Genomic DNA, 56998 nt, shown 5'->3' with positions numbered 1-56998 from the left:
ACGGCCGGGTGCCGGAGCGTAGTCAATGGTGCCGTTGCTCCATTCGTTATCGGTGGCCCGCACATGCTTGACCCCGGTCAAAACTCTGTTCGTTTCCATCCACAGGCAGAGGTGACGATAGGCTGCGGACCGGTTATCGATGGTCAGCCGGACCCAGGCGCGACGCGATACCAGTCGATCAACCATCATTGCGAAAATGCGCGCCGCAGCCATGACGATCCCGATGCTGCCAAGGGCGATACCCCCGACGAAGATATCATTCAGCATCATCTGGCCCAGCCATATCTGAAAGCTATCAAACATGGCGCGCCTCAAAGCCGTATCGGGGATAGAAAACAGCCGACCGAAGAGCCGAGATCGATTTCAACGCGCATTCACGCGCCAGACCGAAAACGACGAGCAAGTTCGGCGTTTGTCGTGCGCACTGGCGTCCAGTTGCGACCGGATGTTCAATAAGGAAGTGGACCACTTCCCCCGAGCGGTTTGCGCTGGAGAAGCGGTCCATGGAAAGATTGTCCATGGTGATATCTCAAAGTCGGGGGCGATTGGGCCGACTTGTTGTCGGACCGGAATTCACCCTATTTGCAGCGAATTATATGGAAAGCTGCCCGAGGAGGGCGAAGCAGATGGTTGTCATATTCATTTACCCTCCTTTCCTTTGAGACATTTCAATGTGGCCTCTATGGGCCGAGCAGGCCAGATAACGGCCTCAGATGATTCGATCCAAGCGAGATTTGACTTGTAGGTCAGGAGTGTTGCAATCGCACAACAGTAGAATTTGACACAAGGTCAGACTGATCCTGTGCTTCATAATCTCAATGAAGATCCCGGTTCGAAAAGAGCTTTTCCGCCTGCTCCTTGGGATAGGCGGGCTGAGTTGCGGACATCTCCGCCGCCAGAGTGGGCATCTCACCCGCTCGCCCGTCATCCATGTCGACCGTCACCGGCAGCGCAAGCGTCAAGAACATCGACGAGATATCCTCGACCCACTCGGCAATTAGATGCGTGACATGTCCCTCGCGCTCGATCGTCACGGCAATGTCCTGGCTGCAGATTCGGACACTCGCTACGAAGAAAAAAAATGTCTCATCGATAGGGCCAGAAAGGCAGCACCCAGATTCGATTCATAGTCCCGCTTTGCGTATTGGAAGTTTCAGAAATTTAAGTGGGAAAGAAAACGATGGCAGAAGATGAAAGCAGTGGGCTTCAGATCCCAAACGAACAGGCTTTAGCTTTTGGCAAGCCTGTTCCATCTTTCTTTGTCATTCGCCAGATTTTCTTTCGAGGATATGACTCGCTGGGCTTCATCCATGTTGACTTCGGCTCAGCAAGAGCGCTCGAGCACCACGGTGCGGAGCTTTATGGCCTCGAAGGGGAAACCGCCCTTCCGCTTAGGGTCGATATGCGTCGACATCGCCGATCTCGATCTGGGGTTGGTCCGATCGAAGCCAGATCGACAAGCATTCTGTACAGGCCTCCACCTGTTCCTCCTTCCGCAGGGCGCATTCCCATACTATTGCCACGCGCCATTCCTCTTCCAGAAGTATCATACGAACGGCCCTGTCCCGAACGATGTTTGCCTCGAATTTCGCCTGCCAGAAATCCGGTCGGGTCGTTGGTGTGGTCGTGTAGCGACAGCCTTCGTGGCGATGCCAGAAGCAGCCGTGCACGAAGACCACGGCGTGGTACTTCGGAAGGATAAGGTCCGGTCGACCATGAACGTTGCCGGAATGAAGCCGGAAGCGGAAACCGTGCGCGTGCAATGCCCGCCTGAGAGCCAGCTCGGGCTTGGTGTTCTTTCCCCTTATTCCGGACATCATCCGGGAACGGGTCTGCTGGTCCACGATATCGGCCACATCTGCCCTGGTTTTCGCCTATGGTTCTAGTATACACCGGTTGCATGAACTTCGTCAGGAGCCTGATTTGCCTTCCACTTTCGGCATTGTCGATCTGTTTGCCGGCCCGGGCGGACTTGGCGAGGGGTTCGCGTCCCACATCGAGGACGGACATGCGCCGTTCCGGATCGGCATCTCGGTCGAGAAGGAGGCGTCGGCCCATCGGACCCTGACGCTGCGGGCTTTTCTGCGCGAGTACCGTGCGCGTCATGGCGTCTTGCCGAAAGAGTTCATCGATTTCCATGCTGGGCTGGCATCCGAACCAGATTGGTCAGCCGTCGACGCTGAATCGTGGCAGCATACCATCGACGAAGCCCGCGCGCTTGAACTCGGAACCGAGGCTGCGGCGACCGCCATAGATGGCGCTATAGCGAAGCTGAAACGAAAGTACGACGACACGATTCTGATCGGCGGACCGCCCTGCCAAGCCTATTCCCTAGTGGGGCGCGCCCGTTCTAGGGGCAAGGTCGGCTATGTCCCGGAAGAGGATGCGCGGCACTACCTTTTTCGCGAGTACATCCGGGTTCTCGACAAGCTTCGTCCGGCCGCCTTCGTGATGGAAAACGTCAAGGGCATGCTTTCGTCGACGGTCGAGAGCAGACTTGTCTTCGAGATGCTGATGGAGGATTTGTCCTCGCTCGGCACGGATCACGCCCATCACTACGAACTCCGTGCCGTCCGGGTCGACGATGGCAAGGCCAACCTGCAGGAGGCGACACAGCCTTCGGATTTCATCGTGCGCACCGAGGTGTTTGGAGTCCCGCAGCGTCGCCACAGGGTGATCATCGTCGGCATCCGTTCGGACCTCGTAGGACGGGCCGCCGATGCGGAGATCGCTGTATCTGGGATGGCGCGGACCGTCGGCGATGTCATCGAAACGATGCCCGCCTTGCGAAGCGGCATCAGCCGCGGGCGCGACGACGCCGCTGCCTGGCGAGGAGAAGTCCTTGACGCCGCGAAGCTGCTGGCCGGCATCTCCAAGGGGAAGGAGAAACGTGCGCTCCGTGAAGCGTTCCTGACCGTTTCGGAGCAAGTGAAGGAAAATCCGCCTACCGTTCGGGCTGCGTCACGGTTGCCAGACGGCTATGGCACTTCGAACGATGAGTTGCTGCAGTGGATCGAGCGACCGGAACTTCGCGCGATCGCCCAGCACGAGACGCGCGGGCACATGGCATCGGATCTGGGTCGCTACCTGTTTGCCGCCGTATTCGGGACCGTCCGTGGCTACAGCCCGAAGGCCGCCGACTTTCCTCTGGTGCTCAGCCCCGATCACCGCAACTGGCACAGCGGTGTGTTTAATGACCGCTTCCGGGTTCAGCTGGCGGACGAGGCATCGACCACGGTCACGAGCCACATCTCGAAAGATGGCCACTACTTCATTCACCCCGATCCGATCCAGTGCCGGAGCCTGACGGTGCGCGAAGCTGCTCGGCTGCAGACATTTCCCGACGATTACCTGTTTCTTGGCAACCGCACGCAGCAGTATGTCCAGGTCGGAAATGCCGTGCCGCCGTTTCTCGCGAAACAGATTTCGAGATTGCTCCTTTCAGCTTTGGGTTCTTGATCCGTTGGCGCCGTTCAGCGCGGCCTTAGCATCGTCAATTGACCACCAAGGGCGTCGAGCGTGTATCATCCGGTGGCAGTTGGAACAGACCAAGGCAAGGTTCTTCAGGTTCGTCTTGCCGTGTTCACCGAGCGATGAAATTGGCAGGGTGTGGTGGCATTCGATAATTTCCCGACCCCTCTCTCCGTAGGTTTGCAAAAAATCGAAACCACAGACCTCACAGGCAAGACAGCCATGCTGTCTCAGCGCGGCGGCTTTCTTTTTCTTCACGAGTGTGCTGTTTCGTTCTCGGGAAATATGAACTCGGGTCATTATTCGACCTTCTGATGCTTCGAATTCGAGGTCGTCGAGAGCCAAGATCTCCGCTTCACTGGCGCCGATTAACTCCAAGATCCCATTTGCAACCCGCGCCACCTCGTCCGGACGTCCCGAAAACTCCTCCCAAAGCTCAACTTCAAGCCTGTTGCCATTGGTTAGCCCCTTTCTGCCGTTATCAGTATATTGGGGGTCGAAAGAACTGAAGTTTCGCAACTTCATGGCGATTGCATCTGGCGTTCGCAAAATCAACCCACGTTCTATCAGGCCCAAGGCTGCACCAACTTTCGCGATATGCTGCGCGAGTTCACCGATTTCCTCAGATTGGGGCCGAGGATCAAAATTACGATGATTCAGATGATAGTCGAGTGCAATGATTAGCTCGTCACGGGTCCAATCCGGATTTCGGTGTCGACGCTGTTCTACAAGAAACTCACGAACCTTGCTGAACAGATCTTCATCGCTGTTCCGTATCCAGTGTTCGTGAACTGCGCGGTCTCGTTCGCTAAGCTCTGCCCCTCGCTTCTGACCATCCGACCAACCCTTTCGACCATTGTCAAAAAGGGAATCAAATATGTCGCGCGTATTCCTGAGTGTATGGCGAAACTGCTGTTGAGAGCGACCGTCCGAAAGCACATCAAAGAACAGGTCGTACGCACCATTCCAACTGTCGACGCCCAGTGAGGCAGGCGCCTTGGCACCTTGCCATCGGAATAGTCTGTGCAACGCGACAGAAAGTACCCGACCAAGATCATGTCATCGGAACGTTTCCGTGTCTCGCCGATGTCTCGAGTTTTTGCCATTTCTGCGCTGACCAAATGGTCTCTATTGCTTTATTTCAGGTATTGACAAAGAATGAGGCGGGTAGTCCGCCGCTCTGACTTTGGCCCATGTGTCGGCTCGTTTCGCGACTTCTGAAATCTGCTGGCCCGGGGCGATCCTGTTGAACTCGGCGTTCACGACAACGGCCCAGTCCCAGAGCAGGTCCCGCAGACCAGCTGAAATCCCTTGCCGCATCCATATCTGCTCGAGGTCGAGCCGATCACCAAGTCTATCGGCGACCACTGATACGACGTAAGTCGCGATGTTGACCCATCCCTGGCGGAATACTTCCTTTGCTTCCTTCGTCTTGATCATGCTCTCGATCGCCTTGAACAGAATGACCTTAGCAATCATCGCCCGGTACCAGCGAGCATCGAGCGGGCTGGGGACAATGGTCGGATCGTCATCGAGAGCAGTCATGAAGGCCGCGAAGTTCTTCTCGCCAGCCATTGCGACCTGGTTTGGCTTGCAACGCCAAGCTTCATGGTACTTCGCGATGTCGTTCTTGGTCAGCTTGCGTTTCGGTGGGATCATCTCCTTCAGATTTCGTCTCTTCGCCGGTGTGGTGCCTTCTCTCAGTAGCATGACGTTATAGGCGCCAGCTGCGCGCTCGTAGAACCATCTCGTCGCGCCGTCGGGGCACCAGGTGTCGTTCGCGAATTTCTCAAGCTCTCGATGGAACGGGCGGTTCGCCGACAAGTCGGACATTTTCACCGCGTTCTGACTGTTCGCATAGCGGGACACGCTGCTTATCAGTCTCTCGCGCGCCTCGTCCTGCGATCCCTTGAGGATGATGATCTTGGCCGGGACCATGACATGGCTGAGATCGATCGTGCGATCATCGCGGGATGAGAAGTAGATGGTCGAGGTTGTCTGGCCGCCGTTCACAATCTGCAGACCCTTCAGGAAGGACAGGCCCAGATTCCCGTCCTCGGTTCGCTCGAAGGCGGCTTCGTCGCAGACAAGCACGAGGCCATTGTTGAAGGCGAGGAAGTGCTCCGGTTCCTTTCGCAGCGTTTCGACGATGCCCTTGTTGACCGCGCGCTTGTTCCCCAGAAAGGTGCGAATGTTGGCTTCGAGCAGCGTCGTCCCGTATCGCAGATAGAGATCCCGGATGAGTTGCCCGGGAATGGCAGTAAGGGCATACTCGTAGTCAGCGTCCGGGTCTGGGACGTGCACGCAGGGTAGTGCCCAACCGATCGACTGAACGAAACTTACGGCCAGTTCGTCTCGCGGTTTGCCCTCGGTGTGGCGGAACAGCCTCTCCATATCCATGGCCTCGACGGCCACCATCTTCTGGTGAACCTCCTTGTTTGAGAATCGTTTGGTCTTGGTCTTGCCATCGGTGATCACGAATACACGAAGTCTGTCGATGTCGCCCCAGCGAGAACGAATGGTGGTGACCAGATCCCTGACTGGATGTGTCGGATCGATCCTTGCATCGAGGTTGCCGCTTGCCGCTCGAAACAGAAATCGAACTCCTTCGCTTGCGGTTGCGGTGGCATCCGAGTCCCTGAGATCGTTCAGTTCTTCGGTCCCGAAATAGTGGGTCACGAATAAGTCGAGGGCCGTTTCATCGGAGCTGAGCGCGTAGCCCGTAATGCGAAGCTTCGCGTTGCCGACCTTGCCGCTCCAGTGGCAAACGGTTGGGGCCTCGCAGATCCCGGTTTCTGCGACATGCTCCATGACCATTTCCGCAAAGACGAGCTCATCCGAAGGAAAGGGGCCTTCGCCAGCCTCTACGCGCTCGGCGATGATGGTCTGCAGGTCGGAACGAAAGTTGCGGTGAAATTCTTCGAGGCTCATGTCAATCCAGTCCAAATTCGTTGATCAACTCTGAAAGTCCGATCAAGGGAACCTCGAGCGCGTCGAGGTCGAGTACATAGGCAGCTGAGCGGATGGCAGCTGGAAGCGCAGCGCGCGTAAGACGCGGCATGTCACCTTCCGCGCGGAGTACCCTCACATCCTTCAATGTCAGTGTACGTTCGTAGAGCACTGCATGCTCATCGAGGTATCCCATTACCATGAGCAGCGCTTCGAAGCCGCGTTGCACTCCGGCCGCTCCGAACCTCTCTCGGAGTTCTGTCACAAGACCGACGAGCGAGATCCCATCGGTGTTTTCCTCGAAGCGGAAGGCGCACAGGAAGATGGGCGCCCGGTCACCATCCAGCTGTTCGATGCTGTTGATCCGCGCGAGGAAGCTGCCAGTCCGGACCGTGCTCTTCACCTCTACAGCGCCTCCCCGAATGTGGAAGTCCTGCGCCGCCCGCAGCGGTCCCTGCCAGCAGTCAAGAGCACCCGCCCCTAGGGAAGTGTCCGCCAGCAACCTGAGCATCCAAAGCTCGCCGAGCAGGCCGATCTGCGCGTCGGACGAAAGAGGGCGGTGCGTTCGGGCCATGAAAGCCTGCCACTCCCTGACCCGCTCGAGGAAGGCCTCCATAACCTCACGGCCCGCGCTGTTGGCTGCAGTCTCCAAAGTTCTCAAGACATCCACGACCATGATGACGAAGATGTCGGGTGAGCCTTCTGGCCGCCTGACGAGAGCAATCGCCGTCTTGCCTGCGAATACGGTCTGACCTTCGATGCAGGAGACGTCGAAGCCCTTGCCTTCAGGAAGCCTTGCCGGATTCACCGGCCACGATCCCGGAAAGGAGACGATCAGCGCCTCCCGTCCGAGTGGAAAGTGACAACCCGCCTCGATTGAGACGGCGCCCATGTCGGTGAGATGCACAAATCGCCAGTCTTCCGCCGCTTCCTGTCGCGCGAGTGCTCGCCAGGCACGTGCGATACCCTCCTCAGTCCACCCAGTCATTGAGCCCCCCCCACAGTACACTGTTGGCGATGTACCTCGAGTTGGAGACCCTTTTTTCGGAGGTGCTTGACGGAAAACTGATTGCCCAGGCGACGACGGGATCGGCATCCTTCAGCTCATCGACACACGCACCATCGGGATCGAGCAGATAGAGCATGAGCAGGCCGCGTTCCCGGCGAGCCGGAATGCCCGCTTCGGCGACGCCTTCTCCAAGTACGTGCCGAATCTGCGGACCTCTCGGTTCGGAGGGTGGCTCCTTGCCTTCGTTTCGATCCGTGTCGTTGCGCCAGGTCTTCTGGCTGAGATCGAGCGCTGCCTTCCATTCCGCTTCGGTCAGATCGATGGCCTGATCGCGAGGCGAGATTAGGGTCTTTATCGAGTAACGGTCCGCATGTTCTGTCGTTCTTCTCCGCTTCAGCATGTTGACCGAGGCACCGCCAACCGTGCGGTATTTGTCGTCCGGGCCTGTGTCCTTCCCGATAAGCGCAACCGTCCAGCTCGTGAGCTCGCTATCCTTGTTCATCTCCTCGATGAAGTCCGCAATCAGCGGACTCATGATCCGGAAACTGGCAGGGTGGGTCCTGTAATCCCGCAGGAACGAGATCACGCTCAGGCTGGTACATCTCGCCAGAGGTGACCGTTCCACTTCTGACCTTGTGGAACGAAATGCTGATCGTTCAGATCCATCGATGGACCGAGTGCGTTGATGAACCGATCCGTGGCCTTGAAGTTTGCCGTGATGTCGTCCTTGCGGTTGGGAAACACGATGGTCTGCAGAAGGTCACCCGAATAGGTCAGCTGCATCGCTCGAGCGTTTCTCATCTTGGCCCGAGAGGTAACCGTCAGCACGGAATGTGATTTCACCCGCAGACCGAACTGTTTTGGCGTGGCGCCGGCCGCGACCATGTTGTCGAACTCCTGGCGCAACTCTTCGGCGGCGTCGGCGATATGCCCGAACCATTCCACCATTTCCTGTGATGTGTAGAGGCGACAGACATCGAGGTAGCCGTCGCGGTAGCCGAACCATCGCCCCATCTGCATGAGCGTATCGTACATGCGCGCGGTCCGAAGGAAGTAGCTCGTGCAGAGACCCTCCAGCGTCAGACCACGCGCCAGCTTGTCGCCGCCGATGGCAATCACCTTGAGGCCGGTGCCATCATTTTCGGCATAATCGAGTGCGTCCTTGGCCGTGCCGTTGATCTCGCGGACGCGAATGTCGGACAGCACGTCGGGGAGAACGGCGCGAATGTCGGCCCACGAGAAGTCCTCCAGCGTTCCGCCTTCGACGAGGGCGGAACGGATACCCTGCATCCCTGGCAGAAAGGTTTCTTGATACTCCGTGCGCATGGACGCCTCGAGGTTCTCGAGCTCGATGCCGCGGGTGTATCGGCCCTTCAGATCTCGCACGTACTCTGCGACCTGGTTGACGACGGCGTTCTGCACCGAGGTGAAGCGGGTAACGTGGATGAGCATCGAGGAGTGTTTGCTGCCCTGTCCGCGCAGCTTCCTCACGGCACAGGCATAGACGAAGGAGCGGATCGCTTCTGCGAGCGAGTCCGGCACACGGTCATCCCCCTGCCATCGCGGCCGGTAGCCGTTCTTGTGTCGTGGCGGCATCCACGGCTGGAACTCATCGTCCGAAAGCGGGCGCACCAGAGGCAGGTCTTCTGGCGTGCTGGAAGCTGATCCGAAGACACGACCCGGTCCAACATAATTCGATGGCGCCGCAAGGCTGGTGATGAAGGCTGCGGGGAAGAGGTCCGGTCCGTGCTCCTGAGTCTCCCCGCGGTCATGAATGAAGATGTTCGCAAAGGGTGTCGCCGTGTAACCGACATAAGCCTTCCGCGAGAAATGATGGAGGATCGACCGGATCAACCTGTTGATCGTCTTGGGTTCATGTTCGAGATCCGGGTTGCCGAACTCGTCCACGACATCTTCACCGGTGTCAACAGATCCGTGATCGGACTCGTCGTCGATCACCATGAGAGGCAGGTTGGTGACGAGTTTGCGACCTGTTTCGGGGTCTACGTGATTGGCCACACGGTTGCGGATCCAGTGCAGCAGGCGCTCCAGCACCGTCTTGTTCTTCTTGACGACGAACAACCACGGTCGCTGTTCTGGGCTGATGTTCATCTTCGCGGCAACGGCCGTATTGAAGTCGCCCTTGTCGCTCCGATTCGTTGCAGCATTGGGACGGACCGACATGTCCTTGTCAATCAGTCCGACCCCCACTGCTGGGAGCTCGTCAGCATCCGCGATGGTGGCAAAACCGAGAAACCCCTCGTCGAGGCGGATCTGTGTCTGTGCTCTCAGGTTGTTGTGCAGTCCGGCGAGCACGATGATGATCTTGTAACCGGCGTCGGCGGCCTTGCAGATCAGTCCGGTATAATTGCCTGTCTTCCCCGACTGAACGTGGCCCACGACCAGTCCGCGACGATCCCAAGCACCTTCCCGGGTCGGGTCCTCGAGCTGTGAAAGGACTTCGTCAGTGGCGACGTCGAGGGCGTCGAGGGCCGTCCAGGGGATGCGGGCTTCCATGTATTCCGAGTAGCGCTGCCAATAGGTCCAGCCCTTCTTCCTTTCTGCATCAAGCCAGGCGACATGGTCCTCACCGTTCGATAGGGTGGCGTTCTCGCCCACTGTGCGACTTGAACGGCGGATCAGTTCGTCGACGAGTGCGTCCCGATCAACAAGGGCGAAATCGTCCTCCATCATGATCGACAGCTTGGTCAGCTCCTTCTCGATCATTTCCGGCGTGACGGGGCTCTGAGCGCGTTCCGCGGCAAGGCGGAGCATGTTCTGGGCCATGGAAAGGATTGAATCGAAGGCCTTCTGGTTTGGAATCGTCATTGCGTGTCTTTCGCTTCAAGGGCTGCAACCAGATCGAGGTGCCGGTCGAATGGGGGCGTACGACCAAGCCGCTCGCGCGCCTCGGTCGGGCTGAGCCCGCGGAACTTCACCAGTGCTTCAAACATCGAGGACAGGGTCTCCATGACTTCGTTGTCTGCCGCTCCGGCGAAACCAGTTCTCGGCGTCTCCTTGTCTTCCGCTGTATCCAGCCAGATGCGCTGCACGGGAACTGTCTCCTCGATCAGCTTCAGAAGTGCGAGGATGTCGGACTTGAGCGAACCGGCGCGATCAAGGATCGAGGCGACAAGATCATGGTCACGCGCGATCCGGTACGACGTTCCTTGTGCCGAACGCCGCACTTGCCATGCTTCGGCGACTGCGTTCGAGCGCGTGCCTGAGGCCGGAGTGACGTGACCCCGGTGGGCAAAGACCCGCCTCGCCGTGTCGCGCGTCTCTGTTGCCAAACGGTGAAGCTGAGATCGCAGTCGCACCGGGGGACTGGCTGTCGACTTAAGAACATTGATCTTCCAATCTGTATCCGCGCTGTTCGGTATATCGAGCCGGATACGGGCGAGCCTGTGAGCTTCATCGCGCGGCCATGGCTTGCCGCCATCGCCGAGGCCAAGCCACCCCCCGGCGAGCAGGAGACGCCTGTTGCGGTAGACGTAGAAGCCCTCCTGCTGCGTCCATCCTCCAGGCCCCGCTGCGGTTTCCTGTTCGAGAGGCTTGAGCATGTCGCGATGCGGAAGGACATGGCATTGCACAGTCACACCTGTTGTGTGGAGTATCCGATACTCGGGGCTTTCGAACCTCTTGCCGGGATGTCCCATCAAGTACGGATCCCACGGCTTCAATCCTCTGCCATTGAGAGCCAAACGTAACATGGGCAGTTGGCCATCGAGGAGACGATGAAAGGTCATCGCAAAATGCGCCTCTACGCGATCTGCGAGCTCGATCATGTCGGTCGCCGCGAAGCCATCGGTCACGATACGGTCCAGCTTCTCCCAAAGAACAACCGTGCCGTGGGCCATCTGGTCCAGCGGCGCAAGCAGATGCTCTGATCCCGGCGCCGGTCCTTCAAAGAGTGGCCATTCGGCGCCGGGTTCCTGACCGATGAGATCGAGGTCCCAGCGCAGGCAGACGACCGGTCCACCTTTCTTCCGACTGGCGACGGTCAGACGACGAGCCTGGGAGAAACTGGCCGTCTTCAGGCCCAGCCCGAAGCGCCCAAGGTCAGTGGTGGCGCGTTCAGCCCTCGGATCGCGTGCGCCAAGGCGCATGCCGGCCTCCAAAGCCGCGTCGTCCATGCCGTCGCCGTCATCGACGATCCTTACCCAGCTCTCTGGACCAGCCCATTCAAGATGAACGGCGACCTCGCCCGCATTTGCAGCGATGGAATTGTCGACCAGATCTGCAAGTGCGGTGGGAGGCGCGTAGCCGAGCCCACGAAGGGACTCGAGCATCGAACCGGCATGAGGAGGAGCATTTCTTACACCCATTCCGTCACATCCCGAGCAATTCCTGGAGCCGACGCTTGCGACCCGGATGGGTAAGATGATCAAGGCCCTTCGCCTCGATCTGGCGAATGCGCTCGCGCGTCACTCCGTAGATCTGACCGATTTCCTCGAGGGTCATGTCAGAATCGCGCCCGATACCAAAGCGCATCCGGATCACATCAGCCTGACGTTCCGGCAGCTCAGCTAGTGTGTCTGTCACGATCCTTTCGGTTTCTGCCAAGTCGAAGACATCCGCTTCTGACAGCTCGGGCAGCAGGTTGTCCCAGTCGTCAATGCTTGTAGGGTATTCTGCTTCACGCGGGATGCTGCGGAACTGTCTGACCTCGTCGATTGCCCATTCCAGCTCTTCGGCGAGTTCGAGGTCGGAAACGGCGCCACCAACCCGGACGTCCAGCCTGTCGAGGGCGCGATCAAGCTTGGTGATCTTCTCGTTTCGATGCACGGGGATGCGGATCGCCGCGCCTTCATCAGCGCGCCATCGCGTGATGGCCTGCCGCATCCAGTAAGTGGCGTAGATGAGGAAGCGATAACCACGCTCGGGATCAAATCGCCTTGTGGAACGCTGCAGACCCATGAACGCCACTTGGAAGACGTCCTCTGGCTCTTCACCGTCCTCCACGTTCCGTGAAGCAAAGCGCCGCACATAAGGCAGGTGCTCGCGGACAAGGTGCTCGGTGGTTGATTCGAATACCAGTATTTCGGCTTCCAGCTGACTGACCTCGGCTTGGCATGCTGGGAACTGTTCCAGTCTGCGGACCAACTCCTTGTGGAATGCCAGAGAGAGATCCAACGCCTCGAGCGCAGCGAGTGCTTCTCTCCGTCGTTTGCCGTCCATCACCCGGCCGGTGGTGTGCCACGACCTCAGGGCGTCTGCAGCGGCCATTACTTCGGACGTCTCTGCATGGCTCGAACGCGAGGGCATGATGGTTCTCAGGGTGACCGAGCCGGGGTCTCGCGAACCGTCGCGGATGCTGTCTATGATGTCGAGAATCGTTTCGACGGCGGTCTCGGAGGCCAAGATGCCCAGCTGGAGTTCCTGTTTGGCCCGCACCATGGGCTCCAGCAGTTGCAGCTCGTCTGATTTGTCCATGACGAAGCGCTGTGTACCGGGCAAGCGCGTCCGACGTGTAAGGGCTGCCTCGATCGCGTCAGCGAGGTCATCGGATGAAGTGTCCGAGGCGGCGTCCCAGAGATCAGCATAATACCCCGACGCCTGATTGAGATCGAAGCCCGCTGCTTCTAGGTTGCGCTGGAGATTGATGCGTAGTTCCTCGAGATCACCATTCCCTTCGCAATGTGCGACCACGCTGTCTATATCATCGAGGGAGCACCGTCCCTTGGCCAGAATTTCCTCTGCCCAAGTGAAGCAGAGGTCCGGGTCGATCCACATCCGCGTGCCGGTCTGGACGACTACTCGTTTGACCGATTGCCGGCCGCGGTTGCGGACCTGCAGGAAGTCACTCTCTGCACCGTGATCGGCGGCCAAAGCGGCACTAGAGCCGATGCCCTCTCCGGCAATCGGTGCAAGTGAAAGGTCGAGTTCCCAATCCGCGTCCTCTTCATCCGAAACCACGGGTGACGAACTGACGAGCGCTACGAATGTCCCCGATGCCGTGTCGCCCGTGTACTGATCGAAGAATTCCTCTGGTTCTGCTTCAGCCTCGAAATTCAGCAGGTCATCGAGGTCGTCAGTCGTATCTGCTGGCTCCGTCTCCTGAATCACGGCGAAACGGTGTTCTGGAACTGCATCGGACCCAGCAACGACAGTCTCGACCGCAAGTGAAACCTCGCGCTCGCGAACCGTCTCTGTCCCCGGCGACCTCGCAACAAGTGAAGACAGAAGCTGTGCGGCGAGACCGTGACCTTCGGCAAACGCCACATCAGCAGGTGTCTGTCGGTCGTGGTTCAGTGAGCCGGGGTCGGCACCCGACCGAATGAAGAGATCGCAAACGGCAAGTTTGCCCATGCGCGCGGCAAGGTGGAGTGGCGTATCTCCCTTAGGGTCGGCCGCGTGGAGGCGAGAGGATGCCGCAAGATCGGCAAGCCTCTCGAGCTTCCCTTCGGCGATTAGCCGGATCTCGAAAGAGCCAAGAACATGGCTTTCCGGTTCGCTCTTCGCTTGGTCGCAACTGCTGAAGATGCGGGACAGTCTATCCATGATCTTCATGAATGACCTCCCTGTTGAGAAGTACGATCTGCTGGTCTTGTGGTTTCCTCGCGCCGGGATCAGTATCAAGTCCGAGACGCCTCAGCGCGTAGTACAACAGCGCGCGTCGGACCTTGATCTTCGCCTTGCCCTCGCGCATCCCGTAGTCGAGCGCGATGACCCTTGCCTGAGTTTGCGACAGAGCGGGGTGAGGCCCGATCTCCAGGGTAACCTCGGTATTCCAGTCGCGGTCGTCCGCCATAGGCACTTCGCTCTCCCGCGACCCGCGAATCTTCAGTATTCGCGAGAGCAGGAAGTCCTTGAACGCTTCGTCGGTCAGGCAGAATGCCCGTGCATGCCAGCGGAACCCGTCGAACCCGATTGCATGCGGAGCGATCCAACGCCAACGCGGCTCTGGACTGGACAGGGACTGGTACTTCACCTCGACCGCCTCGGATCGCCGTATGGCGCCGACCACCGACCGAAGTGTCACTGGATTAACGCCGCGCACAGGTGTCGGCGCGAACGCAAAGGGCGGGAGATCGGCGATCCATGAATCCTCGCGGTCGAGGATCCCGTCCGCCACCGAACGAAGCTGGGCGAGGTAGCGGCTTGCATCCGGTTCGAGGAAACGGGACCTGAACGCGGGGCCTCGCACGTAAGTCCGCGCACTCTTGTCGTAGACCATGTTATCGGGTGCGAAGCCGATGTACCGATTCAGGTCGGTGGAAGCTTGGTTCACCGAGACCCCGAATTGTTCCATCAGGTCGCTGCGATTCACATGTCCCTCCCAGAACAGGCGGAACTCTATGAACTCGAGACGCTGCTCGACTCCCCAGCGAAGTTCTGACCTCTCGTTGTCCACCGCAGCCTCCAAGCCCCCTGATACGCAGGGTAACTATGCGCGCCCATTTTCTGGGCTGTCATCAGGCTAGCCAGAGGATGATGGTCTGGCAATGAAAATGCTTTTCACAGCAGCGAGAATCTCAATCGATACGAGCGGCGGCCGAAAAAGGCTGAGGCTGAGATGAAGTAGTCAGATCAGTAGCCCCAGCCAGAACTGGCCGGGGGATCACCAAGCGGATCTTTGAACTAGTCGACTGCCGGGAATGGAGCTTGCAGCATCCAGTCCGGTTTTCGCAATCGAATAGAAGTTTGTTTGCATTTATAGCAAACTTCCGCTTCCCGCTCGTTGAACCGCGAAGGCGGGAAACGCTGCGATACTTGATGTCTACACGCTTCCCGCCTTCGCTATCGTTGCGCATGCGCCGTCATCCAGACGGGTGGAGCGCTGGTTCTTCAAACGTGATGAGACCATCGAGTCAAAATTGATGAGACTCGGGAATCAATCCATTGGGAATATGCAGTTGCGCCTTATCAATGGTGATGGGCGTGCAGAGGTCGAAGCAGCGCATATCAGACCCGTTGACCTGCGGGCGGGAGGAGACGAAGCGCTACATTCAGTTTCGCACCGACCCGCATCGGAAAACCTTCACCATAGCTGTCGCTCGTTCCGGCGTAGACATGCTGCGTCGCGGCCAAGCAAAGCTGCCGTTCGCGAACGGTCGACCTCTTACCAACGTCTGCAACGGTATGGCTCTAGCACCTGACCTAAGAACTCCGAGCTTGAAGCGCCTTTATCTCAGCGCCTATGTAAATGAATGCAGCAATGTTTTGATCAAAAACAAAGTCCAATGCCGTGCCGTAGCCTGAATTGGTTTGTGACATATCGAAACCCAGTCGGGTCAATGTTTCCGACACTGATCCACCCGTGTGGGCATCGGCATTCCTTAAGTCAGCCGTGAGAAAAAGAGGTGCTAGATTGGCATTGCGATCAGATATTTCTGAGTCTTGGTGGCCACCGCTGAAATTCGCCGTCGTTTCTTGATTACTGTTAAGACGCTCGAGAATATTGGTCAGTATCTGCAACAGTTTGAGACTGCCAAAGCTTTTGTAGCTTTTAGGATCGTGCCCCCCTTGATCTACAATCCGCCTCAATATTCCGTTAGGTATCTTCTGCCATAGTTCGTGGATCTCTTTGCATCGAGAAAGAAATTGTTGCTCGGACATGCTTAACGGGGCTACTTGAGCAAGGCGACTTAATTTGGGGTAAGGCAACCAATGCTCGGCTTCTAGTTCTTCCCTAGAAATACCGATCAATTCTTCGCACGTCGGGCCTCCAAGGCCGAGATCAGTTGCTAGCCAAGCTACGCCGTCCGCCAGGTCCAGAAGTGCCTCCAGAAACCCCTGAACTTTGGCAACGATATGCTCTTCGTTCAAGTCAGTTTGGTCTACTATTTTTTGAGGAACAACGTGCGCATGTGCCCAAACAATTTCTCTATCAGGCTTCGGTTTGTATAGTTCTCTCAGCCTAACTCTGATCAGGTTTCGCCCGACGCGCCTGCAATCGGTGAATGACCATTGCCCTGAGTATGCAGGATTACACGTCCAATCACCATGTGTCTGGAAAGGAGTGGTTTGGTAGAAACTGTTTTGTTCGTACCTCTCGAGGAATCGGTCATCGAGAAAAATTGGCGTCGGTTCGACTAGAGCGTTTGCACGCTGATGATCCACAACTCCGGCAATGCCAGGCCAACTCAAACCGGCGGCGGCTTGCACAGCGCACAGCTCCGGAGTAACGGCGCAAACTACGGCCCAAAGCTGCATCAAAGTCTTTCCGTTGATCCGTCGAATGTCTAGTTCGTACCAACCATTTTCGGGCTTCGCACAAAAGTGACCGCCATCCCTCAAAAGATCTGAAATCTCTTTAGTTTCTTGAATGTTTGCCTCGTAGAAAAAGACTCTTGTCCCGTGCTTCCCCTGCATCCACAGGTATTTTCGCAGATACTCGTTCGACATTCGCCAACTTACGTTGCGACTAGCCCGGTAGTAGTACGAACTGGAGATTTCGCCTTCAGCAATACCAAACTCGGGCAGCGATAAGTCATCGTAAATCAGTCTCTGGTCGTCACCTCCGACACAACGGGGCGACAAGCCAAGCGCCATCCATAGTTTCTCTGCCAGGTGATAACTGTAAAACGACCCATTGCCATAAGACGCAACAACGTAGTCGTGACCTGATATGCTAGGTGCGTGGCCAGCCAATCCACCGCATTCATCAACTACAGGGGTCGAAAAGCTGACAACGCCGTCTGAAACTTCGCCGAAATTGGCAACCGAGAGCGCGTCAGCTTCATCGGTCAAGGCCATAACCATATGAACGTACTCGTAGCCAGGTCCGTATTGGTCATGCTCATAGCGGGTCGTAATCTCAGGGCGCTCAAATGGGTCCAACCCAACTGGGGTGAGTAGTTCCCGTAGCTTTGGCGAAATGCAGCTTTCAGGCAGATTCAGTTCATGAAGGTAGTTAATGGCGCTCATTTTCCCAATTTATCTTCGTGTTCCTATTTTGGCAGCGTAGCCTTGATCACGTTTAGTCCTGCAGCCAGTCGTTGTGACAAATCGCTAAATTGGTTCCTCAAAGTTCCATGGCGTTTGCGAGCAACCGCTATTGCTAGGCGTCGACCCTTTGGATCACCATGTGCCTTTGCAGGGTTGCGTAAGGCATGTAGCTCGCGAAGCGGAGCAACGGCATCTTTGGCCTGATCTTCGGCTCTTCCCGTTGACGCAAGGGCGACCTCAAGCAACTTAAGTGAGCCCCAATCCTTCTCGTAGACGCCCGTGTTAGCGTCGATGATCGCCCTCAAGCCCTTAGCGAGAAAGCCTTCTACGGCGAGGTGGTCTAGTGCCAGAATTTCGTCGCCCCACTCCGACGACGAATCCGTCACCGGATAGTGGACGGCATCGCGCATTTCCGAACCGCGCGGTTTCCACCAAGACGGCGGGTCTTGATCCAGCTCGGCGATGATACGCTTTACATCCTCCAAGAAATCATCTGTTGTCGTAAATTCGCCGAGAATGTCGGTTTGATAGGCCCGTTCAGAAATTCCAGCCTTTGGCGCTTCGTTGAATGACTGCCAATATAGCTGCTCATCATAGGGCAGGTTTGCCAAGTAGCCGATATAGGTATGCACTTGCCCTGCCTCATTGATGTCATAGGTTTTGAGATGCCATGCGCCACGGCAGCTAATGCTTCGGTCACCAAAGGTGTATTTCTCTGGATCGGCCTTGTACTTCTGAAGCACTTCGGGTCTAAAAAAGGCGGGCGAAATCTCCCATGGCAAGCCTGAATCTGTGAAGTAATTGACGATGTGGTCGGGCGAGCACGAGGTTTCAACCAACTCATCCGCATTTTTGCGGTCGATGATCAGAAAGGACGCATACTGTAGATTGCTTTTTTCCTCTTCTGCTTTCCATTCTTCCGCCAGAGCTTCCGGAGTAAGACTGGTACGGAGGATTATCTGTCCGTTAACATAGCTGGCGTGCTGAGGAACCTTTCGTTGCCTGTAAAACAGGTCCCTAGTCTCGAAAACATCCTCAGCGCCTTCGGGCCAGCCGTTGAACCCACCCATAGCGAACCGTGTGAAATCAAACAGGCTGACCAAACTGGTACCAGTAAGAGCCATGTAGCTTGCCAAATCATGCGAGCGTATCGTGACCGCGCGCACTTGTTGCCAGGGATCATGAGTAACATCCCGATAAACAGAAATGATCGGTTCAATTTCGCCTCGATTATTTAGCCTACAATAGGCATTCCGCTCATCCATGAAGTACAGTCCAAGCGCATGCACAAGCTTCTGGCTGATTTCTATCGTAGGTTCATAGTCTTTGACGCCTTCAAACGAGCGCACAAACACCAGCTTTTCGCTGCCAACAAGCGATTGGCAGCCGGGGTGGTCCAATGGTGGTTGCAGATAAACGCGATACCCCTCACCGCCACCATAAGCTCGCTGAATGATCCAAGAGTCATCTGGCATGATGTAAGCCCGATCAAGATCAGCATGGTCGGGTGGGTCAAGCACCTCATTAGGGGTTAATACCGAATGAATTAGCATATGCGGACCGGATGCATAAATCACGATCTCGTCGGCTTTCAGAATGTCCTTGAAGATTTCAATGCTCTGGTCAGCGTTTTCTAGCCATTCGCCGCGATTTTCGTCTGGAATTCTTGCAATTGGTAGAAGCTTATCCAGCGTATTTTTGGGCATCCAGATCCTCATTGTAGGGTGAATTGCAACTTTGCCGCCAATACATGGCGCGCAATAGCATCATAGCCTCTCAGGTTACCTCTGCTGTGTTTCAAGATCAATGTCAGCTTTTTATTTGCTGTCGGAGCCTGTGGGCTGTTGCAGCGAACTTCCGGAGTCCGCCCGTTGAACCACGAAGGCGGGAAACGCTGCGATAATCGATGTCTCCGCGCTTCCCGCCTTCGCTACCGTGTATGACGTTATCGAGCGCCTCGCAGATTCTCATCTTAGCTGTCGCGGCGTTCTTAAGTGAGCTGTCGCGCTATATATGGGATCAGTTCGACAAACAGATGCACCAACTCTGCGCCACGCTTGGTTAGCCAAAACTAACCCTTGAAGTGACGCCCCAGGCGCAGGGAAAGCCGCCACGCCGACGGATGGAAAACTGCGAAACCCGCCCCTGGAACCGCGTCACGCCACTGCCAAGCTGTTCACACCGAAATCCTGGCGTAGAAGAACGCGTTGATCAGACGTTCCTTGTCATCGAAGCTTAGAAGATATATAGTTGGAGGCGTCCGGAGCATTGAGTTGCGGACAACTTGGTCAGTCCCACACAATGGGGCTGCGGAAACAATCAGATTCGGCTGGCGCTAGTTTGTTGGTCCATCTGACGTAGTCAGTCCCACATAGTGGGGCTGCGGAATAACCCGCTGCACATTCTTTGTGCAGCGGGATTTTTATTTCAGCCTTTTCGGCGGAAGTTTTTTCAATCCGGACTGACCTCGACGCTAACATCTGGGGCATTTTCAAACGGCTGTTGCGGGGAGATTACATCCGACAAATACAGTGCGCCGATCTGCGCCGTCAGCGGGTTGAAAGAAAATCCTGATGGATCAGGCAACTCCGTGATGGTAGGCTTCGTCGCGTGGCACATCCTTTTCTCTTCGGAGAATTGACGGTGTCTTGAACACGGCCATGATATGCCACCCCTCAGGCGCCATCACCAACTTTCCCGCGCCGCTTGGAGCGTGCGCACACGGCATTCAATCTCATCAGCCATTCAATCCGGTGCGGTCAGTAGGCGAATCCTTCTTCGCGCAGGTCATGCCAGACGCGGGGTACCTCGGCCGTTGGCGACGCCGAGCCTCGGGTCAAGCCCGTCCACGCCACAGGCTGCTTACAACTCTGTCTGCCGAAGCCATCTAAAAAAGGGCCTCAAACGAGCATTCGTAGCTAACCACACAACTCAAGGCACTTGTTCTTGTTCTTGCGTCGCTGGGGCCCTTATGAAGCTAGTTGTTGGATTCGAAGCGGCTGTCCGCTCAAGCACGACAGACGGAGCCACAAGCGACAATCCACCTGTCGAAAAGCGTTAAACTTTTGTCGAAAGCGACAAACCTAGTGTCGTCTTTCAATGAAAGCAGTGGTGAGCCCGACAGGATTCGAACCTGTGACCCACTGATTAAAAGTCAGTTGCTCTACCAACTGAGCTACGGGCCCAACGGGGGGCTTACTAGGATTGGCGGCGGTGAGCGTCAAGCGGAAAAGCGATCCTCACTGGCGGATTTTTTTCCCGCGGCTTATATGCGGGATCATGAGCAATGATTTTCCCTCCGGCCTGCCCTTCATGAAGATGCACGGGCTGGGCAATGATTTCGTCGTGATCGACCTGCGTTCGGGGGGAACACCTCCGGCGGAGGGTCTTGTCGCGCGTATTGCCGACCGGAACCGGGGGATCGGATTCGATCAGCTCGCCACGATCCAGCTGGACGATCAGGCGGATGTCAGGCTGCGGTTCTGGAACAGCGACGGCTCGCTCAGTTCGGCTTGCGGCAACGCCACGCGCTGCATCGCCCGCCATGTCATGGACGAGACGGGGCGCGACCGGCTCAGCCTGCGCACCGATCACGGGGTGCTGCTGGCCGAGGATGCCGGGGATGGGCTGACGCGGGTCAATATGGGACAGCCGGTGCTGGACTGGCGGCAGATACCGCTGGCGCAGGAGGTCGATATCGATCACCTGCCGGTCCCCGGCGATCCGGCGGCGACCGGAATGGGAAACCCGCATATGACTTTCTTCACCGAGGATGCCGCGGCGATCGACCTGAACGGATTCGGCTCCGAGCATGAGCATCACCCGCTGTATCCCGAGCGCACGAATGTCGAGATCGTGCAGGTGATCTCGGACAGTGAAATCCTGCTGCGGATATGGGAGCGGGGAACCGGCCCGACGCTGGCCTCGGGCTCCTGTTCCTGCGCGGCGGCGGTGGCTGCGGCGCGGCGCGGGCTTACGGGTCGGCGGGTCAGGGTCAATGTGCCCGGAGGCCTGCTGCATATCGACTGGCGCGAGGATGGCGTCTGGATGGAAGGGCCGACGGCGCATGTCTTTTCGGGCGTGCTGACGCCGGAATGGCTGTCTGCATGAGCGCGCCGGTCTTCTCCACGCTCGGCTGTCGGCTGAATGCCTACGAGACCGAGGCCATGCGCGAGATGGCAGAGGCCGCGGGCATGTCTGGCGCGGTGGTGGTCAATACCTGCGCCGTGACGGCCGAGGCGGTGCGCAAGGCGCGGCAGGAGATCCGGCGGCTGGCGCGGGAAAATCCCGGCGCCCCGGTAATCGTGACCGGATGCGCGGCGCAGACCGAGCCGGAAACCTTTGCCGCCATGTCCGAAGTGACCCGCGTCATCGGCAATCACGAAAAGATGCAGCCCGAGACATGGGCGCAGATGCGCAGCCCCGACCTGATCGGCGAGACCGAGAAAATCCGCGTCGATGACATCATGTCGGTAAAGGAAACCGCGGGCCACCTGATCGACGGCTTCGGCCGTCACCGCGCCTATGTGCAGGTCCAGAACGGCTGTGATCACCGCTGCACCTTCTGCATCATCCCCTATGGGCGCGGCAATTCGCGCAGCGTCCCGGCGGGCGTGGTGGTCGAGCAGATCAAGCGGCTGGTCGGGCGCGGCTTCAACGAGGTGGTGCTGACCGGGGTGGACCTGACCTCGTGGGGAGCCGATCTGCCGGGGCAGCCCCGGTTGGGCGACCTGGTGATGCGGATCCTGCGGCTGGTGCCGGATTTGCCGCGCTTGCGAATCAGCTCCATCGACTCGATCGAGGCGGATGAGAACCTGATGCTGGCCATCGCCTCTGAATCCCGGCTGATGCCGCATCTGCACGTGTCCCTGCAGGCGGGCGACGACATGATCCTGAAACGGATGAAACGCCGCCATCTGCGCGACGATGCCATCCGGTTCTGCGAAGAGGCGCGGAAACTGCGTCCCGAGATCGTGTTCGGCGCCGATATCATCGCCGGTTTTCCCACCGAGACCGAGGCGATGTTCGAGAACTCCCTGCGGCTGGTCGAGGATTGCGGGCTGACCTTCCTGCATGTCTTCCCCTATTCGGCGCGCAAGGGCACCCCGGCGGCGCGGATGCCTGCCGTCAAGGGGCCGGTGATCCGCGAACGCGCCGCTCGGCTGCGCGAGGCCGGCGAGCACGCGCTGCGCAAGCATCTGGAGGCGCAGGTGGGGCAGATGCACCACGTGCTGACCGAGGGTCCACGCCTGGGCCGGACCGAGCAGTTCACCGAGGTCGCTTTCGCCGAGGACCAACCCGAGGGCGCGTTGATGGAAACGCGCATATCCGGGCAGGACGGCACCCGCCTGGTGGCGTGATGACCGCCCTTTCCCGGCAAGAGAGCAGCCGCATGTATCCCGACCCGGCCTTCCGGCGGGCAGGTCGCCGAGGTCATTCCGTGGCCCGGGGAAAATGGACAAAGCGAAAGCCGCGCCTTCACGCCAAGTTCTGCCAGAGTTTGGTGCGGCCTTGCAGCGCCGGCTTTCCCATGACTATTTTCCGCCGATATTCCATCGCCACAAAGGACAATCCGTGAAATCCATTGTCCATATCGGTCACCCCAAAACCGGGACGACTTCCATCCAGAAATTCCTGTGGACGAACAGGGCGTCGCTGCGCCAGCAGGGCATCCTGTATCGCCGTTACAGCCGCCTGATCGAGCAGCCGGAGCTCGCCGTTACCGTCCACCACCGCCTTGGTGCGATCGTTTCCAACCCTCTTCTGTGCTCCAGCCTGGGTATCCGCGACATATCCAGTCAGGCAAAGGTTGTAAAACGCTTCGAAGCGGCGGTTGCAGCCGATCTTTCCTCGACCGGGGCTCACACGATGGTCTTCTCATGTGAATATCTCGGCATACCGTCTCGCGGGCACCCCGGCATATCGGCGCTGCGCGACTGGCTTGCGGAACGTTTCAAGGAAACGCGCATCATTCTTTATATCCGTCGGCAGGATCAATTCCTGGAAAGCGATTATTCCCAGTATCTGCGCAATGGGGGACATTTGTCATTCGAAACATGGCTAACCACTGCGAAACCTCCCAACTTGAACCAGATGGTCCTGCGTTGGGAACGTGTGTTCGGTCCCGACGCGCTGGAAGTTCGGGTTTTCGATCGCCGGTGTCTCGCGAAAGGTAATCTCGTAGACGATTTCTGCACTGTTGCGGGGCTGCCTCTGGACGGGATGTCTCGACAACCGCTGGTACGAAACAAACAATATTCGATGCGGCAAGCGGAACTCGTTCGTCGATGCAATTCCTTCGTGCCGGAAGGTTTGCGGTCGAAGACCTCGGGGCGCATTGCGCGGAAACTCTGCCGTGTCTTGATCGAGTCCCTCGTTCCCGCAGGCATCGGAAGAATCCATCTGCCTGCACAGGCACGCCAGATGATTCTCGAGGACGTTCGCCGTTCAAACGAGGCTCTGAGGCAGAGGCGCTTTCCGGATAGCAAGGAACTCCTCCCGGGCACCTCCTGTGGGAGCTGAACGGCGTGGCTCGGTGGGGCATTTCCACCGGTATCGGCCCGGGTTATTCTGCCCCCCGCTAGCCTGCATGGGGTCTCCATTCAACATCACGGCCTTTTGAAATCGGGTGCAGTCTCCTGGTGACGCGCCTTGACCGGCAATGGATAGGGACAGAAAGGTTGATCCCTCTCCCCCAGGAGAATATGTCGTTTTCCTTATGTCAAAAAGCCGCCTTGAGTGCGTTTACAAGCGCCGTCTTGTTCGAATCAGAAACAATGAACGGAGATATGTCCGGTTCTCCGGAAACCAAAGAGCCAATCTCATCAAGCTCAAGGCGTGGAAAAATATTCCGATCAAAACCGCTGCTGTAGTCGGCGAATTTATATTCGTGCGATTTATGGCTCTTTATATCAAGCCAATAACAGGGAACGCGGAAACTATCGGCAACGATAAGACCATGCAGGCTGGAGGACACAATCCCTCGGCAAGACGAAATCGCCTTCAAGACATCCAGCACCGGAGACGTCGGATCAATAAGCAGGCAATTATTATCTCGAATAACCTCCCGAATCTTTGGTGAGTTTCGATGTGAAAAATGCGGAACGACTCCCCAAATATGCTTCTTTTCCTGAGGTTCGATAAGAAGATCAGATAGAATGCCCGGATCACCCAATGGAAGATCATCTCTAAGCCCGAGGGCCCTGCGCGTATTCACTCCCCTGACCGCCAATGGATTGATGCAGCCATGCAAGCGATCAATGTCTTCCTCCATCAGACCGCTTCCCCAAACCATCAATTCACTGCTACGGTTAACTCGGTTGGCTGCCTTGGAAACTTGCGACAAGATGCTGCCAATACTCGCCAGATCACAATTTTCCGGTTCCGCCCACTCGACGGGGCGCTGAAGAATATGTGAAACGACGAGTGGTCCGAGTTCGTCGCCAAAGTTTCCAGCGGCTTTGCCTCCCCCTCTGCGAAACCAGTGAATTCGCAGTGGCTTTCCGATCGATGATCCTGTATTCATTCTCTCATTATCCATTAGCCTGTCGGTTCCACCGGAAGTCATTTTGTTCCCTCAAGCACAGGTTTTCCAAAAATTGCATCCCTCAGGATATTCGAAATGGATTCTGAAGTTGAGCCCGCATCTTTCAGCTTCAAGAGTTGGTCTTCGGTGCTTTCGGGATCGTCCAAGTCGATGACGATGGTGTTTGGATGCTCGTCAATAAATCTATCAAACCGTGAAAACGGATCTTCGACTTTCCCCCGCGCAATCATATCCTCTATCTCGGCTGCCGTCTCGCTTCCTTTCAGGATGGATTTGAGAGGCAGAAACCCTTTTCGTTTCTTTTCCAAGTGCTTGGAACGGCTGCGCACCACATAATCACCGAAACCGTCCAGAACGGATTCTCTGCCGCGCGTCAGAAATACCACGACCTCCTCGTCAAGTGGCCAATCCGATTCCGGGGCCGATTTGGTGAAGTTATCGAAATATCGGCATCCCAGTTGCGTCGATCTCTTGTTCTTCTGGGCGCGTTTCACGCCCTCGATCAAATTGGTGATGGGACGTTTATCGAAGGCTTTGGCGTGCCAGAACATCGTCGCGTTATCCCGGCAACTCGCCTCCAATCTCTTTACGATGTCTGGTGTATCACGCAGGCCGATTGTGGTAATACTGAGAAGCACGGATCTGGGAATATCGCCGGTCAAGGTGTTTTCGGAGACCTTGGCCGGGGACAATGATTTCACCAGATTGCGCGATTCAATCACCTCTGCCTCGGTGATCTTACCTTCCGTACTGCGCTTCAGTATGTTTCGAAGCTGAACCGACGCCTCACTCTTCAAGACGTTCCTCAGCCGGTTTGTGCAATTCTCGACCGCCCGACAGTGGAGATCATTCAATTCCTTGTCCGATTTCAACCGCCTCAATTTCGATCTGAATTTTGGCGCCAACTTTGCGAGCTTGAGATCCAATGATTCGTTCTTATCTGCCGACCTCCAATAATCGATGCCATGACGATTGGAATTCATCAGACCATCGCCCCTGAATATCTTCAGCATATATTCATCCAGGCTCTTGATCATGAAATGAGCTACCTCGGCGTTCTCCCGGAGAATGCGATTCTTGCCGCCGTTCCAGGTGAGCTTTCCAGGATCGAGGCGGTTTCCGTCTGGATCGATCCAATGAAAATCATCATCACTTGCAAGGCTTTGCCCGTTTTGCATCACCTTCTTCGGAAAATGAATTGCGAGCCGAAGATTCTCATTCTGCTTGAACAGGGTTTTAACCCCAACCTTTGGGTTATTGGAAATATCCATGGACAGATCAAATCTGTCAATTACGGGACGGTCTTTAAAAGTTAGCTGTTTGGAAGAGCCGAATATTCTCCATGGAACAACCATCATGGTTGCATTCGCGGCCTCCATGGAGGAGATTAAAGATTTCACATCGTGAGGTTTGTTCTTGATGGCAAGGAATTCATCCGCATCCAGAACCATAACATAATCAGATGATTTTACTTCGGCGGTTGCGTTGGCCAATTTCAAGGCTCGCGAGTGAGGCTTCGCTCCAAGCGGCACTTCATTCAAGTAATAAAAAATCTCACCTTTTTTGTGCAAGCGGGACAGCATTTCATGCGTCCCATCGGTGCAATCATTCGCGAATACCACAACGCGATCAAACCCGATGGACCGATGATAAGCTACCCATTCCAGAATATATGGCGCTTCATTTTTCATCGACGTAACAACAGTCGCAATAGCCATATGCTCAAATCCTCTCTCATGACACGCGGTCTGCCCACATCGCCGCAGCAACTACGACTCTATCGGGTTTGCCGTCAGCTTTTTAGTATCCACGCACGGGAGTAAACCCCCATCTCCTGTACGAACCGAATTCAGCGGAATGTAGCTGAAATCCGAAGTGATCGCCCGAATCGGAGACATGCCGTCTCCCGCTTGTGAAGCCCAGGCCCCGGGGACGAGCCTGATATTCCTTGTTCCGGTCCGATCGCCGCGCGGGCAGGCAGATCGCCTCGAAAACCTATCAACATCCGGGCACAGTCATTCACCGCATCCCGTGAGACATATCTCCGGCAATCCATGGCAACCGGGGCGCAGGGAGGGCACTCAGATTTCCGATTCCCTTATTGCAGCGGAATCGAAAAGGAGCATGTGCTCTCCGGCATCTCTCAAAAAATTGCCATCGATCTCGATATGATGCATTTCATTGAAACATGCTGCGAAAGTATCTTATGGGATTTTTGGGCATAAAACATCACGGCCTCTGGTGATGTTCGGGATTTCCGCGTCAAGCATTTCACTCTCCATTTAAACATGACCTTATGTAAATTCCTGCCAGAAAAACGCGATTCATAATAAGCTGCTATCGAACCGGCCACCGAATCACGAAACGGGGCGCTCTGGCAACAGCAGCTCGTCCTGCGGCGCACTGCCGGTTTCCAAATTGCGGGTTATGGCCACGGCAAACATCAACCGTTTCAAGAACTCCTATCTGTGGCATGATCATCGTCAACGCATCATGACCGGATTCCGCAATTACACAGCCAGAACGCAACCTGCCGTTGCCATGAACATCGATCCCGGACACCCGGATGGTTGCAGCCGCTGGCCGGATTTTTCAGGATTGCGTCGCAGCTGTCAAGGTCGAACCAGAGGCAACCCCTGACAAGCAGCGCTGGAAACTCCTGCCATCGGGAGATATGCAAAGATCACGTTACCGGCAGTTCCGCGAGCTGCTGCAAAGCGCAATCCATATTTCAAGACGGCAACCATGCAAGACACACGGCCGAAGTCACCGCCGCTCTCGGAACTGACACGCCCACAGGTCCGCTGGATCCTCGGCGGGGTCGTGATGACATTGGCGACGATGCCGGGGCAGACCAATTTCATCGCCCAGTTCAATGCCGCGCTGCGTGCGGAATTCGGGCTGAGCAACGGGGCCTTTGGCGCGATCTACACGCTGGCGACGCTGATCAGCGCGACCGGGCTGGTCTTTGCGGGGGTGCTGGCCGACCGGATCGCACCGCTGAAACTGGCATGCGCCTCGATTGCAGGGCTTGCGGTCACAGCCGTCCTGATGTCGCGGGTCGAGGGCCTGCCGCTTCTGGTTCTGGCATTGATGTTCCTGCGATTCTTCGGACAGGGCATGCTGATGCATATCGCCATGACCGCCATGGCCCGCTGGTTCAACAGGTTTCGGGGCCGGGCGATCTCGTTCGCCGCCTTCGGCATCACCATCGGGGATTCGCTGCTGCCGTTCACGCTGACAGTCTCGATCCTCGCCTTCGGCTGGCGCAGCGTCTGGATCGCGACGGCAATCTTCCTGGTGGTGGTGCTGATCCCGCTGCTGCTTTTCCTGCTTCGCGATCCCCCGGACAGCAAGCGGGCACGGCAGTCGGGGGCAATCAATCCGGACGCGGCATTGTCCGACATCCCGACCGGGCTGAACTGGTCGCGCGCCCGGGTCCTGCGCGATCCGCTGTTCTTCATGATCCTGCCGGGCATCATGTCCATGCCCGGGATCGGCACGCTCTTCGTCTTTCACCAGGCCAATCTTGCCGCGCTGAAAGGCTGGCCGATCGAGACCTATACGGCGTTCTTTCCGGTCATGTCCCTGACCGTCGCTGCGGCCTCCCTGACCGCCGGCTTCATGGTGGACCGGATCGGGGCATGGCGGCTGATGCCGATATTCCTGTTGCCGCTGACATTGGCCTGCATTCTCGTGGCGACGCTGCATCCGGTCTGGGCGATTCCGCTGATCTTCCTGTGCTTCGGCCTGACGCAGGGCGTCATGAATCCGATCATCGGGGCGCTTTGGGTCGAGCTTTACGGCACCGCGCATATCGGGGCGGTGCGGTCCCTTGCCACGGCGGCGCTCGTGGCCGCGACTGCGCTTGGGCCGGGGATCTCCGGGGTTCTGATCGACCTGGGGATCAATCTCGAACGGCAGGCCGTGGTTTATGCCGCATGGTGCCTGTCCTGGTCCGGCATCTATCTGTGGCTGCAGCCGAGATTCGGTTTTCGCGCCCGTGAACTGGTCTGAGCAAAAGCCCCAAGGCTTCAGTGCCGAGCGCCCTTGCAGCCCACGCAGAGGGTGAAGATCGGATCGAGCTGAAGACGGGCAAGGGGAATCGGATCACCGCATTCCTCGCAATATCCGAACTCTCCTTCGGCGATCCGGTGCAGTGCTGCCTCGATGGCGGCAATACGCTGGTAGCGCCGCGCATCGACGGCATTCGCCATCGCCTGGTTTTGCATCGCATCCATGCGTGACAATCGGCCGACGCTCTGCTGATCCAGTTCCACCGGCTTGCGGGCATCGGCGGTTTCGGAGGACGCCGATTTCAGTTGCTCAAGCTCCAGTTTCAGAAGGGGCCCGAAATGGGCCGCCATGTCCTCGGGATGCACCAGTATTCTCCTGTATTTGGGTCAGCCTGAAACGTCGATCCCATGTGATCGGTAGCACGAAACCGGCCATGGCGTAACATTTCGTCCGCAAGGACCGTGGAACGGGCGGCAGGCGGGAACAATTCCTCCCGTGATCGAACCACCGGATGCCTCTCTTGCCATGAGCTGTGAAAACATTGCCGATTCTCGGGAACGAGTTCACGATCGGGCAAAGACATTGCCGCCCCGCAGGGTTCCCATGGAATTGCCTGCACCTGTCCAAAGCCCCATCCGGCGATTGCCATGCGGCGGTCAGCGCCCCGCCGCGATGGCCAGCCCGTCGGTGACCGCGGTGAAAACCTCGCTGAACGAATGGCGCGCAGCAGGGAATTGTGCCTTCATCGTGTCCGAAACCATGGCCATCAGGCTGGAGCCGCCGACATAGATCACCTGCTGGACCTCCGCCGGATCAATGCCGGCGATTTGCAGCGTTTCCCGCGCTCCGCCTGCCAGCAATTCCGCGTGCCGCGAAAGGCTCCGCGCCATTCCATCGGCTGGCAATGGCGCAAACAGGCCGCGCTCGATCTGGTCCAGCAGGATGCGGGACTGCCCGTCTCCGTCATTGGTGGCGATCTTGCCGCGTTCGACGGCAAAGGCCAGGTCATGACCAAGTTCGTCATCCAGCACCGTCGCCAGACGGGACAGCCGGTCCGGAAACTGTGCCAGGCGCACCATCTCCGCGACCATCCGGCGGTTCTGCGGCGTATAGACGAAGGGAATCTTCTCCCATGTGGCAAGATCGTTGAAGATCGCGTTCGGGGTGGGCGACATGCCCGGTCCCATCGCCTTGCGCAACTCGGTTCCCTTGCCCAGCAGCGGCATCACGTGATCGATATTGATCGACCGGTCGAAATCCGTGCCACCGATGCGCACACCGTGATTGGCAAGGATCGTCACGCCCTCATTGCCGGAACGGAACAGCGAGAAATCCGAGGTGCCACCCCCGACATCGACGATCAGCCCGATCGCGCCGGGTTGTTCCAGCGCGCCGCCTGCAATGGCGGCGGCCTCGGGTTCGGGCATGAAATCCACCTCGCGAAACCCCGCCGCCAGGTAACAGCTTCGCAGATCCGCCTCGGCCTGCTTCTCGCGCGGATCGCCGGAACCGTGGAACACCACCGGCCGGCCCGACAGGACATGGTCGAAAACAATCCCGGCTTCGGCTTCGGCACGGATCTTGATCCGGTTCAGGAAGCGGGCGACGATCTCGACGAAGGTCACCCTTTCGTTGAGGATCTGGCGTGTCTCATGCATCAGCGTGGTGCCGAGCACCCGCTTGAGCGCACGCATGAAGCGCCCCTCCGCACCGTCCAGAAGCGCCCTGTTGGCGGCCTCGCCGATCAATGTCTGCCGGGTCTCGTAGTCGAAAAAGAAGGTCGTCGGCAGCGTGGTCTGGCCGGGCGCCATCTGGATCAGCCGTGGCTTGCCATCGCAAAGATAGCCCGCAGCCGAATTGGAGGTGCCGAAATCGACACCCAAGATGCGGGCCTGCCGTGCCATGCCCATCCCTCCGGTTCGAGACAAGGAGCGGGTCGATAGGGGGCGGGAATATGGATGTCAAGCGAACAGGCACGCAAGGTTGCGCAATCGCGGCAATTCGGCCCTGCCCGCCCCGATCATCCCCGAAGATATGCGGGGCCTGGTGAAGCCGTTTCAAGATGGCGTCACCATCATCCCCTTGCCGGGCCGCGCTCACCATCCTGCGGTCGATATTGCCTTGCCGGAAATTGCCACTCGATCGTCTCGCGGCGCGCCCGATCTCCACGGTATCGGCCCTGGGTGGCAATGTGCTATTCTCGGCTCACACCGTCGAGGAGATACCGGGATGTCCGAACTGGTGACGATCTGGACCTATGACTGGGTGCCCAGGGGCCCGCGCGGTTATGTGCGCGATCTCAGGCTTCGTTGGGCGCTTGAGGAGGCGGGCATAGACTATGTCGTCGCGACCGTCCCCTTCGATGATCGCGGCCCCGATCACCTCGCCAGGCAACCCTTCGCGCAAATCCCCTTCCTTGAGGATGGCGATATTCGCGTTTTCGAGAGTGGGGCCTGCCTTCTGCACCTGGCGGAGAAGAGCGAAACACTGATGCCCCGCGAGGCCAGGGGAAAAGCCGATACGCTGCAATGGCTGATCGCCGGGCTGAACTCGATCGAGATGGTCACCGTGCTTGGTGGTTCATCAACCTGTCCGGACCGGAGGAAAATCCCCTCGCCGGCTGGATGGAGCAGCGTTTCGACCGGCTGGAGGCGGTCTTGAAAAAGCGGGAATGGCTGGCGGCCTCACGTTTCACGATCGCGGATATCCTGATGTCCGACGCGCTTCGCATGCCGAACAAGCTGGGCAAGCTGGAGAATTACGGAGCACTCAGGGCCTACGTCGCGCGCGCTTGCAATCGCCCGGCTTTCCAGAAGGCGCATCAGGATCAATTGGCGCATTTCGAGGCGGCAGATGCGGTCAGGGACCAGGCCGGAATCTGAGCGTCAGGCTCATTCTTACCGCGCGAACTCCGCTGGAGGGACGCTCGATCCCGAGTGAGGATGGCATCCGTCGTCCCGGCAGGTCCTGCGTTTCGTCCGGCCATGGCCGCTATCGGTCACCGGAACGATGGCCAAGAGCCTCGCCACCGGTTTTCGGACAGGCATCGGATTCCTGCTTCCGATCATCCCGACGCGCATCACCCGTAGCCCACCATTGCAGGCAACGGAAGTTCACAGGTCATTTCTTGATGGTGCCGATTTTCAGGGGGTCTCTGACAGTTGGGTCGCGTGAGGCGACTGTATTCTGGCGGAGCGAGAGTCCGTCACTATGGTCGCGGAAGAATATTAATATATTGTTATTAAACAATTTTATTTTTCGCACATTAGCACTTTCGTTAGCAAAAGCATTAGCAGATTTTGAGTCGCTTAACCTGCTCTATCCAAGCACAATCCCCGCAGCGCGAGTTCGAATTCCGTTAGCGATACTCTCCGCCAAGTCGGTCGGGAAACCTGCGGGTAGAGTTGCCGTAGTGTCCGCCAATGCAGCATCGATCCGAGCGGCGATGTCTTCCAGCACCTCTTCTGCCAGTGCCACGCCGAAACCCGCCGCCCTCGCTGCTTGCAGGAAGTGGCGTGGCACGATTTCATTGACCCGATAATGACCATCTATCGCCATCGCGAGGCGCATCCGGTTCTGACGGATCTGCCCGTCATCAACTGCCTTCTGCGCACTGAGCACATCGTAGAGGGGCGTCATGCGGAAACCGCCGGGACGCAACGCGATGCTGAAATTCTTCGCATGACCGTCGGTCGCTCCCAAAAGCCAAAACAGTGCTTGCGCACGGAAGAACGCCCGCCGATCCAATTCAGGGGTATCGCTGCCTTCCAGCAGGGCGATTCCGTCGGAAAATCCCGGTCCACCGTCCGTCTGGTATTTTTGACTTGGAGCGATTCCAAGTGCCTGGCAGAAGTCCTCCTGGGGAAGACGGATCAACCGCCCTGCCCCGGTCCATTGCCGGTCAAAGCGCGTCACGATGAGACTGCGCACTTCCTCGAAATCCGCAATCTCTACTTCGGCCACAGCCGCCCCCATCCTGCGGCAAAAATTCATGCAGAAATACTCGTTCTCGACACTGTCGGAGAGATTGATACCGCTCGGCAATTCGCCGATCTGCGTCTTGAGGATATGGGTGGTGGGCGTCAGGCCGGCGGGACGTAACCATTTCCCGTCATGACGCAGCAATGCTGTCTTTTCCTGAGCGCCCGCGATCGAGATGCGGAAGTCATTTTCCGCATCCAGCCCCAATGGAGCGCTCGCTAGGTTGCGCAGCATAGCGGCGATTTGCACGTCATCTACCGGTTCTCCTTGCAGGGCCGGTGCTTCCGGCACCTCTCCGGAAACGAATTGCAGTGCGCCCACGCAATCGCGGCCGATCTTTTCGAGGATGTGCCAGGCATCGGTGCCCTCTGCCCGCACCTTGGCTGCGACACGCTCACGGATCGCCTGATTGTCGGGCAGCAGGTTTTCCAGATAGGCGATGACCGGCCCGCCGTGATACGCTTCTTCGCGCAGAGGCAACGAGAGCGAGATCGGCATCGCATGCTGCCAAGCGAGCCAATCCGGATCATAGGTGAAGCTGATCGCGCCGGACCTGGCCAGGCGCAATTGCCCCACGAGCCGCCCGTTCAAAAGCACCTGCATCGTGCCGCCACGCCCACGCTTCGCCATCAGAAGATGTCCTCAATCTCGACCGATCCGCCACGCTCAACCAATCGGAATTCCAATCCGAGCGCAGCCATCACCGCCAAAACGGTTGCCAGTTTCGTGCCGGCATCACCGTTTTCGAGCGACGATATTGTTGCCACGCGTAGATTGGTGCGCGTGCTTATATCGCCCTGAGTCCAGCCGCGCGCCTTGCGGGCACGACGGATCGCCTCGCCGATCTGTTCGGCAGTTCTTGCTGTAAGGTTCACGGCACGCCTCCTTTACGCCACAGCGTAAAACGACTTTAGTTACGCTTCAACGTAAATTTTTATAATTTACTCCAAGGCGTAAATCCATAGCGCCTGATCCGCTGACGCAGTGGAACACGTTCAAGGTTTACCCGGCAATCTGAAGGGAGGAATGGCTAGACCGCGCCCCGTCCCGCGCCGGATCCCTATCCGAGTGTCGGATCAATGGGCATCGGGAAGTTCCAGCGTCTCGTTTACCGGACCTGGATACTCGGCAGCCAGGCGGTCCCTCGGTCCGGGTGGTCCCACCGCCCGCACTAAACGGCATCCGTTCGGAACGCATCGCCCGAGCTCCAATCTCGGGCGACCATTATTCTCCACCTTCCTGCCCAAATCAGCGAGTTTCATCCAGCAGATCCGTCAACCTGCGCACCCGCTCAGGAGTTACTGCCGGATCGCGCCCACCTGAAATGACCCTGATGAACTCGATCCAGTCACGCTCGTTGGCTGTCAATTCTCCCCATGTGCTTATCGACGCTGGATGGGCGGGCAACATGAACATCCCGTCGCTCATTTCCCGAAATACCCCCGGATCGCCGCACGCCCTTTGGCAGTCATATGCGGATCCTTGTGATTGGACCCATCACGAATCTCGTTGAGCCACTGCAACTCATTCTGGGTGACGGGTGTCCCGAACACGCTCACCACCGCCGCTGCCGCTGCGGGGCCGATCGACTGCTCCAGAGACAGCCGCATCAAAAGGGCGGGATCGACCTCCAGCGCCCGGGCCAGGTCCGGCACCCGGTCGAGTGGAACCTTGTTCGCCCCGGTTTTCAACATCGTCAAGAAGTTCGAGTTCCGGAAGCCCGCCTCGGTGGCGATTTCTCCCTGGGTCTTGCTATGCTTCAGGTCGCGGACACGATCAGCAATAAGTTTTGCGGCTGCACTATCGGCGTAAGGGTGGGCCATGCTTGGTCTCTGCTGTTATTGAACACAGACCGACCATACTGACCCGGCCGCTCACCGTCGGGTGGGATCAACACAGATCGTGAGGGAAGTGCGAAGTCCTAGGAAAATCCCGATTGCATGAAAGGGATGCAGCCGGTGCTCGGACCGTTCCGATCTGCCAAACGTCCGTCCCGATGGCCGAAGATTGGTTTGAAGCGGCGCAACTAGGGCTTGAGCACCGTTGAACCGTCCTCCATCTTACGCACAACGCAAATCTTCACCCCCTTACCGGACCGCCAAATGATCCCAATCGAACTTCTCACCCCTGACGCCTTCGTTCCCTTCGGCACAGCCTTAGGCTTTGCGTCTCGCCACACCCCCGACACCGCTTTCTTCTCTACGGCCTCCGATTTCTGGCATGAGCACGGCTTTGTCTCCGGCGAGGCGCAAACCGAAATCCTCTGGGTGGTCTATCGCAACCCTGAGCTGGCCATCACCAGGCTCGAAGCCCACACCGTCACCGAACAGGCGCTGATTCCCTTGACCGGCCCCATCGTCCACATCGTCGCCCGCTCCGGCCCCGACGGCGCGCCCGATCCGCGGACGGTCAAGGCCTTCACCATCGAACCTGGTCAGGGAATCGTTATGGCCAAAGAATGCTGGCACGCTACACGCGTTTTCTCTGGTGACGTCACCTGCGCTATGCTTACCCGCGCTGCGACCACAAGGGACCTCGTCGCCCACCTCCATGCCGACACACCGCTTGCAGAAAGCCACTATGCCGATATCGACATATCGATCGAGAATACTGCAGAACGATAAATTCGGTTATTCGCTTGGGTTCCAGACGTGCCATCTGCACGTCGGTCAGCCAGAAAAGATCAACCATGTCAAAGCTCCATTTTCCGAGCCGTGAATCACGCAGCGAGACCAAAATCAATGCATCCTGACCCGATCGCACGAAGGGGGTGCAGCCAGTGCTCAGCACTTCAGCGATTGCCAACCCTCCGGACCACGTCGCTCACGTTACATTCGCGTTCTTCAAATGCCTTTTGACCTCCCCGGCAAGATTCTCCAGATACTCGTCCGCCCACAGGTGCCATTTATACCATCGGGGAGGCGCCAAGCTATCAGATGAATATACCCTTGTCGGACCGACATCTCGAAAAACTACCTCTTCAGGCTGTCGGGCATTTCAAAACGGCTTTCTCCCAGAGTTCTCGCGAGATCCTTCAGTGTGCCGGATCCATGCGCGATCAGAACCTTCGGCCGAATGAGGTCAAGCAACCCTCGGAAGACCTCCATCCCATGCGCCTTTCCTCCGACGTGCTCGCTTTTACTGAGGTCCCCGCTCATCGGAGAAGAATAGCAAATGACGTTCGTTTCAAGAATATGCTCGATGCCCCTGGAACGAAGGCGCCGCGTTAATGCGTCAGTATTCATCCTCGTGCGAGACGGCATCGGCGCAATCTCGTCGTATATTCCGCGACAAGTTTCACCGTTTCGGTTGAACAGTGCGTTGATGTGGCGCTCTTGACTACCGACCTTACTTACCTCGTAGCCGTGTTTCTGGTTCCTTCCAACGATAAAAACCTCGGCTTTATGGGGTTCCGGACTGTCCGTCATCCAGGGGCGTGGAAACTGTCCGTTAATTGCTCGGGTCCATCCGCGGATATGTCGTTCCAGCTGATCCATCATTTTCTCAGTAAGCATGTTGTTCATTTTTCAAGGCATGATTCTAGGCCGCCGCAGCAAGGTCAATGGCAATACTGAAGTTTCAGCTTGCCTCAGGCCTTCAAGCTCGCGCGACAATTTTTCCGAAGGTTCGTCCGCTTTTGAGATAGCCGTGCACCTCGCGAAACAGGGCAATAGAAACGCAGGCGGCAGGTTCGAGTATTGGCGCCTGCACCCGTCGAGCAACGATACTGTCCGTCTACAGGCTTAGCCCAACCGCTCCGGGCGGAATGAGATCCCGGATAATATCAGGCTGGAAATGCTGAAAACGATCCCTGACTGGGCCGTGTCTTGACGGATAACCGCCTTAACTCGGGATGCTGGACCGCAGATTCCTTGATCTCGAGATCAGTTCAGTCGCTTGATCGAGGAAATGATGCCCTGCCGGTTTATGGTGGTGCGCGAATCACCTTTCGGCCAGCACCATTGCTTCCCGGTGACGTAGCTGACGGCAACGCATTGATTGCTGTTCATGCACCGCCGCTCGCATTCATCCAGGCTGATATTGCGGATCCCGTTTGCAAGCAGGTCACCCCCAAGGATATCCAAGTTTGCTGCGCGCTCCATTGAAAATGCCGGTGGTGTGGGAGTAATTGGCTGAGGTGTCGTAGCCGCGGGGGGCAGAGGGGGACTTCGGAAGAAATTCTGCATGCAGCCATCCACCATCTCGCGGATCTTGGGGTCATAGACACTGCCTTGGAAGCCATAGGACATGGAGTAATCTTGGTTGAAGACCTTGATTCCGGCCGATGAGTTCCCGGCAAGAATTGCTGCATTGGCGGGCGTTACAATATAGGAGAGAATGGTATTTCCGTCCCCGTGTTTGATGAATTTATACTCATGAATCGTCAGGTCCTGACCAGAAGAGTGGAACAGAGGTGGCCCAGTGAAGGCATTTGGTGGCTCCTGAAGGAAAGCCATCCCATGAGCTCCGTATTTTCCACAGGAGAAGGTCATGACATTGCGACCGACGAGGGCGTCCTGCTCAACGCGCAAATAAATCATGCCATCGAGGTTCTTGTATTCCACGATCGTTTCGCTGACGCCTTGTGAGACCACGCCAGTTTCAAGCAGACGCTCTGGAGTAACCCAAGTAATACTGCCTCCTGATGCCGAGACGATATCGGAAAAGAAGCCCGGATCGACATCGCGCGACTTGATATATTCGAGGATGATGGCACTCAGATCCTGGCTTGTTGACATGGCCTCTGAGGCGCTCATCTCCTCTTGGCTGTAGAACTTGTGAACTCCGAGCTTTTCCCCAGGCGTGATGTAGCGATACTTGGCGCCGAGATAGGCATAAACACAGGCACTCGCACAGAATGCCGTGTTACTCTCGCCGATATTGGCAACGGTTTTCTCCGGGCGAGAGGCGATCAATCTGCCAAGCGGATGCCTTCAATCAGAGATCCGCCAGGTGAATTGAAATTGAAATCGATCTCCAGAACTTCATTCCCCGCATGTTTTCCAAGTTCCAGTCTCAACTTTTCGGAATCACCGGGGACAATTTCGCCGCTGAGATGGACTGTCACAATCGGTGGGAGAAGATTGGTCGCCGGTTTATATTCACTCGCGATCTCCATCGCACCACCGGCTCCGGACAGGAGCATGTTCGCGAGAAGAAAAGCAGGCAAGAGGATGGCATATCGGAACATGTGAGCGTTATTGTTTTGATTGATCGGGCCTAGCCTGTTGGGCTGATCAATCTGCTCACATCGTCGGCGAAAAAACAACTCGGGATGGAGACCTTATATTGATTTTTATGCGACACCTATTCAGCCAACATTTCCCAAGTGGTCAGCCGTTTGACGGGAAGCTTGCCTGACGAGGCAAACGTCTCGAGCGTTTTGCACCCCTGGTAACAGTTTCGTTCGCGGAAGCGGCTGGTATTGCGAGCGCCTGGTTCGACGGCCTGTATATACGTCTGCAGTGATCGCAAACGCCCAGAAAGTCCGCGTGGCAGTCATCGTCTTCTGCGTGTGCATCAACCGCATTGGGCGACTTCATCACTTCCCCAACAACGATCATACCCCGGCACAGTCATTTCACGCCTTTGTCACATGCCGCCAATATCCTGGATTTCGCGGCGTCGCCCTGTTTCGCCGCTTTGCGGAGCCACTCACCCGTGCCATCTTTTGGGCGCGGGTTTTCTTTGCCTATGGATCAAGCACCGCCTTGAATGGATGCAAGCAAACGAACCAATTTCACATGACAACATCGCATCGGGTGCATTCCGCTTGATTGGCGATGCTACCGATCGGCAGTCTGACAGACAGGGCCAATGTTCAACAGGGAAAGCCCGAGCCCGCAATCCTCCTCCCTGCGGGTGTCCACCCCACGTGACCACTCCTCCCAGAGCCGCGTGGGGCCTCCCCCGAACAGAAAGTGACGCACCCTCCCCAGTCACGCCGACTTTCTCTTCCCTCCGATCCGGCAACCATTGAGCAGACGGTGCTGCCGTGTCAACGGAAACGTGATCCCTGATCGATGATGTGCTATAGTCAGACGCGCAACTCATCGCCGAGGGGCAGCGCGCCGCGATTCACCAGGGCGGCAACAAGGCTCGTGGGCGGCAGGTTCGGGTTTCCAGGAGAAAGGCCACCGAGCAACTGTTACCGCCTGTCTACTGAGCTTATTGCCGGCATTCAGAGTCGATCGCGAGCCTGGGCGACGCCCGACCTACCGCCGTTCCCCGGCAAGACCCAGTTCCTCCCACATCCAGCTGAAATCGTATTCCGCCATCGGCGTTCCAGCCTAGCGGACACTGCCGTTTTCCAGTTGCTTGAGCCAAGCGTCCGTGCCAGACCTCGTCCTGCGTCACGAAGCGGATCAGCGGATCAAGATCATGGCTGGCTTTCATGGGCTACGATTCCTCCGCTCGATCATCTGGGCCGTGCTTAGCGGAGAATCAGGAAGCGCGCCAGAAATGTCGGTGAAGCCAACTCGCTGGCGGTCAGCACATGGCTTTCGTGCTCCATGACAGCAAATGCGCTCACTTGAATTGATGCTTCAGACGGCACATATTGATGCTGAAACTGATGCAGGATTTTGCCATGCGCACAACCGTAACCATTGACGATGACCTCTTCGAACGGGCAGTCGCGCTCTCAGATGCTGGCCTGGAGAAACCGTCGGACATCTTCAAGGAAGCCATGACCACCTTTGTCCGGGTCCAATCGGCACGGCGTCTTGCCGCATTGGGTGGGGCGGCACCCGACATGGCAGATATCCCGCGTCGGTCTGCCCCTGCATGAATATCCTGGTCGATACCTCGGTTTGGGTTCAGCATTTCAGACAACGCGATGATCACCTCGTCCAGCTTCTCGAAACGGACCGGGTCCTGATCCACCCGTTGATCGTGGCGGAACTTGCCTGCGGAACCCCGCCGGAACCGCGTGAACGGACCCTGTCGAACCTGAGAAATCTTCGCGCGTGCAATCAGGTAACGCTGGATGAGACGGTGACCTTCATCGAACGGGAAAGACTGTTCGGTCGGGGATGCGGTCTGGTCGATCTCGTGTTACTCGCCTCGACCCTAATCACCGAGGGAACGCGGCTCTGGACCCAGGACAAACGTCTCGCAAACCTGGCGAACCTCTTCAAGATCGGATATCCGGCCGAGCCATCCTAGCGATGGGACGAGTCACGGGATCGAGATCATGACTGGCTTTCATGGGCGAGCGGCTTGACGCGCGCTGCCGTTTTCCAGTTGCTTCAACCACGCCACCACGCCACCACGCCCATTCTCTTCGATGCCGATCGTGACACCTCCCTCGGTGATTGGTCAATCAGATGAGACCCGGCGGGATGCTGGCTCAGAGGCGGCGATTCAGAGACTCGCAGAGAGACTCATACAGCACGCGTAAGGCCTCCCCGGTGGTCTGACACCTGAAAGACGCTAACGCGCGTCAGTGAGTCTCTCTGCCGCTCTGGCGAGTCATCCGAGCGAAATAGGTGCGAGCTTGATCGGAAGAAGCGCGCGAATGACGCCAGAACGGCACGACGCTTCGTCAGGCCGGAGCATCGGACCGAACCAGCTTCTTGTTCGCTGTGACGGGTGACGAAACGATACGGACACCGAGGAGGAATAGGCTCCGGTGTCCGTTTCTGAAAAGATGTGCAGAAGTTCACCCTCCGGAGGTCCGCCGCAGGCGGGCCGAGGATGGGTGAACTTCTGCTCGTATTATATGATACTCCTTAAGAGTAACCTTGTTTCTTCTTTTCTTCACTTCTTCATAGCTCGGGCAGAAGTTCGCCCTGTCGATGCACCTACCTCCGGGGTGCCAAGCGCCGCTTCGCGGCCGCACGGCGAACCGGACAGAGGGGTGAGGCAGCTTCCGGTGCCGCAGACCGTCACCGCCACCTGCCCGCGGTCTGGCGCGGCGCCGCTCCGCAGCGTTCGGTCTAGCCACGGTCTGGTCATGGTCACCCTGGCTCCGTTTCACCCTCCGCGTCAAGATTACCTTCACGTCATTATGAGCCTGAAACGCTCACACAGCCACGCAGGAGATCACTGGCAGCTTGTTCCAGTTTTCCGCACCCATACGCACCCAAAAGCCTAAAGCCTCTCTGCGGTCAATTTTAGCGCGCTTGCGGTTGACGCTCGGAAGCGGCTCAGGTTATAAGTGATGCAGTGAAGTCACATAGTGAGGTTTTTATGCCGCAGCCAGCCGAATACACCGATCTTGACGCCGTCAAGCGCGAGCTTATCCGTCGCCATGACGATTTAGCCGACTATCGGGCAGGGCTTGACCAGATCGTTCGCTACCTTAGCGATCCTGACATTGGCACCTATCCGAACGCTGCGGCGTATATCAGCCGCCTTTCCGGTCAGATCGACACAATGAGCGGCCGCATCGCCGTGGCTAACACCCGCATCGCCGAGCTGGAAGCGCGGAAGGCAGAGCTTGAGGCAATCGAACGCGTCGAGGTTGATAGATTCTGGGCAGAGCTTGAGGCAGAGCTTGACGAGAAGCCTGAACCCGCCAGACGCGGACCCACGCCCGAGCCATACACGTCGCCCGTCGATGTTAAACCTGCCAAACCGCTGACCATTCAGGATGACGGGGCATTCATGGACGCCAACGGCAACCGTTGGGAGCCAGACCCGGAAGAATGCCCGCTCACTGGTCAGCGCATGTATTTCTGTCACAAGCTTAGCATCGGCTGGTCGGCTTCACACTTCTTCACGCCCGTCAAGCCTAAACTGAAGCGTAAATACATGTCCCGGTATGATCGCGCGAATAATCACTATCGCGATTGCAGGCACAGACTTGAGAAAGCCGAGGCGAACGGGGCCGCACCCGGCGTCATCGCTACGCTGAGCTATGAGACGGAAAAGGCGCGCGCTAAGATGATCGAAGAGCATGACCGCGCCGATGATCCGGAAATTCGGGAGCGCGAGAAGATCGACGCCTACCGCCTGACCGACGAAGGCCGCGAGCGGTATAACGCGAGCCGCCGCAAGGGTGACAAGCCGAATGCCAACCTGTCGCACCTGACACCGGATCAGAAAAAGAAGCGCAAGAACGCCCAGAAATCTATCTCCAAGTGGGCGAGAGGTCAGAAAGGTAAGCTGTCCGAGGAAGAAATCGCTGCCGAGGTCACACGCCGCGAAGCCAGGCTTGATATCGAATACAAGCAAATCGTGATGGCCGCAGTTACCGGCGACATGTCCGCAGCGATCAGCGCATGAAAATTTCTGCACCCAATGTCACTTTTCCTGTTGCGGCAATACCAACTGGTTGGTATATATTGGTTGCGGCATGTGGCTTCACTACCTTCATGCACAAACCCGTGCGGCCCATCGTGCATCCACGTGCGCGGTGGGCCTTTCGATTCAGTAGTCCAGAGGAACCTGTGCAGCCTTCACCAAGCGCGGTCGCAAGCAAATCGCTGAAAACTATGCGGACGAGTTGAAGAGGCATGGAAGCACTCCACCACTTGACTCGGCGGATTTTTGCTCATCCAATGCCTGTGAAGCTAAATAATTAAGCCTCGCGCACCGACATGGCAAATGAAGACATCTCGTCATCCCCAAATTCGACCAGATCAGACTGGATGCGGGAGATTTTCGGATGCTCCTTATGATTACTTGCAAACGTCAAAGGGCTGCCAGCACCACAGAAGATTGATATAGTTCAGAGTTTGAGAAATGCTGATACGAGGTTTTACGTGCTAGACCGCTTGAAATCCATCCTGCGAACCGATGATTTGATTTCATCACTGTCGGTCTTCCCTGAGATAGATGAGCAAAAGTTGGCCCGTGATCTCGATCTGGAACGCATCGGAAAGCAGCGCGGGACAGATAACCAGCCGGGTGAGGAAGCAACTGAACCAGACAGCGTCGAAACCAAGATCATCGACAGGATAGGTTCGCTTCGCCGCATCGGCCTGGAAAATTTCGAGAATAACCGGCGCACCTATAATGAACGGCTCGCACGCGCCGGCGAGTTTCGCAAGGAGGTCGATATCGTTGCCGGGAAAGCGAAGGGTGATTTCACCTCAGCTGTCCATGGCTGGAAGGCGACAATGACCAGGTCCATCGAGCGTTTACGCGAAACATATGCGCATCGTGAGCATTTTCGCGTTACGAACAAGTTGCAGCGTCCGGCAAAGCAATTTGAGGGCTGGTTCCTATTCGCGGCGATAACGGTGATATTTATAGCCATTGAAAGCGGAATGAATGCGGTCATGTTCTCAAGAGGCAATGAACAGGGCCTGCTGGGCGGCCTTCTGACGGCGACCATCTTTTCTGCCCTGAATGTCATCGTCAGCACGATGCTTGGCTACTTTGCCTGCGGACTGAACCATCGTTCGATATTCAGAAAACTCCTCGGCTTCGGAGCCCTTTCCATATGGGTCATATTTGCATTGGGCCTGAACCTCATGATCGCGCATTTTCGTGACCTCATCGACGAGGGAGTTGCCTGGGCCGAGGCAATCAAGGGAGCCGTTCCAGCGCTTCAGGATGGGATGCTCGCTCTGACAAGTATGGATAGCTGGATCCTGATTGGAATTGGTCTGACTATCTCGACCTTGGCATTCATCAAGGGCTGGCATGCAACAGATCCGTTCCCGGGATATGCCGGTATAGAAATAGAGCTCAAGAATGCCCGTGATGCCCATGAGAATGATTTACAGGAAGCTGTGGCCGAGCTGACAGATAAGCGCGACGATGCGATTGATGAGTTGCGCGATGCGGACAGGCAGGTTCGCGAGGGTATTTCGGATGCAGTCGATGCCCTCTTCGGGCAATCGGCCCTGAATGCGCATTTGCTCGCCTTCCTGGATCAGTGCGATACAAAGCTGGCCTATCTCCTGGCTCTTTATCGTGACGCGAACCGCGCAGCCCGGACAGATGCCGAACCAAAATCATTCGCTGAAAAACACAGTTTCACGGCCTATGTTCCCTCCCACACCGACGACGGCCGACGCAAGATTGCCGAAGATGAGGCAGATCGGATAAGTGAAACAGTCGACAAGGCCATTCAGGTCATATTCACGACTTACGATGAAGCGCTCCGGGAATTTCGGCTACCCGAGGAAATCCAGCGCGGTGAACAGCCGCAGGCGGCTCAGTAATGGCTCGAAATCGCAGAAGGACCAGAGCCCGTCACAGCTCGCGCCGCCGTGGAGGGATGAAAAAACTCTTCATTTACGGGCTGGCGATTGTGCTCATGGGTGGAATGGGCGCCCTTTTCTGGTGGTCGAACAGAACAGCTACCGCAAGTGCTGTTGACAGGGAAACACTATGCCCCACGGCAACCGGACCTGTCGGAATGACCGCGATTCTCATTGATCTGACCGACCCGCTTACATTGACGCAGCACACGCAACTGCTTGCCTGGCTTGAAAGTGAGGTCGACAAGGCTCCCCGTGGAACCCAGTTCACCATGGGAGTAGTCAGTGACGATGAGGCGAAATGGGGCGCGACTGCACCGCTTTGCAAACCGCAGGATGCCGCTTCCGCGAGTTCCTTCACTCAGAACGCGTCCCTGATCGATCAACGTTATCGCGAGCAGTTCCTGGACCCGCTTCAGGCGCGCATCAGGGAGATGACCAGCGCCAGCGGCGCCGACAGTTCGCCGATCATGGAAAGCCTGCAAGCTTTGGCCGCCGATACGCCTGGCTTCGTCACCTTCGATGGCCCCCGGCGTGTCATCCTGGTCTCCGACCTGTTGCAGCATAGCGAAGCACTCAGCATGTATCGCGGCGACAACTGGGACAGCTTCAGAAATTCAGGCAACTTTGAGCGCGTCGGCATGACATTCTTGGATGCGGACGTGGTGATATACCAGGTTCCCAGAGCCAATGAAGGCTCAATTGATTTCGACGAAATTGAGCATTTCTGGGCCATGTATTTTGAACGTCAGGGCGCCCATCTCCCCGAGCTCAAACGGTTGGGTGACCTCTGATGGCGCGAAAACAGACAAATCGTCCCACGCGGATATATGGCAGGAGCGGACGGCCGGCCAATGATGCCATCCCGCTGGTTGTGGCCTTTCTGATCGGCACTGCTGGAAGCATTTGTCTCAAAACCATCAATGTGCCACCCCTGCTTGCTGCAGGCTTCGCGGCAACGGTTCTCGTTGCCTATGCAGCTTATACCTTTCTTGCGACGCCCCTACGAATGGATGCCGAAACGATCGGGGATAACAGCTATTATCTGGGTTTCCTGTTCACCCTGACATCGCTTGCGGTGACGCTTTACCATATCGTCGGCGCCAATGGGACCGACCGCGCGACACTCATCCCTGAAATCATCTCCGGCTTCGGGGTCGCTCTATCTTCAACGATCGTCGGGGTCTTCCTGCGCGTCCTCATGCTCCAGATGAAGGTCGATGTCGAAAGCCGCGAGCGTCGGGCGCGGATGGAGCTCAATGAAGCGGCGCGGCGTTTCCGGACCGAACTCGGGATTTCACTCGACAAGGTGAAAGGGTTTTCGACAGAGAGCCTGCAGCAGGCATCAGAGCGCGAAGCGCATATGCGTCAGGCTTTCGACAAGCTGATGGCGGAGATGCAAGTGGAACTCCTGAAATCGGCTGAACAGTTCGGCCCTGCCCTGCGCGAAGCCGTCAGCATGCAGACCGAAGCAGCACTGAGCAATGTGACCGACGCCGTAGCTGAGGCCGGCGCAAAGGCGGCTGAGCGGATCGGTGCCGCTATGAGTGAGATGAGTGACATTGCGCAGTCACTCTCAGAAAAGAATATCACGGCTGCCAATGAGGTCTTCGAAGGCGTTGAAAAGCTGAGCGAAACAACCAACAGGCTGGTAACGGGAAGCGATAACGCAGCCTATGAGGTGTTGCAAAGCTTCAAGAAGCTGAAGGAGAGCAGCGAAAATCTGGCAACCGGTAGCGAGGCGGCTGCCGGCAAGCTTCAATCCTCGCAGTCCCGCCTTGGCGAATATGCCGATAGTCTCGCAAGGCGCGTTGAGTCTGACAGTGATGCCATGGCGGAGACATTGGACAGGGCACGCGAAATCATCGAGGGCGGGGCCACCGGTTACGTGCGTGCTGCCGCGAGGGTTGGAATTGACTATGAAACAGCAGGCCAGAACCTCAGCGACGACATGAAGGGTTCTTCCGAGAAGCTGGCGCAATCCATTGACCACATCTGCCGGACGATTTTCAGTTCCGCAGAGCAGATCGAAGCGGCCACCGTCAAGCTGGAGGAGGCCCTTAGAAACGCCGTAGATCGACTCGTTCGAACCCGATCATGAACAGTCACAGCGGGATCGACAGATTGGTGCTGCTGGTTGACACGGAGATCCGGCATGGCATCTGGAAAATATGACGGCGTCGGCTCAAGCCGCGATTACAAGCGCGGCGCCATCATGGGGCTCACTGTCGCCGAAGCGTTCATCCTCCTGACTTTCGTCCTGTTGCTTCTGTTTACCTGGTGGCAAGTGGAAAGCGAGAAGAAGAATCTGGATGTCGCGGAGCAGATCGCGGATCTCACCGATGAGGAGAAGCGGCGCATCGTCGCAGGTCTGTCCGACGGGACATTCGACCTAGCCCTGCGGTTGCGGCAGGCCGGAATGAATGCAGGTGATGAAGTCGCGATTGCGGATACATCGAATTACACGCGTTTCATGCGCGAGGAAGATCTCAAACGGTTGCTAAACGGTGCAGTCGAACTTGAGCCAGGCACGAGGATCAGCCTCGCCGATGCCGTGGAAATCACCCCTGAGACAAGGCTCCGCGCCGCTCTTGAGGATCTTATGAGGCCGGATGAGACAACTGAAAGGATAAACAAGCGACTAGCGGACGCTGCCGCCGATCAGGAACGTGTAGTCGATATGCTCAATGAAGAGCTTGGCCCCCGCATCAGGGAAGCCGGTGGGGATATTGATGCGAATGGAACCATTACCCTACCCCAGAACATCCTGTTCGAAGCAAGCAGTGCGGAAATTCGGAATAAAAAATTCCTGCGAGAGTTCTGCACGCCATGGATTTCCGCCCTGAGAAATTCTGGACTGGATATCTCGGAAGTCAAGATCGAGGGACATGCGTCGTCCGAAGGCCAGAGCGGGCAAGCCCCGGCGCAGGCCTATCTCTATAATCTCGACCTCTCGCAGAAACGCGCGCAGAACGCACTTGAGGTCTGCCTGCGCGGTCTGAAGGAACCTGAACTTCTTGATTGGGCCCGCGCGCATCTGGCAGCCGCCGGTTATTCCTCCGCAAGGCCGATCCGCGACGAATCCGGAGCTGAAGATCGCGAGGCATCCAGGCGTGTCATGTTCTCGATCGGTATGGATCGGGAACGTCTGATCGATGAGATACGTAAAGATCTTGGAAATGCGGTGACGGCAGAGGCCGCGGATCATTCAGCGGAAACCGCTCGCCCCCGCAGCAGACCCGAAAAGCGCGAGACATCCCCTGCCCCAGAACGCGAAGAGGCTTCCAAATCGCGAATCACGCGTGTCATCGATGGAGACACCCTGGCTATCGGAGGAGAGCGCTGGCGCCTTTCTGGTATAGATGCTCCTGAAATCCGGCAGCAATGCGCCCGCCCGAATGGCGATGTATATGCCTGCGGTGAAGCATCACGCGATGCGCTCATCGCCTTAATCGGTGGGGGCGTCGTGGAGTGCGAAGAGGTGGATCGCGACCGCTACGGACGTTCTGTTGGTATCTGTCGTGTCAACGGACGAGATCTGGGTGAAGACCTGGTCTCGGCCGGCATGGCGGTGGCTTATCTGGAATACTCGGATGCTTATGAGCAACAAGGATTCCGGGCGAAATCCGAACGTCGCGGTCTCTGGTCAGGCGAGTTTGAGCCGCCGGCTGCCTTCCGGAAAGCGATGCAGTGATTGCTGAATTGCAACTCTACCATTATTCCTCACAGCGCTCCCACGCCGGTCCAGTTTGCAGGACGCCACTTCCCACGCTACGCAGGAGAAGGCCGTGCTGGTTGCCCCTGATGCGACGCGCCTGACGTCCCGCAAAAAGCCCCAATCGACCTTTCAGTGTCTCATGGCCGGACGAGCAACCTTTCCAAGGCTTCGGCAACTAGATTGGGAACGTCCTCCGGCTCATCAAGATATGCCATTTCGAGCAGACCGTCCGAGAGTGCCACAAGCAGCGAGGCAGTGACGGAAGGGACTGGATCGCCATTGGCTGCAAGATGCTTCCGGAGGCTATCGTGATACCAGGCACGTCGCCCATCAATGGCTCGCCGCACAGGGCTGTTCGGGTCGGGATATTCAGCCGCCGCGTTGAGGAACGGACACCCACGCCAGCCTCCGGCAGTCACCGCATCGCTGATCCGTCCCATGATTGCGGCGATCATTGCGCGCGGCGGCTGCTCCGGAAACGCTGACACGGCGTCCCGCCCCTGTTGGTCCAGCTCCTCGATATAGGTGAGGACGAGATCATCTTTCGATGGGAAGTGATTGTAGAAGGTCGCCTTGGCGACACCCGCCTCTGCGATGATGCGGTCGATGCCGACGGCACGAATGCCCTCGGTATAGAAGAGCCGGGTAGCTGTATCGAGCAAGCGACGGCGTGCGGTGCTTGCTCCAGAAACGGTCTGCGAAACGGTTTTGCTCATGCGCTTGACTCTAACAGACAGGTCTGTATGCTGCAAATAGACAGACCTGTCTGGATAGGAGAGAGCCCATGATTATCATCGCCGGCTACACCCGCACCGATGCCGACAAGCGGGACGACGCCGTGAAGGCGTTTAGCGCCATGGTTGAACGCGCGAGGGCCTATGACGGCTGTCTCGACTTCTCCATAAGTGCGGACGCAGTCGATCCGGAACGCGTCAATCTCTTCGAGTGCTGGCGCGACCAGACCACGCTGAACGCCTGGCGCAAGGTCGCAAAAGGCGGGCCGAGGAGGAAACCCAAGGAGGTTGCCGTAAGCCTCTATCGCACCGACAAGGCCGAAAAGCCTTTCTAGGCCCTGATCTCAGGAGGTGAAAAGATGAACGCCGACAGCAAGACCACCCGCGAAATCGTCAGCCGTTTCCATGACGCGTTCGAAAAACATCGCCCGGAGGACCTCGATGATCTGATCGGGGAGGGCTGCGTTCTTGAAAATACGGCGCCTGCTCCGGATGGCGCGCGCTACGAGGGACGCAAGGCCTGCCTCGACTTTTGGAAAGGCATCGCATCCTCGACGAACCTGATCTTCCAAGCCGAGGAAATCTGGGCCAGCGAGGATCGCGGGATAATCCGCTGGCGGCTGCGTTGGGGCGAGAGCGAGGCGGACCGGGTTCGAGGAGTAAACATCATGCGTATCCGGAACGGAAAGATCGTTGAGGGTCTGGGATATGTGAAGGGATAACGGCTCTTTACTATCACAGAGTGGTTGCCGGAAGTGCTATGCAGCATCGACAGCGCCAATGGCAGATCGAAGGGCTGGCGCGGCATCACGACACGATACAACCGAAGCGGCGACATTTTCCTCAGTGTCATCATCCTCACCGCGATCATTTTCTGGATGTGAAATTTATGGGTTGGACCCTGAGTTAAGGGGACGACGATTGCAGCTTCCGGATCAGTCCAGGGATAAACTTGCGATTTGACCGCCAAGCATTGACGGAATGAGCAGCCCCTGTGCCGTTGCGGTCAAATCAGCTGGACTGATGATGGGCTCCGGCACTGAGATTTCGCGCGCCGATCCGCTGACAGGATTTACTGAAAGGATACGCCCCGGGGTCGGCGCATGGATATCGACCCAATCCGTGACGATCAGCTTCCCCTCCGGCCCCCAGGTGATCCCGTCGAAGATGCCGGTTTCCCGCCCGAGGGGCTCGACCCTGCCGGATTCCAGATCGACCCTGTAAAGATGTCCACCCTCCAGTTCTGCCCCGCTTGCTGCAACATAGGCCGTCACACCGTCCGGTGCAGCAATCACCCCGTTCGCGCCCGGCATGCCCGCGGCCAGAACGATAAACCCCTTTGCCGGATCCAGACGCAGCAATCGCCCACCGGTGAAATCGGTGACCAACAAGGCATCTCCGAAAACGGCGATATCGTTCAGTCCTTCCGTCCCGTCCGGAGCCGGCCATTCTCCCCGCGTCTCGCCTGTTTCGGGATCGAAGGCGACGACACGATCCAGATCGACCCCGTAGAGGACATCCTCCAGCAACGCCAAACCCTTGGGTGCGTTCAGGATTCCGTCCTTGGGAATAGCTGGCCCTGCGACCAGTTCTCCCATCAGATCGGTTCGGGCGATGAAACCATCGCCGTCCCTGGCCGTCGCATCCAGCTTTTCCCCTATATTCGAGACAAAGCAGTGCTCCTCTCCGCAGGTGATGCTTTCGGGATTTGCAAGTGACCGTTCCTGTGCGTCTGCGGATGAGGCTGCGGCGGCAAGAATGATCGGCAAGACAAGGCGCATGGAGTTCTCCCCTGATGGAATACGGGGAAGCATGCCATCAAGGGATGCCTGAAATGATCCTCGGACGCACCGATCTGATCCCGAAACGCTCAATTCGAATGCTGTCACGAGGGTTCGTGCATGTTAAATCCGGGTCATGGATGATCTGAGCACCACATCGTCACGACATTTTCGGGACAGGCTGGCCGCGATGCTGCCGACACCATCGGCGGGGCTGAAGGGGCCCGGTCCGGGATTGTTCACCTATTGCGCCTTTGCCCATGAGCGGCTGGCGGAGGTGCGATTGCCCCAACCGGCGGTCGGGGTGGTCCTGGATGGCAGGAAGGAAATCTGGCTGGGCGACCAGGGCACGGTCTGTCCGGCGGGCTCCGCCTTCGTCATTCCCGCCGATACCGCGATGACGGTGTTCAATGTCCCCGGCGAGGTGCATGGGCTTTATCGGTCGCTGGTCATCGAATTGGCAGACATCACGCCGCCCGAAGGCGGGGCCAGCACCGCCGATACGATGCGCCTGACCATGACCGAACCGCTGCGGGCGTCGCTGCTGCATGCCGCGCAGGCGCTGGCGCAGGGACCCGCGGCACCAGCGGTCCGCAACGCCCGCCTGACCGAGCTCGTCGCCCTGATCGCCCATGACCCGGCCGGAGGCTGGCTGGGGCGGGCGAGCGTCTCCGAGCGGCTCAGGCGGTTGCTGGCATCCGCATCGGGGGGAGGACTGGACAGTCAGTGCGGCGGCAGAGAAGCTTACCATGGCCGGCTCGACATTGCGGCGCCGGCTCGCGACCGAGGGAACATCGTTTCGCGAGATCCTGCGCGCGGTGCGACTGGACGCCGCGGACCGCATCCTTGCCGCCCGGGGCAGCAGCGCGCAAGCCGCTGCTGCGGCCGGGCTGTCATCACGCGGGCATTTCGCGCGAGCCTATCGCGACAGATTCGGGCTGGGGCCATCTGAGCGGCGAAAGACGCAATCAGGGACTCATCTTTAAGCTCTGTCAGAGATTCTGGGCATTACTCGGTCGACGCGTTGGTCGCGTGCTTAATCACAAAACTTGGACAAGCATGTGGCTCGGATCAATCCAGGGTTCAACCCGGGTAATTGCGCCTTGACATCAGCAACGCTCACAGAATCGATTTCAGAGTCGCTGACGGGCGGCAAACGTTCTCCGTGTATCGCTCAGCAAATGTCTACACGGGCTGTATGAGTCGCAGTGCGTCTCTAAGGGGTCGTGCGATTGTAACGGTTGACGCTCTCGATAGCCTCGGTGAGATTCTGACCTGAAATCGACAAGATTATCTCATTTCAATCGCCGAAAACGAGTGTGTCCGCCACATCAGTGGGCTGGGGGTGTAGACGTTCACCGACTCAACGCCAGCATCGCCGACTCTGCTTGCGGACACAACCTCCGGTCAATGAAAAACCATGCGACCCGTCGGCTCAATGGAAAAGTCGTTGGCGCTAAACGCTTGAGGCACTATCGCACCCCGCGTTTTCATGAACTCATCCTCCGCGTTTCCTTCTGCATCTAAAGATATGACCGTCGCAATGTTAGCTGTGGTTGCGGAATCCCAAACCCCAGGTTCAGCAGGTATCGCTCGGGCCGCCTGATACAGTCCTAAAACGTTGCGACCCTCCTTATTCAGGACGACTGATGAGGGAGTGGGCCCCACGGACACTAGAGGGTTCTCAGAGGCGAGCGCGTCCACTCCAATCGCCCGGAAACCGGCAACATAGGTTATTGAACTGTAGGCTAAAGATAACTTCACCTCTTCAATACCCCGCAAGTAGGCTGCGGTTTCTGAAGCCTGACGTTGAGCTTCAGGATAATTCCTAGCCGCAAGTGCAGCATAGAGTGCATTGACTGATTGTTGTCCCTCGACCGGGAGTTCAGACAGGATTGTGTCGGTGCGGATAATATCGGCAATGAAGCTTTGTTGATCGAAGCCCGGCAGCCCGTCGCCCCACGCATCCGCGATGGAGGCGGTTAGTATCTCAACTCGGTCGGCCTGCATGGCTATAAGCATTGGTGTGGGGTCGGTCGAACACGCCAATTTACCCGAATAGGTTCGCGGCACGCTTGCTTCAATCATAACCGTGCCGTCACAGGCAGGCAGATCCACCCGGACGCAGCTATCACTGAGTGGTTGAGGCGTGGTCGGGATCACTGCACCGCTCCGTAGAACCTTCAGGTTTGCCTGGATAGTCTGCTTCGGGAACCCTTCAGGATGGGCGCAGATTGTGACCGTGATACTATCGGCTTGGGTCGTCGCCGGAACCACCAATACGATAGCTAAGAAAAACCAGCTCCGTGCCCTGGACGCCAGATTCCTCATCAGGAGCCTCCTTCATTTTCTTCAAAAAGCTGCGGAAAGCTATACCGATTACCGTTGCGGCAAGGATTAATACCGAGACCGCGAGCACACACGCTATCGCCGTGAAATAGTGTCGCACAAAGAATGCGTGCGGGTCGCGAGGCCCCAAGAGAAGTAGGTTGGTGGCTTCCGCATTGGTAGGTGCGCAATCGCGTGACCATGGGTCGTATAGCGCCATTAGCGATGTGGTCTTCCCATCTTCCGGAGCAACGCGGACCGAGGTCCGTGACGAAGCGATGGCTCCGAGGCAGACTCTTATCGCGGCAGGACCCGATCCCCCGCCGTCGATCTGCCTACCAAAGTTAGGCGGTGTCGTGACTTCCGACACGAACGACTTGGTGGAAGAGCCTGGCACGTTCCCGAAACAATTGGTTGCTTGGTCTGCACATTTAATGATGAAGCTCGCCGCTTCTATTCGCTTATTGCGCGAGACGTTTACAAGGTGAAAGACTACGGTCTCCGTTTTCGCTTCCTGCTCAAAATAATAAATGGCTGTATAACCCGAGCGTAAGCTTTCAACGACGTTGGTTATGTAGAAACTAACGACACCGGTGAGCACTGCAAGGAGCGCTGTGATAACGTTCGGCCTGAGAAGCTCAGCTAAAGTTCGCATGAATATTAACCTCTTCGGGCCTGAGCTGATCAGTGCCGCGCCCACAGGCGATGCGAAATAAGCTTACGGCGGATTTCCGCTCATGGCGAGAAGAAATGGATATTAACTTTTCGGCAATGTTCGCCAAGGCGCAATCGCGCTTCCTCGTTGTGTTGCCGCTCTGATCGTGGATAACTGGTAACATGGCGAGGTCCATCACGTAACAGTTCGTCCATAAAATCCAGGAAACGCCCAGCATCAGCGTAACAAAACCGCACGCGCGCGAGCCATCCAAAGCCTCGCCCATGTTACGGTATTGTTTTACCATAAATGGTTTAAAATGGATCCATGATCTGGAATGCGCTTGCCGCCCACCTGACGGGCGAGATTTTACGCAAAACTGACGAGAAGTAGGTCCTTGAAAATTTTCCGGCACTTGATGCCGGAATGTGGGGCGGCGATCCTCCGCCCTGTCGCTCCGGGCAGAACGAGATCGGACATCAATCCTTCGCTCCGTCCGGATCGACGCCATTCTAGTCTCGTGCCAATTACATGATGGGTGCGATGACCGGTCAGAGTCCTTTGCCGTCGTTTACCAAGACCGCTTGAGTGTGCCGAACAGCACCTAAGAACCTTGATCACAACCACATAACTAGTTATAATGGGCTATGATTAATTTCGCCACCACCGCTACTACCGCACGCGCCCTCGCCGCACTTGGCCACGAGGCACGTCTCGAAATCTACCGCCTGCTCGTCCGCGCGGGGCGGGACGGCATGATTGTCGGGGAGATTGCCGAGCATACAAATCTACCCCTTTCAACGCTGGCACATCACCTGCGGACGTTGATCACGGCAGGCCTAGTTGCGCAGGAACGAAGGGGGCGAGAGGTTGTGAACCGCGCAAACTATGATGCGATGAACGCAGCCTTGTCCTTTCTCACATCAAAGTGCTGCCAAGGCGTAACACTCGTTCGGGAAGGCGCGGCGTGATGCACGACCGGGCAAAGTTTCGCAAAAAATGACTATATAATTGGATGTATCGACATGATTGATTCTTCCCAAGTTCATAGCAAATACCGCACGCCGTTTAGCCACATACTATGCTGGGTAGACGGAACAGAAGAGTCGTGTCGATCCGCAGAGCGCGCTACTCGGTTGGCTCGAAGCCTCAACGCGCAGTTGAGCTTTCTTGTTCTCGGAAAGCGATTAGGAAGAAGCGAGGGGTTCAACGCCTATGCCCGGATTGAAGGCGTGTCCACCCCGATGCCGCCAGTGATCAACACAGCGGTCAGCGCCTGTGTTGATCAAGCTATGAGATTTGCCGCGGAACTTGGCTTGGAGAGCGCAGCCTGCCTGACGCGGAGTGCAAACCCTGTGGCAGCGATCTGCGGCGTGGCGCGGGCCGAAGGAGCGGATCTCATTGTGCTTGGGAGGCGCCATCTAAAGTTCGGCAAGCCGCATTTCAACACATCTATGCTGGACAGGCTTTCGAACCGCTGCGCGCTGACCGTTCTTTCGGACGGGTAGACCGCGACCGGACTGAACCCGCGAAACTCCGCCTTCCGACGAGCCGTCCAAATAGACGCCCATTTTGCCGTCTCGTGCCAAATCCAAAACCTCCATGCAGGCACACACGCAAAGGAGAATGCACCCTTCAGATCAGGATTGGCAGGAGGTGGGCGACGTGGCGCTTACGATAGAATCACGGGCATGGAAAATACCGGTGCAACGGAAAACAACGGGGACGACTGGGCGGCGGCGATCAAGAAGAGCAACAACCAGCATCCCGATCACGATACCACCTCCTGGGAAGTGAAGGGGCGCGATGACTGAGCATCAGGCCGAATTGGTGACTTTCAGCCAACTGGAAGAGTAGCCTAGGAAATGATGGTCATTCCAGTTTCAATGGTGTCGGTGCTGCCCACTGGCCACCCCAATCAGACCGGAGAGGTATCAGTTCGACGCCTCCAGAAGGCAATAATTTGTGCCGGCATGGCGGACCAACGAATGGACGCAATTGTCCCAATTTTCGGTCAGGCAAGCCTGCATGGGAATTTCCATCTCTTCCAAGGTGCACGTGGAAGCCGCGCAGGTAGTGCTGAACACCTTGCCCGTCGGAGTGTAAGATACGAAGACTTGCGTCCCGTCTCCTGACGGTGTGACCTGGGCAAGCGCGTCGATGATCCGCTGCTTGTCGGCGGCGTTCTTGGGTATAGGACTGGAATCCAGCATCAACTCGCCGATCTCTGTTCCAACCTTGCGATAGGCCAGATACGAGGCGCGTGAGCAGACAATGCTTTCGTCCGCCGAGATTAGTCGGGGTTTTTCCGATTGCCCGTATGAATCGCTCACTTGCGGAATGGCGTGGGCTACCGCCAAAATCGCCATGATCAGGGTCGCACCAAACATGACCGGATATCTAAGGCTCATTAAGTGCCGCTGCCCATCATCAAGGCCAATAGGTTGGTCCCCCAAACCCATGGATTACAAATGCAAATAAGATGATTGATCATTTGAACGATGTCATGTCCATGGCGATTTCCGATCAGGAGGGCAGAATGGCGCATTCAGCGGCTAATCGGCAGCTTGCAGCCGCAGGACAGATCGAAAGGTTTGCCTTCAACGGTTATGCGTGACTGGTTCAGCCGACCGCTCTGAGCAATCCAGGGCAAGGTCCGTGCCTTCTCGGCCAATGCCTCAATCGTCAGACCGGGTCCTGGCATCGGCTCTTCGTGGCGAACAAAATAATCAGCGGGACCGCTCGACGTCTCGGCCAGACCAGGCCCTGAATGCGGCACGGGCGAGAATAATCCCATCAATTCGAATTCACCGCCCAGCCAGACACCTTTCTGATCCTGGCAATCGTAATAGACTACGATCTCCTCACCCACACAGCTACCGACGGTGATGAATTGCCGCACGAACCGATCGGTCAACCGTCGGGCAGGCTGAGCACTGACGGAAAGCTCGGGCGAATGATAGCTGACGGAGCAGCCTTCGCCACGTTCAATGCGCGGCGACTCAACTTCAATGGAAGTGCAGGCCCCCGCGGAGCTTCCCATTGCGGCTGTCATCACGATCAAAGCTGCGGCAAGTCTCATCATCTGATCCCTGGCAGAACCTGCATAAAGGATAGACAACTCGCGGATCGGATCAAGAGACGTTTGCTTCCGAGTCCAATAGAGCCACCTGCTAGTCAGCATACAGCCCAGGGGAAAGGAAGGAGGAATGGCTCGGATGCGGGACCGACCGAGCAGCCAAGCCAACAGGGGTAGTCGCGACCAATGTTTCCACGACATTTACGAGTGAATGGTGCAGAAGGCACCGTCCTTAATGTCCTTAAAATAGCAGTCGCACCGGAACTCGACCATACCGCTGATCCTACTAACAAAAACCGGGCATGATCAAAAAAATCGCCTCATATCGATGTATCAACCACGTTAGTGGCCGTCACATCACCTCCAATTCGCATGGTTTCATGCTCGTGTCATGGACCATTGTATCTCAACGCGAGTCCTTCAACACTGGATATTCTTGCACGACGACGACAAATCCTTTAAGTCGGATGCATCACAATTGAACTTTGGCAACTGCAAAGGACCGGGAGATGTCGCGATTAGATTACTTGTCCTTGGCGTCATTCTTTCTAACCATCCCCATGGGCCTGTATTCATATTACGCACTCAGGAGCGAAGATAATTTTCCCATTAGCCGCCCTGAAGCTATGGGAGCCATCTTAGGTCAAGCCGCATTGGCGTTAGTAATTGGTGTGTTT

General features: G+C 57.2%; 53 protein-coding genes and 1 tRNA gene (1 of these 54 running past the window's edge). 22 read left to right on the top strand and 32 right to left on the bottom strand.

Features of this window, described 5'->3' with window-relative positions; genetic code table 11:
* The 4 genes from A7A09_RS14175 to A7A09_RS14165 form a co-directional block, all read right to left on the bottom strand.
* Window positions 1-303, bottom strand: the beginning of a protein-coding gene (locus A7A09_RS14175; RefSeq protein WP_106692002.1) for an AAA family ATPase. 660 nt of this gene lie to the left of the window's left edge; 303 of the gene's 963 nt are visible here — the first part of the coding sequence; it begins with the start codon at window positions 301-303; its stop codon lies off the left edge, out of view.
* Window positions 296-520 carry a hypothetical protein gene (locus A7A09_RS20560; RefSeq protein ID WP_148043682.1) on the bottom strand — a complete coding sequence of 75 codons (225 nt, stop codon included), beginning with the start codon at window positions 518-520 and terminating at the stop codon, window positions 296-298. Before A7A09_RS20560 ends, A7A09_RS14175 begins: the two co-directional genes overlap by 8 nt.
* Before the next feature lie 295 nt (window positions 521-815).
* Window positions 816-1034: a hypothetical protein gene (locus A7A09_RS14170; protein WP_106692001.1), complete on the bottom strand. Its 219-nt coding sequence runs from the start codon at window positions 1032-1034 to the stop codon at window positions 816-818.
* Between the two features lie 357 nt (window positions 1035-1391).
* Window positions 1392-1817 carry a very short patch repair endonuclease gene (locus A7A09_RS14165; RefSeq protein WP_366466074.1) on the bottom strand — a complete coding sequence of 142 codons (426 nt, stop codon included), beginning with the start codon at window positions 1815-1817 and terminating at the stop codon, window positions 1392-1394.
* A 106-nt stretch (window positions 1818-1923) separates the two neighbouring features.
* Between A7A09_RS14165 and A7A09_RS14160 the strand changes: the two genes are divergently transcribed.
* The gene (locus A7A09_RS14160; RefSeq protein WP_211341137.1) at window positions 1924-3459 is read left to right on the top strand and encodes a DNA cytosine methyltransferase; all 1536 of its coding nucleotides are present in this window, start codon (window positions 1924-1926) and stop codon (window positions 3457-3459) included.
* On the opposite strand, the gene A7A09_RS21595 is transcribed toward A7A09_RS14160, so the two are convergent.
* The 11 genes from A7A09_RS21595 to A7A09_RS14100 all read right to left on the bottom strand — a co-directional run bounded on the left by A7A09_RS21595 (window position 3442) and on the right by A7A09_RS14100 (window position 20508).
* Window positions 3442-4500, bottom strand: a complete 1059-nt coding sequence (locus tag A7A09_RS21595; RefSeq protein WP_245999362.1) for an HNH endonuclease — start codon at window positions 4498-4500, stop codon at window positions 3442-3444. The two genes, A7A09_RS14160 and A7A09_RS21595, sit on opposite strands and share 18 nt — an antisense overlap.
* A gap of 99 nt (window positions 4501-4599) precedes the next feature.
* Window positions 4600-6402: an AIPR family protein gene (locus A7A09_RS14145; RefSeq protein WP_106691997.1), complete on the bottom strand. Its 1803-nt coding sequence runs from the start codon at window positions 6400-6402 to the stop codon at window positions 4600-4602.
* A 1-nt stretch (window position 6403) separates the two neighbouring features.
* Window positions 6404-7408: a PD-(D/E)XK motif protein gene (locus tag A7A09_RS14140; RefSeq protein ID WP_106691996.1), complete on the bottom strand. Its 1005-nt coding sequence runs from the start codon at window positions 7406-7408 to the stop codon at window positions 6404-6406.
* Entirely contained in the window at window positions 7392-7964 is a 573-nt protein-coding gene (locus tag A7A09_RS21590; RefSeq protein WP_245999361.1) for a hypothetical protein, read from the bottom strand. The genes A7A09_RS14140 and A7A09_RS21590 overlap by 17 nt, the downstream gene beginning before the upstream one ends.
* Before the next feature lie 53 nt (window positions 7965-8017).
* The gene (locus A7A09_RS14135; protein ID WP_245999360.1) at window positions 8018-10258 is read right to left on the bottom strand and encodes a Z1 domain-containing protein; all 2241 of its coding nucleotides are present in this window, start codon (window positions 10256-10258) and stop codon (window positions 8018-8020) included.
* The gene (locus A7A09_RS14130) at window positions 10255-11721 is read right to left on the bottom strand and encodes an ATP-binding protein (RefSeq protein ID WP_245999359.1); all 1467 of its coding nucleotides are present in this window, start codon (window positions 11719-11721) and stop codon (window positions 10255-10257) included. The genes A7A09_RS14135 and A7A09_RS14130 overlap by 4 nt, the downstream gene beginning before the upstream one ends.
* Window positions 11722-11761: 40 nt before the next feature.
* A complete protein-coding gene (locus tag A7A09_RS14125) occupies window positions 11762-13942 on the bottom strand; it encodes a sigma-70 family RNA polymerase sigma factor (RefSeq protein WP_106691994.1) in 2181 nt (726 codons plus the stop codon).
* Complete coding sequence (locus A7A09_RS14120) at window positions 13926-14786, bottom strand: BrxR family helix-turn-helix transcriptional regulator (RefSeq protein ID WP_106692049.1); 861 nt, start codon at window positions 14784-14786, stop codon at window positions 13926-13928. The genes A7A09_RS14125 and A7A09_RS14120 overlap by 17 nt, the downstream gene beginning before the upstream one ends.
* Before the next feature lie 746 nt (window positions 14787-15532).
* The gene (locus A7A09_RS14110) at window positions 15533-17302 is read right to left on the bottom strand and encodes a hypothetical protein (protein ID WP_106691993.1); all 1770 of its coding nucleotides are present in this window, start codon (window positions 17300-17302) and stop codon (window positions 15533-15535) included.
* A gap of 23 nt (window positions 17303-17325) precedes the next feature.
* Complete coding sequence (locus A7A09_RS14105; protein WP_148043681.1) at window positions 17326-19029, bottom strand: hypothetical protein; 1704 nt, start codon at window positions 19027-19029, stop codon at window positions 17326-17328.
* Window positions 19030-20432: 1403 nt separating this feature from the next.
* Window positions 20433-20508, bottom strand: a tRNA-Lys gene (locus A7A09_RS14100).
* Between the two features lie 94 nt (window positions 20509-20602).
* Between A7A09_RS14100 and dapF the strand changes: the two genes are divergently transcribed.
* The 3 genes from dapF to A7A09_RS14085 all read left to right on the top strand — a co-directional run bounded on the left by dapF (window position 20603) and on the right by A7A09_RS14085 (window position 23845).
* Window positions 20603-21433, top strand: a complete 831-nt coding sequence (dapF, locus tag A7A09_RS14095; protein WP_106691991.1) for a diaminopimelate epimerase — start codon at window positions 20603-20605, stop codon at window positions 21431-21433.
* Entirely contained in the window at window positions 21430-22683 is a 1254-nt protein-coding gene (mtaB, locus tag A7A09_RS14090) for a tRNA (N(6)-L-threonylcarbamoyladenosine(37)-C(2))-methylthiotransferase MtaB (RefSeq protein ID WP_106691990.1), read from the top strand. Before dapF ends, mtaB begins: the two co-directional genes overlap by 4 nt.
* Before the next feature lie 94 nt (window positions 22684-22777).
* On the top strand, window positions 22778-23845 hold the full coding sequence (locus A7A09_RS14085; RefSeq protein ID WP_123225490.1) for a hypothetical protein: 1068 nt from the start codon (window positions 22778-22780) through the stop codon (window positions 23843-23845).
* A gap of 199 nt (window positions 23846-24044) precedes the next feature.
* Here A7A09_RS14085 and A7A09_RS14080 read toward each other — a convergent pair whose 3' ends face one another.
* Entirely contained in the window at window positions 24045-24890 is an 846-nt protein-coding gene (locus A7A09_RS14080) for a polysaccharide pyruvyl transferase family protein (RefSeq protein ID WP_106691988.1), read from the bottom strand.
* Complete coding sequence (locus A7A09_RS14075) at window positions 24887-26587, bottom strand: glycosyltransferase family 2 protein (protein ID WP_106691987.1); 1701 nt, start codon at window positions 26585-26587, stop codon at window positions 24887-24889. Before A7A09_RS14075 ends, A7A09_RS14080 begins: the two co-directional genes overlap by 4 nt.
* 1027 nt (window positions 26588-27614) lie before the next feature.
* Between A7A09_RS14075 and A7A09_RS14070 the strand changes: the two genes are divergently transcribed.
* Window positions 27615-28886: an MFS transporter gene (locus A7A09_RS14070; RefSeq protein WP_106691986.1), complete on the top strand. Its 1272-nt coding sequence runs from the start codon at window positions 27615-27617 to the stop codon at window positions 28884-28886.
* A gap of 17 nt (window positions 28887-28903) precedes the next feature.
* Here A7A09_RS14070 and A7A09_RS14065 read toward each other — a convergent pair whose 3' ends face one another.
* Entirely contained in the window at window positions 28904-29251 is a 348-nt protein-coding gene (locus tag A7A09_RS14065; RefSeq protein WP_245999358.1) for a TraR/DksA family transcriptional regulator, read from the bottom strand.
* A 291-nt stretch (window positions 29252-29542) separates the two neighbouring features.
* Window positions 29543-30790: an Hsp70 family protein gene (locus A7A09_RS14060; protein WP_106692047.1), complete on the bottom strand. Its 1248-nt coding sequence runs from the start codon at window positions 30788-30790 to the stop codon at window positions 29543-29545.
* A 325-nt stretch (window positions 30791-31115) separates the two neighbouring features.
* On the opposite strand from A7A09_RS14060, the gene A7A09_RS14055 reads away from it, so the two are divergent.
* Together A7A09_RS14055 and A7A09_RS21585 are read left to right on the top strand one after the other, a co-directional pair.
* Window positions 31116-31547: a glutathione S-transferase N-terminal domain-containing protein gene (locus tag A7A09_RS14055; RefSeq protein WP_245999357.1), complete on the top strand. Its 432-nt coding sequence runs from the start codon at window positions 31116-31118 to the stop codon at window positions 31545-31547.
* Window positions 31544-31768, top strand: coding sequence for a glutathione binding-like protein (locus A7A09_RS21585; protein ID WP_245999356.1), 225 nt, complete (start codon window positions 31544-31546; stop codon window positions 31766-31768). Before A7A09_RS14055 ends, A7A09_RS21585 begins: the two co-directional genes overlap by 4 nt.
* Window positions 31769-32204: 436 nt before the next feature.
* Here A7A09_RS21585 and A7A09_RS14050 read toward each other — a convergent pair whose 3' ends face one another.
* The 4 genes from A7A09_RS14050 to A7A09_RS14035 form a co-directional block, all read right to left on the bottom strand.
* A complete protein-coding gene (locus A7A09_RS14050; RefSeq protein WP_106691985.1) occupies window positions 32205-33497 on the bottom strand; it encodes a type II toxin-antitoxin system HipA family toxin in 1293 nt (430 codons plus the stop codon).
* On the bottom strand, window positions 33497-33742 hold the full coding sequence (locus A7A09_RS14045) for a helix-turn-helix domain-containing protein (RefSeq protein WP_106691984.1): 246 nt from the start codon (window positions 33740-33742) through the stop codon (window positions 33497-33499). The genes A7A09_RS14050 and A7A09_RS14045 overlap by 1 nt, the downstream gene beginning before the upstream one ends.
* Window positions 33743-34115: 373 nt before the next feature.
* Window positions 34116-34295 carry a hypothetical protein gene (locus A7A09_RS14040; RefSeq protein ID WP_106691983.1) on the bottom strand — a complete coding sequence of 60 codons (180 nt, stop codon included), beginning with the start codon at window positions 34293-34295 and terminating at the stop codon, window positions 34116-34118.
* On the bottom strand, window positions 34292-34690 hold the full coding sequence (locus A7A09_RS14035) for a transcriptional regulator (protein WP_106691982.1): 399 nt from the start codon (window positions 34688-34690) through the stop codon (window positions 34292-34294). The genes A7A09_RS14040 and A7A09_RS14035 overlap by 4 nt, the downstream gene beginning before the upstream one ends.
* 279 nt (window positions 34691-34969) lie before the next feature.
* Here A7A09_RS14035 and A7A09_RS14030 point away from each other — a divergent pair, with 279 nt between their 5' ends.
* Window positions 34970-35491 carry an ureidoglycolate lyase gene (locus A7A09_RS14030; protein WP_106691981.1) on the top strand — a complete coding sequence of 174 codons (522 nt, stop codon included), beginning with the start codon at window positions 34970-34972 and terminating at the stop codon, window positions 35489-35491.
* A 348-nt stretch (window positions 35492-35839) separates the two neighbouring features.
* Here A7A09_RS14030 and A7A09_RS14025 read toward each other — a convergent pair whose 3' ends face one another.
* The 3 genes from A7A09_RS14025 to A7A09_RS14015 form a co-directional block, all read right to left on the bottom strand.
* Complete coding sequence (locus A7A09_RS14025; protein WP_170167114.1) at window positions 35840-36382, bottom strand: hypothetical protein; 543 nt, start codon at window positions 36380-36382, stop codon at window positions 35840-35842.
* 369 nt (window positions 36383-36751) lie between these two features.
* Entirely contained in the window at window positions 36752-37783 is a 1032-nt protein-coding gene (locus tag A7A09_RS14020; protein ID WP_106691979.1) for a PAN domain-containing protein, read from the bottom strand.
* Window positions 37780-38058, bottom strand: coding sequence for a hypothetical protein (locus A7A09_RS14015; RefSeq protein ID WP_106691978.1), 279 nt, complete (start codon window positions 38056-38058; stop codon window positions 37780-37782). Before A7A09_RS14015 ends, A7A09_RS14020 begins: the two co-directional genes overlap by 4 nt.
* Before the next feature lie 301 nt (window positions 38059-38359).
* On the opposite strand from A7A09_RS14015, the gene A7A09_RS21105 reads away from it, so the two are divergent.
* The 8 genes from A7A09_RS21105 (at window position 38360) to A7A09_RS13980 (ending at window position 47720) form a co-directional block, all read left to right on the top strand.
* A complete protein-coding gene (locus A7A09_RS21105) occupies window positions 38360-38644 on the top strand; it encodes a hypothetical protein (protein ID WP_148043680.1) in 285 nt (94 codons plus the stop codon).
* Window positions 38645-39429: 785 nt separating this feature from the next.
* Window positions 39430-39657, top strand: coding sequence for a type II toxin-antitoxin system VapB family antitoxin (locus A7A09_RS14010; RefSeq protein WP_208021183.1), 228 nt, complete (start codon window positions 39430-39432; stop codon window positions 39655-39657).
* Window positions 39654-40034, top strand: coding sequence for a type II toxin-antitoxin system VapC family toxin (locus tag A7A09_RS14005; protein WP_106691977.1), 381 nt, complete (start codon window positions 39654-39656; stop codon window positions 40032-40034). Before A7A09_RS14010 ends, A7A09_RS14005 begins: the two co-directional genes overlap by 4 nt.
* 1026 nt (window positions 40035-41060) lie before the next feature.
* Window positions 41061-42098 carry a hypothetical protein gene (locus A7A09_RS14000; protein ID WP_106691976.1) on the top strand — a complete coding sequence of 346 codons (1038 nt, stop codon included), beginning with the start codon at window positions 41061-41063 and terminating at the stop codon, window positions 42096-42098.
* 479 nt (window positions 42099-42577) lie between these two features.
* Window positions 42578-43987, top strand: a complete 1410-nt coding sequence (locus A7A09_RS13995; protein ID WP_148043679.1) for a hypothetical protein — start codon at window positions 42578-42580, stop codon at window positions 43985-43987.
* Window positions 43988-44184: 197 nt separating this feature from the next.
* Window positions 44185-44820, top strand: coding sequence for a hypothetical protein (locus tag A7A09_RS13990; RefSeq protein ID WP_106691974.1), 636 nt, complete (start codon window positions 44185-44187; stop codon window positions 44818-44820).
* Complete coding sequence (locus A7A09_RS13985; protein WP_106691973.1) at window positions 44820-46127, top strand: hypothetical protein; 1308 nt, start codon at window positions 44820-44822, stop codon at window positions 46125-46127. The genes A7A09_RS13990 and A7A09_RS13985 overlap by 1 nt, the downstream gene beginning before the upstream one ends.
* Window positions 46128-46181: 54 nt before the next feature.
* Complete coding sequence (locus tag A7A09_RS13980) at window positions 46182-47720, top strand: thermonuclease family protein (protein ID WP_106691972.1); 1539 nt, start codon at window positions 46182-46184, stop codon at window positions 47718-47720.
* A 161-nt stretch (window positions 47721-47881) separates the two neighbouring features.
* Here the strand turns inward: A7A09_RS13980 and A7A09_RS13975 are convergent, their stop codons facing one another.
* Entirely contained in the window at window positions 47882-48460 is a 579-nt protein-coding gene (locus A7A09_RS13975) for a TetR/AcrR family transcriptional regulator (RefSeq protein ID WP_106691971.1), read from the bottom strand.
* A gap of 68 nt (window positions 48461-48528) precedes the next feature.
* Here A7A09_RS13975 and A7A09_RS13970 point away from each other — a divergent pair, with 68 nt between their 5' ends.
* Together A7A09_RS13970 and A7A09_RS13965 are read left to right on the top strand one after the other, a co-directional pair.
* Window positions 48529-48813 carry a putative quinol monooxygenase gene (locus tag A7A09_RS13970; RefSeq protein WP_106691970.1) on the top strand — a complete coding sequence of 95 codons (285 nt, stop codon included), beginning with the start codon at window positions 48529-48531 and terminating at the stop codon, window positions 48811-48813.
* A gap of 24 nt (window positions 48814-48837) precedes the next feature.
* Window positions 48838-49200: a nuclear transport factor 2 family protein gene (locus A7A09_RS13965; RefSeq protein ID WP_106691969.1), complete on the top strand. Its 363-nt coding sequence runs from the start codon at window positions 48838-48840 to the stop codon at window positions 49198-49200.
* 213 nt (window positions 49201-49413) lie between these two features.
* On the opposite strand, the gene A7A09_RS13960 is transcribed toward A7A09_RS13965, so the two are convergent.
* Complete coding sequence (locus tag A7A09_RS13960; protein WP_106691968.1) at window positions 49414-50259, bottom strand: Vgb family protein; 846 nt, start codon at window positions 50257-50259, stop codon at window positions 49414-49416.
* A 632-nt stretch (window positions 50260-50891) separates the two neighbouring features.
* On the opposite strand from A7A09_RS13960, the gene A7A09_RS22155 reads away from it, so the two are divergent.
* A complete protein-coding gene (locus tag A7A09_RS22155; protein WP_106691967.1) occupies window positions 50892-51245 on the top strand; it encodes a helix-turn-helix domain-containing protein in 354 nt (117 codons plus the stop codon).
* A gap of 421 nt (window positions 51246-51666) precedes the next feature.
* Here the strand turns inward: A7A09_RS22155 and A7A09_RS13950 are convergent, their stop codons facing one another.
* Window positions 51667-52590: a hypothetical protein gene (locus A7A09_RS13950; protein ID WP_148043678.1), complete on the bottom strand. Its 924-nt coding sequence runs from the start codon at window positions 52588-52590 to the stop codon at window positions 51667-51669.
* A gap of 635 nt (window positions 52591-53225) precedes the next feature.
* Complete coding sequence (locus A7A09_RS13940) at window positions 53226-53528, bottom strand: hypothetical protein (RefSeq protein WP_148043677.1); 303 nt, start codon at window positions 53526-53528, stop codon at window positions 53226-53228.
* Between the two features lie 361 nt (window positions 53529-53889).
* Between A7A09_RS13940 and A7A09_RS13935 the strand changes: the two genes are divergently transcribed.
* The 3 genes from A7A09_RS13935 to A7A09_RS21870 all read left to right on the top strand — a co-directional run bounded on the left by A7A09_RS13935 (window position 53890) and on the right by A7A09_RS21870 (window position 55056).
* Window positions 53890-54213 carry an ArsR/SmtB family transcription factor gene (locus A7A09_RS13935; protein WP_106691963.1) on the top strand — a complete coding sequence of 108 codons (324 nt, stop codon included), beginning with the start codon at window positions 53890-53892 and terminating at the stop codon, window positions 54211-54213.
* A gap of 54 nt (window positions 54214-54267) precedes the next feature.
* Window positions 54268-54750, top strand: a complete 483-nt coding sequence (locus A7A09_RS13930; protein WP_106691962.1) for a universal stress protein — start codon at window positions 54268-54270, stop codon at window positions 54748-54750.
* A gap of 183 nt (window positions 54751-54933) precedes the next feature.
* Complete coding sequence (locus tag A7A09_RS21870) at window positions 54934-55056, top strand: hypothetical protein (RefSeq protein ID WP_281277601.1); 123 nt, start codon at window positions 54934-54936, stop codon at window positions 55054-55056.
* A gap of 120 nt (window positions 55057-55176) precedes the next feature.
* On the opposite strand, the gene A7A09_RS13920 is transcribed toward A7A09_RS21870, so the two are convergent.
* On the bottom strand, window positions 55177-55632 hold the full coding sequence (locus tag A7A09_RS13920; RefSeq protein ID WP_148043676.1) for a hypothetical protein: 456 nt from the start codon (window positions 55630-55632) through the stop codon (window positions 55177-55179).
* Window positions 55633-55790: 158 nt separating this feature from the next.
* Window positions 55791-56324 carry a hypothetical protein gene (locus tag A7A09_RS13915; RefSeq protein WP_148043675.1) on the bottom strand — a complete coding sequence of 178 codons (534 nt, stop codon included), beginning with the start codon at window positions 56322-56324 and terminating at the stop codon, window positions 55791-55793.
* Window positions 56325-56998 lie beyond the last annotated feature (674 nt).

It is taken from the genome of Paracoccus methylarcula, from assembly GCF_003007735.2.
GTDB classification, from domain to species: Bacteria; Pseudomonadota; Alphaproteobacteria; order Rhodobacterales; family Rhodobacteraceae; genus Paracoccus; species Paracoccus methylarcula.
The sequence above is the reverse complement of the archived record's forward strand: the minus strand, read 5'-3'. Positions and strand labels throughout refer to the sequence as shown.

What these genes read in the sequence shown, in the direction of transcription:
- A7A09_RS14050 (WP_106691985.1), bottom strand. Translation starts at nt 33,497, where the DNA reads ATGGCGAAGCGTGGGCGTGGCGGCACGATGCAGGTGCTTTTGAACGGG.
- A7A09_RS14015 (WP_106691978.1), bottom strand. Translation starts at nt 38,058, where the DNA reads ATGTTCCGATATGCCATCCTCTTGCCTGCTTTTCTTCTCGCGAACATG.
- A7A09_RS14010 (WP_208021183.1), top strand. Translation starts at nt 39,430, where the DNA reads ATGCTGAAACTGATGCAGGATTTTGCCATGCGCACAACCGTAACCATT.
- A7A09_RS20560 (WP_148043682.1), bottom strand. Translation starts at nt 520, where the DNA reads ATGGACAATCTTTCCATGGACCGCTTCTCCAGCGCAAACCGCTCGGGG.
- A7A09_RS13970 (WP_106691970.1), top strand. Translation starts at nt 48,529, where the DNA reads ATGATTATCATCGCCGGCTACACCCGCACCGATGCCGACAAGCGGGAC.
- A7A09_RS14070 (WP_106691986.1), top strand. Translation starts at nt 27,615, where the DNA reads ATGCAAGACACACGGCCGAAGTCACCGCCGCTCTCGGAACTGACACGC.
- A7A09_RS14000 (WP_106691976.1), top strand. Translation starts at nt 41,061, where the DNA reads ATGCCGCAGCCAGCCGAATACACCGATCTTGACGCCGTCAAGCGCGAG.
- A7A09_RS14130 (WP_245999359.1), bottom strand. Translation starts at nt 11,721, where the DNA reads ATGCTCGAGTCCCTTCGTGGGCTCGGCTACGCGCCTCCCACCGCACTT.
- A7A09_RS13935 (WP_106691963.1), top strand. Translation starts at nt 53,890, where the DNA reads ATGATTAATTTCGCCACCACCGCTACTACCGCACGCGCCCTCGCCGCA.
- A7A09_RS14035 (WP_106691982.1), bottom strand. Translation starts at nt 34,690, where the DNA reads ATGGCCCACCCTTACGCCGATAGTGCAGCCGCAAAACTTATTGCTGAT.
- A7A09_RS14125 (WP_106691994.1), bottom strand. Translation starts at nt 13,942, where the DNA reads ATGAAGATCATGGATAGACTGTCCCGCATCTTCAGCAGTTGCGACCAA.
- A7A09_RS13985 (WP_106691973.1), top strand. Translation starts at nt 44,820, where the DNA reads ATGGCGCGAAAACAGACAAATCGTCCCACGCGGATATATGGCAGGAGC.
- A7A09_RS21590 (WP_245999361.1), bottom strand. Translation starts at nt 7,964, where the DNA reads ATGAGTCCGCTGATTGCGGACTTCATCGAGGAGATGAACAAGGATAGC.
- A7A09_RS14165 (WP_366466074.1), bottom strand. Translation starts at nt 1,817, where the DNA reads ATGTCCGGAATAAGGGGAAAGAACACCAAGCCCGAGCTGGCTCTCAGG.
- A7A09_RS13965 (WP_106691969.1), top strand. Translation starts at nt 48,838, where the DNA reads ATGAACGCCGACAGCAAGACCACCCGCGAAATCGTCAGCCGTTTCCAT.
- A7A09_RS13960 (WP_106691968.1), bottom strand. Translation starts at nt 50,259, where the DNA reads ATGCGCCTTGTCTTGCCGATCATTCTTGCCGCCGCAGCCTCATCCGCA.
- A7A09_RS13980 (WP_106691972.1), top strand. Translation starts at nt 46,182, where the DNA reads ATGGCATCTGGAAAATATGACGGCGTCGGCTCAAGCCGCGATTACAAG.
- mtaB (WP_106691990.1), top strand. Translation starts at nt 21,430, where the DNA reads ATGAGCGCGCCGGTCTTCTCCACGCTCGGCTGTCGGCTGAATGCCTAC.
- A7A09_RS14140 (WP_106691996.1), bottom strand. Translation starts at nt 7,408, where the DNA reads ATGACTGGGTGGACTGAGGAGGGTATCGCACGTGCCTGGCGAGCACTC.
- A7A09_RS14040 (WP_106691983.1), bottom strand. Translation starts at nt 34,295, where the DNA reads ATGAGCGACGGGATGTTCATGTTGCCCGCCCATCCAGCGTCGATAAGC.
- A7A09_RS14145 (WP_106691997.1), bottom strand. Translation starts at nt 6,402, where the DNA reads ATGAGCCTCGAAGAATTTCACCGCAACTTTCGTTCCGACCTGCAGACC.
- A7A09_RS13950 (WP_148043678.1), bottom strand. Translation starts at nt 52,590, where the DNA reads ATGAGGAATCTGGCGTCCAGGGCACGGAGCTGGTTTTTCTTAGCTATC.
- A7A09_RS14075 (WP_106691987.1), bottom strand. Translation starts at nt 26,587, where the DNA reads ATGGCTATTGCGACTGTTGTTACGTCGATGAAAAATGAAGCGCCATAT.
- A7A09_RS14005 (WP_106691977.1), top strand. Translation starts at nt 39,654, where the DNA reads ATGAATATCCTGGTCGATACCTCGGTTTGGGTTCAGCATTTCAGACAA.
- A7A09_RS14110 (WP_106691993.1), bottom strand. Translation starts at nt 17,302, where the DNA reads ATGAGCGCCATTAACTACCTTCATGAACTGAATCTGCCTGAAAGCTGC.
- A7A09_RS14105 (WP_148043681.1), bottom strand. Translation starts at nt 19,029, where the DNA reads ATGCCCAAAAATACGCTGGATAAGCTTCTACCAATTGCAAGAATTCCA.
- A7A09_RS14085 (WP_123225490.1), top strand. Translation starts at nt 22,778, where the DNA reads ATGGACAAAGCGAAAGCCGCGCCTTCACGCCAAGTTCTGCCAGAGTTT.
- A7A09_RS13915 (WP_148043675.1), bottom strand. Translation starts at nt 56,324, where the DNA reads ATGAGACTTGCCGCAGCTTTGATCGTGATGACAGCCGCAATGGGAAGC.
- A7A09_RS21870 (WP_281277601.1), top strand. Translation starts at nt 54,934, where the DNA reads ATGGAAAATACCGGTGCAACGGAAAACAACGGGGACGACTGGGCGGCG.
- A7A09_RS14055 (WP_245999357.1), top strand. Translation starts at nt 31,116, where the DNA reads ATGTCCGAACTGGTGACGATCTGGACCTATGACTGGGTGCCCAGGGGC.
- A7A09_RS14135 (WP_245999360.1), bottom strand. Translation starts at nt 10,258, where the DNA reads ATGACGATTCCAAACCAGAAGGCCTTCGATTCAATCCTTTCCATGGCC.
- A7A09_RS13975 (WP_106691971.1), bottom strand. Translation starts at nt 48,460, where the DNA reads ATGAGCAAAACCGTTTCGCAGACCGTTTCTGGAGCAAGCACCGCACGC.
- A7A09_RS14080 (WP_106691988.1), bottom strand. Translation starts at nt 24,890, where the DNA reads ATGACTTCCGGTGGAACCGACAGGCTAATGGATAATGAGAGAATGAAT.
- A7A09_RS14025 (WP_170167114.1), bottom strand. Translation starts at nt 36,382, where the DNA reads ATGCTTACTGAGAAAATGATGGATCAGCTGGAACGACATATCCGCGGA.
- A7A09_RS13940 (WP_148043677.1), bottom strand. Translation starts at nt 53,528, where the DNA reads ATGGGCGAGGCTTTGGATGGCTCGCGCGCGTGCGGTTTTGTTACGCTG.
- A7A09_RS13920 (WP_148043676.1), bottom strand. Translation starts at nt 55,632, where the DNA reads ATGTTTGGTGCGACCCTGATCATGGCGATTTTGGCGGTAGCCCACGCC.
- A7A09_RS13930 (WP_106691962.1), top strand. Translation starts at nt 54,268, where the DNA reads ATGATTGATTCTTCCCAAGTTCATAGCAAATACCGCACGCCGTTTAGC.
- A7A09_RS13990 (WP_106691974.1), top strand. Translation starts at nt 44,185, where the DNA reads ATGACCGCGATTCTCATTGATCTGACCGACCCGCTTACATTGACGCAG.
- A7A09_RS14060 (WP_106692047.1), bottom strand. Translation starts at nt 30,790, where the DNA reads ATGGCACGGCAGGCCCGCATCTTGGGTGTCGATTTCGGCACCTCCAAT.
- A7A09_RS14030 (WP_106691981.1), top strand. Translation starts at nt 34,970, where the DNA reads ATGATCCCAATCGAACTTCTCACCCCTGACGCCTTCGTTCCCTTCGGC.
- A7A09_RS22155 (WP_106691967.1), top strand. Translation starts at nt 50,892, where the DNA reads ATGACCCGGCCGGAGGCTGGCTGGGGCGGGCGAGCGTCTCCGAGCGGC.
- dapF (WP_106691991.1), top strand. Translation starts at nt 20,603, where the DNA reads ATGAGCAATGATTTTCCCTCCGGCCTGCCCTTCATGAAGATGCACGGG.